This is a genomic window from Urbifossiella limnaea, assembly GCF_007747215.1.
Classification (GTDB): domain Bacteria; phylum Planctomycetota; class Planctomycetia; order Gemmatales; family Gemmataceae; genus Urbifossiella; species Urbifossiella limnaea.
In genome coordinates this window covers 3,777,337-3,832,751 of the sequence record NZ_CP036273.1, presented here as the reverse complement: position 1 = coordinate 3,832,751, position 55,415 = coordinate 3,777,337, and the positions used below count along the sequence as shown (strand labels likewise).

Below are 55,415 nucleotides of genomic sequence, written 5' to 3'. Positions count from 1 at the left end.
GAGTTCGGCCTCGGCGGGCGGCTGCTGCTCACGCTCGGCCGCGCCAGCCGCACCGAGCCCCTCCCGCCGAACCGCCTCGGGCCGGGTTCGCCGGTCGTGCTGACACGGACGAAGCCGCAGCGCGGTGTCACGTTCCGCGGCGTCGTCTACGACCGCGCCGACGCGACAGTCGGCGTGGCGATCGAACCGCCGGACTACGACTTTGACGACGACGACGGTTGGCGCCTAGACCTGTCGCCGGACGAAGTTTCGCGGCTCCGCCAGCAAGACGCGCTGCGGCGCGCCGCGGGCGCGGATGGCGACCGACTCGCGGCGCTGCGGGCGGTGCTACTCGGCGAGCGCGAGCCCGAGTTCGACGCCGGCCAGCCGCCGCCCACGTTTCTCACCCCGCTGAACGAGCCGCAGCAGGACGCCGTTCGCCTTGCGCTCGCGGCGAAGGACGTGGCCGTCATTCACGGCCCGCCCGGCACCGGCAAGACGACGACCGTTGCGGAACTGATTCGCTGCCTGGTCGCCCGCGGGGACCGGGTGTTGGCGTGCGCCGCGAGCAACCACGCGGTCGATAACCTGCTCGAAAAGCTGCTGCGGGTCGGGCTGCACCCGGTGCGACTCGGCCACCCGGCCCGCGTCGTTCCCGAGTTGCGCGCCCGCGCCCTCGACCTGCTCGCCGAGAAGCACCCGGACGCCCGGCAGGCCCGCAAGGTGGCCCGCGAGGCGTTCGCACTGTTCCGCTCGGCCGACAAGTGGACCCGTGGCAAGCCCGAACCCGGGGCGAAGGCCGCGATGCGGAAGGAGGCCCGCGACCTGCTGGCGGAAGTGCGCCGGCTCGAAGCCCTGGCCGTCGAGCGCGTGCTGGACGACGCCCGCGTCGTGTGCGCCACTCTCACCGGCCTCGACGGCCAGACCCTCGGCCGCCGCACCTTCGACACGGCCGTGCTCGACGAGGCGTGTCAGTCGACCGAGCCGGCGTCGTGGCTGCCGCTGCTGCGGGCCGGGCGCGTGATCCTCGCCGGCGACCACTGCCAGCTGCCGCCGACGGTGCTCTCGCCGGAGGCCGCCGACGCCGGGCTGTCGGTCAGCCTGATGGAGCGGGTCGTGGCACGATACGGAGGTCAGGTCGCACGGCGACTCGTCGTGCAGTACCGGATGCACGAGTCGATCCAGGCGTTTTCGTCGGCCGAGTTCTACGACGGTGAGTTGATCCCGCACGAATCGGTCGTCTCACACCGGCTGTGCGACCTACCTGGTGTCGAAGCCGGGCCGCCGACGGAGACGCCCGTGCGCTTCATCGACACGGCCGGGGCCGGGTACGATGAAGCACAGGAAGAGGAGACGGAGAGCCGCCTGAACCGACAGGAGGCGGCGCTCGCGGTCCGGCAGGTGCGGGCGCTGCTGGCCGCCGGCGTGCCGGCCGAGCAGGTCGCGGTCATCACCCCGTACCGCGGGCAGGTGCGGCTCCTGCGCGAACTACTGAAGGACTACCCGGCGCTGGAAGTGGACAGCGTCGACGGGTTCCAGGGCCGCGAGAAGGAGGCGGTGGTCATCAGCCTGGTGCGCTCGAACCCGGCCGGCGAAATCGGCTTCCTGGCCGACACCCGGCGGACGAACGTCGCCCTCACCCGCGCCCGCCGTGCGCTGGTAGTTATCGGCGACAGCGCGACCCTCGCCGCGGACCCGTTCTACGCCCGGATGATCGCCCACTTCGAAGCAACGGGGGCGTATTCGAGCGTGTGGGAACTCGATTCCAATACCTAGGGTCCGAGCCGCCATGGCGCCCGCCGTGCTCATCATCGACGACGAGGAGCCGATCGCTTGGGCGCTCCGCCGCGCGTTCGAGCGGGAGGGGTACCGCGCCGCCGTCAGCGGCTCCGCCGAGGACGGACTGAAGCAGGCCGCCGCCCACCCGCCCGACGTGGTGTTCCTCGACGTGCGGCTCCCCGGCATGGACGGGCTCACCGCCCTCGACCGGCTCAAGACTGTCGCCCCCGGCGCGGCCGTCGTCGTCATCACCGCGCACGGCAACCTCGACACCGCGGTGAAGGCCGTCGCCGGCGGGGCGTTCGACTACCTCGCCAAGCCGTTCGAGCTCGCCCACGCCCTCGACGCCGCCCGCCGCGCCGTCGGCCGGCGCGAGCCCGAACCCGCCGAGACCGCGGAGCCCGAAGCCGGCCCGGACGCGCTCGTCGGCCGCAGCCCGGCCATGCAGGCGGTGTTCCGCCGCATCGCGCTCGTCGCCCCGACGGGGGCGTGTGTCCTCGTCACCGGCGAGAGCGGCACCGGCAAGGAACTCGTGGCCCGCGCCGTCCACGCCCACAGCCCGCGGCGCGACCGGCCGTTCCTCCCCGTCCACGTCGCGGCGCTGAACCCGAACCTCGTTGAGAGCGAACTGTTCGGCCACGTGAAGGGGGCGTTCACCGGCGCGGAACGCGCGAGGCCCGGCCTACTCATGCTGGCCGACGGCGGGACGGTCTTCCTGGACGAACTCGCGGACATCCCGCTCCCCGTGCAGGCGAAACTGCTCCGCGTCCTGGAGCGGCAGGAGGTGACGCCCGTGGGCGGGGCCGAAGCGACGCCCGTGGACGTGCGGGTGATCTCGGCCACGCACGCCGACCTGTCCGCGGCCGTGCGCGACGGCCGGTTCCGCCACGACTTGTTTTTCCGCCTCAACGTCTACCCGATCCACCTGCCGCCGCTGCGCGACCGCAGCGACGACGTGGCCCTCCTCGCCGAGCACGTCCTCCGCCGCTTCGGCGTGACCAACGCGGCCGCAGCGCTCCCCGCCGACACGGTCGCGTTCCTCAAGGCTCGGCCGTGGCCCGGGAACGTGCGCGAACTGCGGAACGCGCTGGAGCACGCCGCGATCGAAGCCCGCGGCGGTCCGCTGCGGCCCGAGCACTTCCCGCAACCCACGGAGGCCGGCGGCACGGTACCCGAACGCCTTCAATCGTTCGTGGTGGAATGGGTCCGTGAGCAGGTCCGTACCGCCAGCGGGACCGAACCGACGGACCTGTACCAGAAGCTGCTCGACGCAGTCGAACCGGCCGTGCTCGACGAGGTGCTGCGCCAGCTCGACGGGAACCGCCTCGCCGCCGCCCGGTGGCTCGGCCTGGCGCGGGCGACCGTTCGCAAGATGATCCGCAAGTACCACCCGACCGCCGAGGACGCCGACGGCGACGAGGCGTGACCGTCAGCTGACGAGTTGAAAGAACAGGTCTTCGAGGTCGGGCTGGTTGTGCATCGTCCGCAGGTCGTCGAGCGTGCCGCAGACCACGAGCCGCCCGCGCGACAGGATGGCGACGCGGTCACACAGCTTCTCCACCTCGCGCATGATGTGCGTCGAGAACAGGATCGTCTTGCCGCGGCCGCGGAGTGCCTTGATGCTGTCGAGCACGGCGCGCTGCACCAGCACGTCCAGGCCCGCGGTCGGCTCGTCGAAAATCAACACCGGCGGGTCGTTGACCAGGGCGCGGGCGATCGACACTTTTTGCCGCGTGCCGGTACTCATCTTCGCCCCCGGCACGTCGCGGTAGGCGGTGATTTGTAGCGTCTTGAACAGTTCTTCGATCCGCGGTCGCAGCACGTCCGGCGGCACCTCGTGGAGCCGGCCGTAGTACTCGACCATCTCCCACGCCGTCATTCGGTCGTAGACGCCGGTGTTCGCGCTCAGAAAGCCGACGTGGTGCCGCACCGCCGACGGCTGCGTGACCACGTCGTACCCGGCGACGGTGGCGGTGCCGGCGGTCGGTTGCAGCACCGTGCAGAGCATCCGCAGCGTGGTCGTCTTGCCGGCACCATTCGGCCCCAGGAGGCCGAACACCTCGCCGGGGCGGACGGTGAACCGCAGCGCGTCCACGGCCGTGACGCGGCCGCCGTCCGGTCCGCGGAACCACTTCGACAGGTCACGGACTTCGATCATCGGGGGCCGGTGGGTTCGCCGCGCGCGGCCGCGGCCCAGGTCTGGAAGTTCTCGAAGGTCGCGGCGTCCACGTCGAACCGAGGTGTCATCTGGCCGTAGATCATCATCTCGACGGGCACGCCGCGCCGGCCGCGCTTGCCGCGCTGCACCAGGTCGATGTCCCACGGCCCGGCTACGACCGCCGACTCGCCCTTCGTGGCGACCAGGAACGCGGTGTTTCCGAGCAGTTTCGCCTTCCAACGCGGCGGCGTCGGCAGGTCGAGCGCAGTCGTGTCGGTTTCGGGGTCGGACTGGCGAATCTCGGCGACGAGGCCGTCGAACCACGCGAGCTGGTCGCGGGTCGGGCGCTCGGCGAACAGACGGCGGAGCTGGCTGTAAGCCCGGAACCGGCCGACCGCGCCCCAGATCAGGAACAGGCCGAGGATGACGCTGAACGCCTGCGGTTGACCGCCAGCCTGGACCACGAGCGCGGTGCGGACGATGTTCCAACCGCCGAACGCGAGCAGCACGACGCCGTCGAGCAACACCCCCTCGGCCGACGGGGCCAACCACTTCCAGAGGCCGATCAGGAGTTCCGCGAGGGCGAGAGCCCCGAAGATGTAGCCGCTGAGAACAGCCCCGGCCTGGACCACGCTGAACGCGAGGAGCAGCATGAGGGCGGCGAACACGGCGTTGTGCCGTCCGCCGCGGCGGACGGTCGCGCACAGCTCCCGGTACGCGGCGACCCGTTGCAACTCCTGCCGCATCACCACGTCGTCGGTCATGGCGTCATTGTGCCGGGTCAGGCGAGCACCGGCAACGCCCGCTCGGCCCGCGGTGGCGGGGCCGGCTTCGGGTCGATGAGGCGGTAGTACACGTCGCGCTGCCGCGGCTCCCAGCCCGCCTCGCGGATGCAGCGCCGGATTTCCTCCAGCGTCAGGTAGTGGACCGTGCCGGCCGACGCGACGACGTTCTCCTCGATCATCAGGGAGCCCATGTCGTTCGCCCCGTAGAACAGGGCGACTTGCCCGATCTTCGCCCCCTGTGTGACCCACGACGACTGGATGTTCGGGACGTTGTCGAGGATCAGCCGGCTGATCGCCTGCGTGCGCAGGTACTCGAACGCCCCCGCCTCGGGCTGCTGCGTCATCCTGTGTCCCGGCTGCATCGTCCAGCAGATGAACGCGGTGAAGCCGCTGGTTTCGTCCTGGAGCTGCCGCAGGCGCAGCAGGTGCTCGACGCGCTCGGCGTCCGTTTCGACGTGCCCGAACATCATCGTGCAGCTCGACCGGCCGCCCAACTCGTGCCACACCCGCATCACTTCGAGCCACTCGTCCGTCAGCGCCTTGTTCTTGGTGATGGCCTTGCGGACGCGGTCCACGAGGATTTCGCCGCCGCCGCCGGGGATGCTGCCGAGCCCGGCTGCCTTCAGGCGCGACAGCACCTCGCGCAGTGGAAGCTTGTTCAACTTGTGGAAGTGCCACAGCTCCGGCGGACTGAAAGCGTGCAGGTTCACTGCCGGGAAGCGGGCGCGGAGGTCGCTCAGCAGCTCCTCATACCATTCGAGCTTCAGCGACGGGTGCATCCCGCCCTGCATCAGCACCTGGTCGCCGCCGAGGGCGATGGTCTCTTCGATCTTGCGGTACAGTTCCTCGCGCGACAGCACGTAGGCGTCGGCGTCGCCGGTCTTGCGGTAGAACGAGCAGAAGTCGCAGACCGCGGCGCAGACGTTCGTGTAGTTGATGTTGCGGTCGATGTTGTACGTGCGGTACGGCTCCGGGTGGAGCCGCGAGCAGACCGCGTGCGCGGCCCGGCCGAGCTTCAGCAGGTCGCGGCTGCGGAACAGCTCGACGCCCTCGTCGGGCGTGAGCCGGCCGCCGTCAACGGCTTTCGACAAGATCCGGTCGATGCTGGCGGACACCGGTAGCCCCCTTCGGCGCGAGCCCGAGTTCGGCCGCGAGGTCGTGGAACTTCGCCATCCCGGCGAGCTCCCGCGGGCCGAGGTCGTAGCGGATTACAGTTTCGAGGTAGCGGCGGCAGAAGCCGGGGTCGAGCCCCAGCCCCGCCGCCTCACGCTGGGCGATGGCCCCGGCCGCGGCCAGGCCCGCTTCCTTCGCGGCGTGGAAGGCGGCTCCCGCGTCGCCGAGGTCGACGCCGGGGCGGACGGCCCACAGGGCGTAGACGAACGGCAGCCCGGTCCAGTCGGCCCACTCCGCACCGAGGTCGTACGCGAAGCGGTAGCCCGGCAGGCAGGCCCGCATCGCCCGGTCGCCGATAAGGAGCACGGCGTCGGTGGTGAGGTCGTCGGCGGGGGCGTCGATCGGCAGCGGCTCGACCCGCGGGCGGACGCCGTACCGCTTCCGCAGCAGGATTTGCGTGAGGGCGGCGCTCGTGCGCGAGCCCTCGTCGAGCGATACGCTGCGGACGTCGGCCCACGGAACGCGGCTGAACAGCGTGACGCTGAGCACCGGCCCGCGCGAGCCGATGGCGATGCCGGGGACGAACGAGTAGCCGGGACCGCGGAAGTACTCGACCACGGGGATGAGGCCGACGTCGATGTCGCCGCGGGCGAGTTGGTCGGCGAGGCGGCTCGGCAGGGCGAACGACAGGTCGATGCGCGGGGCGAACTCGGGGAGTCGTTCGACGAGCGGCTTCGTGTTCAGGTAGTTGACCGCGCCGACGCGGAGGGTGGTGGCCATCGCTCCCGGTCCTTCCCGGCTGTGTCGCAGCCGTCAGGATAGGAACCGCGGACCGGCAGAGAACCGCAACACCGTCAACGAGAAAGCCCGGGGACGGCCGTCCCCGGGCTTTGCTTCGGTTACTTCACACAACTTACGGGCAGGCCGGGGCACACACCGGCACGCACCGCGTCACGCAGTACGTCACCGTGTACGGCTCCATGCTGCACGTCGTGACCGGCACCATGCGGCAGTGCGTCTCGGGGATCACCTTGCAGGTCGTGTGCGGCACGTACCGCACCCGCTCCTCGCAGACGTGGTTCACCCGGCACTGCCGGACGACCTGCTGCCGCTGCTCCGTCTCAATTCGGCAGGTCGTGACCGGGATGTGCCGGACGATCTCCTGAGGCACCTGATCCACCACGCAGCGCGTCTCGCGGCGGACGTGGTGTTCGGGCACCATGCGGCAGGTCGTGTACGGCACCTGGCGTACGACCGTCTCGGGGACCATCGTGCAGTGCCGCCGCGTCTCGTAGCGGACGTGCTGCTCGCACTCCCACCGGCACGTCGTGTACGGCACCTGGCACGTCCGCACCTCGGGCACGCTGTAGCAGCGCTGCTGCGTCACCATCCGCACGTGCGTCTCGGGGACCATGCGGCAGGTCGTGAAGCACTGCCGGTGGACGCGGTGCTCGGGCACGGTGTAGCAGCGGGTCCGCGTCTCGTGGCGGACGTGCTGCTCGGGCACCATCCGGCACGTGGTGTACGGCACCTGGCACACCTTCTCTTCCGGCACGGTGTAGCAGCGGGTCCGCGTCTCGTACCGGACGTGCTGCTCGTGAACCATCCGGCACACGGTCCGCGTGCAGGTGCGGTACTCCGTGCAGGGGACCTGGCGGCACACCGGCACCTGGACCGTGGTGCAGACCGGCTTGCACACCGTGCGGCACTCGCGGACGACGCGGCACTCCTCGTGCGGCACCCACACCTTGCGGCACACGGTGCGGCCGGGGCACTGCACCTGCTGCTGCACCACCGGACCCGGGCAGTAGTGGCTCGTGCAGGTGCAGGGGTCGAACACGCACGTGCCGGGCAGCCGGACGCAGCGGGTCACCACCGGGCCGGGGACGTGTTCCGTCACCGTCTCGTAGCGGCCGGTGCAGACCTTCTCGACGCGCTCGGTGACGACCGGCTCCTGGACGTAGCTCACCCGCTGCTCGGTGCGGTACGAGACTTCGGTCTTGTACGTCGTCACCGGCACCGTGTACGTCTGCGTGTCGTACACCGGGCGGCACGTCGTGTAGGGCACGCACACCTGGTACGGCTCGGTCACGGTGCGGTGCGTCACGTAGCGGTGCTCGCGGACGTGCTGCTGGTACTCCGGCCGGTAGGTCGTGTACGGGATGGCCACCTGGTAGCACTCGCGCTCGGTGCGGTAGGTGGTGACCGGGATCTCGCGGACGTGCTGCTCGTACACCGGCCGGTTCACCGTGTACGGCACCGGCACCTGGTACTGCTCGACCACCGGCCGGTGGACCGTGTAGCTGTGGGTGCGGACGTGCTGCTCGTACACCGGCCGCCGCGTCGTGTACGGTATGGCGACCTGGAACTCGGTCACCTGCGGCCGCATCACCGTGTGGGCCACCTCGCGGACGTGCTGCTCGTACACCGGCCGCATGGTGACGTACGGCACCTCGACCTGGAACGTCCGAGTCACCGGCCGCATGACCGTGTGCCGCTGCTCCTGGAGGTGCGTCTCGTAGACCGGCTTCTGGACGGTGTAGCAGCGAACGGTGTCGAAGTATTCGACCACCGGGCGGGTGACGGTGTACTTCTCGGCGTGGCAGGTCGTCTCCTGCACGGTGCGGTACGTCGTGTACTGCTCCGGCTGGTAGCACGTCTTGTAGACGGGCCGGTAACACACCTTCTGGCACTGCTCCACGACCGTCTGGAACTGCACGGCCGGGGCGCAGGCGTCGGGGACGCACTGGTCGGGGCTGACGCACGCGCGCGGGAACCGGCACGCGCCGACGTGCCCGGCCTCGGCGTCGCCCCCGCTTCCGATCAGGCCGGCCGCGGCCAGCAGCCCTGCCACCACCCACGTCCTCATGGTGAACTCCCGCGGCGCTCGTCTGGAAGATCGTCCGGCCGCGGTCTCTGAGCGACCGACCGCCGGATGCTGCTGCTAGTTTTCACCACGGGCCACACCTGCAACAGGCAATCCGGCCCGAACCGCGCAACCTCCCGCGCTCTCCCCGCCGCGCAACCCGCGCCACGCCCGGAACCGCGCCGACCGGCACGCCGGGCGCCGCCGGTGCGACCCGACTTTCCGCGTCACGCCGCCCCGCCGTATCCTGAAAGGCATGACCACCCCCGTGCTCGACCGCGAGGAGTATGTCGAACAGGCGCACCTGTTCCACACCGTCCGCGAGCGGCTCGGCGAGAACCTGCCGGTGCAGGACATCCTGCTCGCCGCCCACGACGAACTGCTCACCACCACCCGCCTGCCGTTCGCGGTGCAGTTCCTCGTCACCGAGCTGAAGCACAGCGGCCACGTCGGCAGCGGCTTCGCCAAGCTGCCGCACTACTTCACGCCGTTCCAGACGTTCGTCGTCACGCAGGCGGAGACGGCCGGGCAGAAGTTCGAGATGCGTACGGCCTTCCTGGTGCTGGAGCGCGAGGCGGCGTACAAGGCCGCCGCCGTGTCGCAGGCCGGGCTCTTCGTCTACCAGTTCGAGACGGTCACCCGTAACCGCCTCGGCTACAACCCCGCGCTCGACGCGATGGCCCTCGACCCGCACTACGACCCGGTGTGGAAGGAGTTCGTCGCCTTCGCCCGCCGCCAGATGGGCGTCATCGACCTGGGGCAGCTCGTGTACCTGCGGTCGGAGCAGTACGTCGCGGACGTGCGGCGGGGCGAGCCGACCTACGAGCCGCCGGTGCCGCCGGTTTTCGGCGTCAAGGAGGGGAAGATCGGCAAGGCGAGCCGCGGGCGGGAGCCGGTGTACCTGTTCTCCGCGCTGCAGCGACAGCTCGGCTACCCCGAGGTGCCGAAGCCGAACCAGCGCGACGACCTCAAGACGAAGCTGGACGTGATCACGGGGAAGTTGAAGGAACTGGAGCAGCGGATACGGCTGGCCGAGGGCGAGCTCCGGGGGAGCATCGACCTCAGCCAGTTCGGCAAGCCGGACATCCTGAAGAAAGACGACGAGGAGTAGCCGTCACGCGCTCGACGGCTGGCTCGGGCGGAAGGCCTGCATCACCTCGTACAGGTCGTGGCTGACCATGACCTCGTCGTCGAGGAAGTCGTTGATCCAGACGTAGTTCATCCGCTGGGCCATGGCCGCGACGGGGAGCAGGTCGGCGAGGCGGACGCGGACCTCGGGGCCGGGCCGCTCCGTGACTTCCTCGCTCGGCGGTGTGTAGAGGCGGAGCCGGGTGACCATACGAACCTCCGTGATCCTGCCGGGGCTCGGCTACGCGAGCCGAACCCGTAGCTCATCCCTCCTTTCGACCTGCCGCACCCGGCTGCTTCAGTCCGGATGGCGGGACTGGGCGATTCCGGCGACCGGCCCGGTAAGATGTGTCGGGTGGTCAAGCGGTCCGGCAGCGGGGGCGGGCGATGGCGACGGTGGCGTTCAAGGAGTGGGCAGTCATCTGCCGGGCGCTCGCCGAGGGGCGGCAGGCCGTCATCCTCCGCAAAGGCGGCATAGCCGAAACCGCCGGCGAATTCCGCCCCGAGCATGAGCGATTTCTGCTCCTCCCGACGCACTTCCACGAGCAGCACCGCACCGGCATCAAGTCCGAGTTGCTGCCGTTGCTGGACGCCGCCGAGGCCGACCGGCCGGGCGGTGGAGTGCTCCGCTTCACGCACCTGGCCGAAGTGACCGCCGTGCGGAAGGTCTCTGAACTAGACCACGCCTTGGCCCTCGACGGCCTCCACGGCTGGACTGCCGACACCGTCCGTCAGCGCTTCCACTACCGCTCGCCGGGGCTGTTCGTGCTGACGGTGCGGGTGGCGGCACTGCCCGCGCCGGTGGAGGTGCCTGAGCGGCCCGAGTACGCCGGCTGCAAGACGTGGGTCGAACTCGTGGACGACGTCCCGACCGACGGGGCGACGCCTGTACTCAGTGACACGGCGTTCGCGGCCTACTCGGCGAAGGTGAACGCGACCCTGATCGCGGACAGCAATTCGTCCTCCTGACGCTCGAAAACCGTCCGCAGGTCGAGCAGCAACCGCCCGCCCTGGATCCGCCCCACGACTCCAGGCGACCCGCCACGCAGCCGCGCCGCCAACTCCGCTTCGTTCGCCGTGTGGACCGCGACCACCGCGGTCGGCACCGCGACATCGGGGAGGGACCCGCCGCCGACATAAGCCACGTCCGCTTGCACATCCGCCTGCACACCGACTCCGCGAAGCCGTTCCGCGAAGCGCTCAGCCCGTGCCGTCAAGTCGGGAAGTGGCGTCGTCAACATCCGCAGCACGGGGATGTCGCGGCGGGCGCGGGTTGGGTCGCGGTACAGCCGCAGCGTGACTTCGAGCGCCGCGAGCGTCATCTTGTCGAGCCGAAACGCCCGCATCAGCGGGTCGGCCTCGATCCGTCGGATCAGGTCGGCGCGACCGGCGATAATCCCAGCCTGCGGTCCGCCGAGGAGCTTGTCGCCACTGAACAGCACGAGATCAGTCCCGGCCGCGATGCCGGCCGAGACGAGCGGCTCGCCGGGGAGGCCGAACGGCGCCAGATCGAGTGACTGCCCGCTGCCGGCGTCGTCGATCACCGGCAGCCCGCGCGTGCGGCCGACTGCCACGAGTTCATCAAGTCCGACCGCTTTGGTGTACCCACGAACGCGGTAGTTGCTGGTGTGGACGCGCATGAGCGCCGCGGTGCTCGGCCCGATCGCGCGTTCGTAGTCGGCCACCCGCGTGATATTCGTCGTGCCCACTTCCCGAAGCGTCGCCCCGCTCACGGCCATGATGTCGGGGATCCGGAAGCCGCCGCCGATCTCGATCAACTGGCCGCGCGAAACGATCACTTCGCGCCCGGCGGCGACGGCCCGCAGCACGATGACCGTCGCGGCCGCGCAGTTGTTCACGGCCGTCGCCGCCTCCGCGCCGGTGACGGCGCGAATGCCGTCGCGCACGGCGTCCTGCCGCGAGCCGCGCTTGCCGGAGGCCAGGTCGAGTTCAAGGTTCAGGTAGCCGCGGCCGGCCTCGAACGCCGCGCGCGCGGCTTCTTCCGCCAGCGGTGCCCGGCCGAGGTTCGTGTGTAGCACCACGCCGGTCGCGTTGATGACGGGCCGAAGTCGCGGGATCGCGTCCACGTCGAGCCGCGCCACTGCCGCGGCCGCGATCGATTCCGCAGACACGTCGCCCGCTTCGCCGCGGGCGGCGATCGCGGCGCGAATCGTGTCGAGCTGATCTCGCACCGCCTTGGTCAGGTCGGCGGCCGAGTGCCGCGCCCGCGCCGCGACGGCGGCGGCCGTTTCGAGCACGCGGGCGACGGCCGGCAGGTCGCGGAACGGGTTGCTCATGCCGCTGTTCTATCGGCCAGGCTACAATGGTAGGAACGATCCTTCGGCCGATTCCCATCGGGACTCGTAATGGAACTGCACCAGCTGCGTTACTTCGTGGCCGTGGCCGAGACCGGCAGCTTCACCCGAGCCGCGGAGCGCGAGGGGGTCACGCAGCCGACGCTCAGCGAGCAGGTCATCCGCCTCGAAGGCAAGCCGCACGGCGTCGGCCGCCGGCTGTTCGACCGCCTCGGTCGCAAGGTCGTGCTGACCGACGCCGGCCGCGAACTCCTCGGCCGGGCGCAGGGCATTCTCGCCGCCGTGAGCGAGGCGGAACGCGCCGTTCGCGATTCCGGGGAGGGCGGCCGCCTCCGCGCCGGAGCCATTCCCACCATCGCCCCGTTCCTGCTGCCGGGCGTGGTGTCGCGCTTCACCAAGACCAACCCCACGATCCAGCTCCAAATTTATGAAGAGCGGACGGAACACCTCCTCGCCGCACTCAACGCCGGCGAGCTGGACGTGGGCGTCATGGCGTTGCCGGTCCGAGACGACCACCTGCACGTCGAGAAACTGTTCGCCGAGCCGCTGGTCGTTGCACTCCCCGCGGCCCACCGCCTCGCCGCCCGCGGCGTCGTGAAACTGGCCGACGTGCTCGACGAGCCGTTCATCCTCCTCGACGACGTTCACTGCTTCGGCGACCAGGTGCTGAGCCTGTGCCGCCGCGGCGGGGCGGAGCCGAAGGTGGTGTGCCGCGGCGAGCAGATCGCCACGCTGCTCGGCATGGTCGCGGCCGGGCAGGGGGTGTCCGTCGTGCCCGAGATGGCCGCGGTCGGCGACGCCCACCCGGGTCGCGTCTACCGGCCTATGGCGAAGCCGACCCCGACACGCACGCTGTGTGCGGTGTGGCACAAGCAGCGCTACCGGCCGCCGTCGCTGCGGGCGTTCGTGGACGTGGTGAAGGGCGCGGGCTGATCACTCGACCAGGCCGAGCGCCGCCTCGCGCATCCGCTCCAGCGCCTCGGCGGCGGCCAGCGCCGTTTCCGCGTCGGCGTGGTCGGCCACGAGGTCGAGATCGGGCCAGAGCCAACTCACTCCTTCGTCAGCGGCCGACAGCGCGGTCGCCTGCCGAACGGCCGGGTCTTCCGCGAGCAACCCCTGAGCGTATTCTCGCAGCGCCGCCAGTTCGCCGAACCGCGCCAGTGCAGCGACAGCGGCCCGGCGGACGTTCGCGTCGGCGTCGCCGCGGGCCGCTCGGAGAGCGGCGATGACGGCGGCCCGGTCGAAGGGTTCGGCCCAGCCGAACGCCGCGACTGCCGCGCAGCGGGCGTTCGCGTCCGGGTGCCTCGCGCCGCCGAGGAGTACGCGCTCGACTCCCGGGCTGCGGGCGTTGCGGAGGCCGGTCAGCACGGCGTGGATCGTCGGGCCTGGACGTGCCGTGAACAGGAGGCGTTCGGCCTGTTCCGCCAGGGCGGGGCCGTAGTCGCGGGTGCGTGCCCAGCGGAGGGCGCGCACGGCGTCCGCCCACCACGGCGTGCGTCGCTCCGGTAGCGACGGGAACAGTGCCGACACGTCGACCCGTAGGTCGTCGAGGACGCGAAGGGTGGCGGCCTGCTCGTCGTCGCCGGCGGAGGGGAAGTTCCCGATCAGACGGTGGCCGGCGTCGCGGAGCCAGCGGTGTCGGCGCTCGGTCGAGTGCCCCAGTCGGGCGACGTGCCGCCCGGCGTGTTCACGTTCCGCGGACGGCAACAGCTTCACCCACAGTTCGGCTCGCCGGGCCGCACGCTCGGCCTCGATCACGGCGGCGGCGAGCCACGGGTCGGCGTCGCCGGGTGACACGTCGGCCAGATTCTCGAGCAACCCCGCCCGCACGAGTGAAGCCACGTCGAGCGCCCCGTCGCGGCCGCCACGAGCAGTGCGGGCCAGGGCGCGGTACGCCGCGTGCCGGTCGGCGCGGGCGGGGCTGGTGAGCAGCACGGAGAAGTTCGGGAAGCCGACCGCCTCCGCGGACAGGAGCAGCCCGCGCGGCAAGCCGGCGGCGGCGTCGGCACAGCGGATCACGGCCGGCAGCGCGTCCGTCCTGCCGTCGCGCCGCAGCGCCGCAGCGACCTCGGCCCGTCGGCCGGCCTGTTCGTCGGCGTCCGGACCGACGGGCTGGTTCAACTCCGCGACGAGCGCGGCGGTGTCGGACGTGGGAAGCGGGCGGGTGCCACGGCCGGCGGCGGTGCGGGCGGTGAGTGGCTGGCGCCGCGGAATGAGCCACCGCCGGGGCCGCGGCCGGCGGTACGCCAGCCAGAACAGCCCCCCCGCGGCGACGAGTACGAACATGCCGGCCAGCATGACCCCGACTCCGTCCGTTATCCCCGAATCTGCCCGTCGCCGGTGACGACGTACTTGTACGTCGTCAGTTCGCGCAGCCCGCACGGGCCGCGGGCGTGGAACTTGTCGGTGCTGATGCCGATTTCCGCGCCCAGCCCCAGCTCGAAGCCGTCGTTGAACCGCGTGCTCGCGTTCACCACCACGGCCGCGGCGTCAACCCGCTCCGTAAACCGCCGCGCCGCCGCGAGGTCGCTCGTGACGATGGCGTCCGTGTGCTTCGAGCCGTAGGCGTTGATGTGCCGCACGGCCGCGTCCAGGTCGGGCACCACCTTCACCGACATCACCAGGTCGAGAAACTCGGTGCGGTGGTCGGCGTCGGTCGCGGGCTTCGCCGACGGCACCCGCTTTCGCGTCTCCTCGCAGCCGCGCAGCTCGACGCCCTTCGCTTGGAGCGCGGCGGCGACGCGCGGCAGGAGGGTGTCGGCGACGGCGGCGTGAACCAGCAGGCTCTCGGCCGCGTTACAGACGCCGGGCCGCTGGCACTTCGCGTTCACCACGATGCGCTCGGCCATGTCCGGGTCGGCGGCCGCGTCGAGGTAGACGTGGCAGTTGCCGTCGTAATGCTTCAGCACCGGCATGGTCGCTTCACGAGCCACGCGGCGGATCAGGCTCTCGCCGCCGCGCGGGATCGCCAGATCGATCAAGTCGCCGAGCCGCAACAGGTGCCCGACGGCCTCGCGGTCGGTGGTCGGCACCAGTTGCACGGCGTCAGGCGGGAGGCCGCACGCGGGCAGCTCGGCCGCCAGGACGCGGTGCAGGGCGGTGTTCGAGTGAATCGCTTCCTTGCCGCCGCGGAGGATGACCGCGTTGCCGCTCTTGACGCACAGCCCGGCGGCGTCAACCGTCACGTTCGGCCGGCTCTCGTAAATGAAGAACACGACGCCGAGCGGCACCCCGACCTTCAGCACTTCGAGCCCGTTCGGCCGCCGGCCGCCCTCGCGGACCTCGCCCACCGGGTCGGGCAGCGCCGCCACCTGCCGCAGCCCGTCGGCCGCAGCCTTCAGGCGGGCGGGCGTCAGCGTCAGGCGGTCGATGGCGGCGGCGTTCAGGCCGTAACCGGGAGCGGCGGCCACGTCGTCGGCGTTGGCAGCGAGGATTTCCGCGGAGCGTGATTCGAGTGCGGCGGCGGCGGCTTGAAGCCAGCGGTTCTTGGCGTCGGTGCGGACGGAGGTGAGGGCGTCGGCGGCGGCGCGGGCGCGGGCGGCCAGGTCGCGGCAGAGGCCGTCGAGGTTCGCTTCGGGTTTCGCGGGGAGGACGGCGGTCACGGCTCTTCCGGGTGCGGGTCAGGGCTGTGTGATTCTACCAGCGGCGACGTCCGGGCGGCGAGCACGGTTGATCGCGGCCAGAAGCACGACTGCATCGCGGGTGGCGGCCACGTCGTGAACTCGCAGCACTTGCGCCGTCCCGCGTGCGGCGGCGATCGTCGCCACAGCCAGCGACCCTGCGGCGCGGTCGGCCGGCTCGCGGCCGCACAGCGTGCCGATGAACTTCTTGCGGCTCACGCCCAGGCACACCGGCCGGCCGAGGGCGGCGACCGCGTCAAGGTGGGCGAGCAGCGTCAGGTTGTGGTCGAGCGTCTTCCCGAAGCCGATGCCCGGGTCGAGGCAGACCGCGTCCGGGGAGATACCGACCGCGGCGAGGGCGTGCAACCGCGCTTCGAGATACCCCGCGACCTCGCCCACGACGTCGCCGTAGACCGGATTCTGCTGCATCGTCCTCGGCGTGCCCTGCATGTGCATCACGACCACGCCCGCCCCCGTCGCCGCGACCACGCCCGGCATGTCGGCGTCGGCCGTCAGGCCGGACACGTCGTTGATGATGGAAGCGCCGGCGTACATGCAGCGGCGGGCGACTTCGGCCTTGGTCGTGTCCACCGAGAGGGGTAGGGCGGCCCGTTTCGCCAGCCCGGCGACAACGGGCAGGACGCGGGCCAGTTCGTCGGCTCCGCTCACGGCCGGGGCGCCGGGGCGCGTCGATTCGCCGCCGATGTCGAGGATATTCGCGCCTTCCGCGGCAAGCGCCAGCCCGTGGTCGATCGCGGCCGCCGGGTCGAGGAAGCGGCCGCCGTCGGAGAAGCTGTCCGGGGTGACGTTCACGATGCCCATGACGAGCGGCCGCGGGCCGATCGTGAACTGGTGCCCGCGGCAGACCCACACACGCGGCATCACGCGCCCTCCGCGCGGCGGAGCGTGTCGCGGTCCAGGGCGTCGCGGATGGCGGCAACTAGCGGCGGGGCGGCGGTGTACTGCCGGCCGTAGTCGAGGTTGAAGCGGTAGTCGAAGCCCGGCGGGTTGGCCCCCTGCGTGTGCTGGAGCAGCGTTTCGAGCTTGTCGAGCGCCTTCGCCAGCTTCGCCTCCGGCGTCGCGGCGGCCTCGTACTCGTCCCACAGTTCGGTGACGTGGTCGCGCAGCGGCGCGGGGAGCGGGGCCAGGAGCGTCATCAGGTCGGCGCGCTCGCTGTCGGCCTTCGGTGCGGCCGCTGACTGGTTCACGGCGGGCACGTCGCCGCCGATCGCCTCGCCGAGGTCGTGGACGACGCAGATGCGGATGAGGCGGGCGAAGTCGATGCCGGGGAACTGGTCGGCCAGGACGACGGCCATGAGGCAGAGCCGCCACGTGTGGTCGGCGACGCTCTCGGCGCGGCCGGCCGAGGTGTAGCCGCTGCGGGTCTGCGTCTTGATCGCTTCCGCGGCCCGGAGGAAGTCGAGGACGCCGGCGAGGTCGGTGGTCGTCATGGGTGCCCCCGGAAATGATACGGCCCGCCCCCTAAAGGAGGCGGGCCGCGGCGGCGGGTTCGCCCGGGGGTTACTTCTTCGCCAGCTCGGTGCGGACGGCGGTCTGGAGCTCGTTCGACTCCGGGGCCACCGCCGACTTGAACCGGGCGACCACGCGCCCGTCACGCCCGATGAGGAACTTCTCGAAGTTCCAGCCCACCTCTTCCGTCTTGCCGTCGCGGACCGTGGCCGTGGTCAGCGCCTTGTACAGGTCCACCTTGCTCGGCCCCTTCACGTCTACCTTCGCCGTCATCGGGAAGGTGACCTTGTAGTTCGCGGAGCAGAACTTCTGGATGTCCTCCTCGGTGCCCGGCTCCTGGGCGCCGAACTGGTTCGACGGCACCCCCAGCACCACCAGCCCGTCCTTGCTGTACTGCTCGAACAGCGCCTGCATCCCCTTGTACTGGTTCGTGTACCCGCAGCGGCTGGCCACGTTCACCACCAGCACAACCTTGCCCTTCAGGGCGGCGAGGTCGATGTCCTTGCCGTCGATCCCCTTCATCTTGCCCGTCAGCGGCGTCATGGCCTTCTCCTGCCCGTTCCCGACCTCGACGCCGACGGCCAGCGTCAGGGCCGCGGCGGCGGCGGTCAACAGTAGTGCTTTCATGGTGTGGAAGCTCCTCGTAGCGGTCACACGGATTGGTAGCCGGCACCCGGGTAGACGGACCACCCGGGGGAGTTATTCTGCGGCCCGCAGCCGCAGCAGCCGCTCGCCGGCGTCGCGCAGCGTCTCCTCCCGCTTGGCGAACATGAACCGGACCTGCGTCCGGCCCGCGTCCTTCGGGCGGAAGAAGCTGCCCCCCGGCACCCCGGCCACGCCGACCGTCTCGATCATGCGGCGGACGAACGCCACGTCGTCGAGGTCGGAAAGCGCCGAGAAGTCGGCCATGACGTAATACGCCCCGTCCGGCGGGCGGGCGACGAAACCCGCCTCCTGAAGGTACGGGAGGAACAGGTCGCGGCGGGTGCGGTAGTGATCCTTCAGGCCGTCGAAGTAGCTGCGGGGCAGGGCCATCGCCGCGGCGCCGGCCACTTGCAACGGGTGAGGCGCGCCGACCGTCAGGAAGTCGTGCGCCTTGCGGATGCCGGCGGTGATCGCGGCCGGGGCGACGGTATAGCCGAGGCGCCAGCCGGTGACGGTGAACGTCTTCGACAGCCCGCTGATGGTGACGGTGCGGTCGGCCATCCCCGGCAGCGACGCGATACTTACGTGCGGCCGGTCGGTGAATTGGATGTACTCGTAGATCTCGTCCGAGATGGCGACGGCGTCGAACTCCTGGCACAGCTCGGCGATCTGCGTCAGTTCCCCGCGGGTGAACACCTTGCCGGTGGGGTTGTTCGGCGTGTTCAGGATGATCGCCTTCGTGCGCGGCCCGAACGCGGCCCGCAACTCGGCGGGGTCGAACGACCAGTCGGGCGGGTTCAACCGCACCCAGCGCGGCTCGGCCCCGGTGAGGAGGGCGTCCGGCGCGTAGTTCTCGTAGAAGGGCTGGAAGATCACCACCTCGTCGCCCGGGTCCACAAGCGCGAGCATCGTCGCCATCAGGCACTCGGTCGCCCCGCAGCACACGGTGACGTGCTCGTCGGCGTCGGCCCAGGCGAGGCCGTTGAAGCTGCGGGCCTTCTCGGCGATGGCCGCGCGGAGCGGGGCGATGCCCCACGTCACGGCGTACTGATTGAACCCGTCGCGGATGGCCCGGCAGGCGGCCTCCTTCACTTCCTCCGGCGGGTCGAAGTCGGGCATCCCCTGGCCGAGGTTCACGGCCCCGTGCCGCTGCGCGAGCCGCGTCGTCTCGCGGATCACGGACTCGGTGAAGTGCTGGACGCGGGCGGCGAGCATCGGCGGTCCTTGCCGTTAGAGGCAGCGGCTGAACAGGTCCGCCGCGAGCCCAATCGCGTGGCGGGCGGCGGCGGGGTCGTAGCGGTCGCCCTCGTCGCGGAGGAAGGCGTGGGCGGCGTTGAACTCGTGCCACGTGAACCACACGCCGGCCGCGTCGAGGGCGTCGTAGATGATTCGTCGGCCGGCCGCGGGGACGTGCGGGTCTTGCCGGCCGAACACCATCAACAGTTCACCGCGGATGTCGCCGGCGCGGGTTAGCGAGTCGGCCCCGCCGCCGAGCGTGCCGGTGTGCAGGTCGGTCGGGTAGAAGCACGCCGCGGCCCGCACGCCCGGGTGGAGTGCGGCGCGGAAGGCGAGGTGCCCGCCGAGACAGATGCCGAACGACCCCACGGCACCGGTGCCGTCCGGGTGGTCCTTCAGGAATGCCACCGCGGTAGCGATGTCGGCATCGAACTCGTTCAGCGTCACGACCTGCTTCAGGGCGTTACCGCGGGTCTTACCGGCATCGTCGTAGCCGAGAACGCAGCCGGGCGGTTCGTGCGCGTGGTACACCTCTGGCACCGCGACCCGGTAGCCGAGCGACGCCAGCTGCACCGCGAGCCGGCGGACCGGGGCCGTCTGCTGAAAGATTTCCGAGTACAGCACCACACCCGGCCGTCGGACTGGCGGCCGGCCGGGTTCGTTCGGGGCGTACAGGTACGTCCGCATCGGCCCGGTCGGCGTCGGCAAGTCGGTCACGTCGTCGGTGACGGCCATGGTCAGCGGGCGAGCGTCGCCCGCCACTCCTGGTTCAGTTCCTCCACGTCCTTGCCCGTGAGCGTTCGCCACGCGGCCGGCGTGTAGCGGCCCTCACGGCACATGGCGTTCAACTTCGGCACCGCCTGCCGGTCGTACCGGTCGGTGACGAAGGCCAGGAACGCCGCCGTGGTGCGGTAGCTGCCGTTGTACTGGGCCTTCTCGGGGGTCAGCCGGCCGGCCTTGCCCGGCTCGTACCGCCAGAAGCGGCAGTAGTCGGCGATCCCCTCGACGAGCCAGCCGGGGTTTCCGCGGCCCTTGTATTGTTGGACGCAGTGGACCGTCTCGTGGACCATCGCGCCGATGTCGTCGGGGCGGCTCTTGAAGTACTTCACCGACCCGGTGATCCGCCCGCCGCCGGCCGCGGCCACGCCGGTGTAGTTGTTCTTGAGCGTCATCCGCAGTTGTGTCGGCGGCACGTAGCCGTCGCTGGCGAGGAAGGTGCAGATGTCCGGGTACTCGCGCTCGCACACGCGGACCACCTTGTCGCCCCACGCCTTCAGCTCGGGGGCGTCGGTCACGTCCAGGACGAACTCGACGGGGTAGCGGAACGGCACCACCTGTGGCTCGGAGCGGATGGTGAACTCGCGCACGACGAGCGGCTTGTTCAGGTCCGCCGTCGCGCGGACGCGGACGGCGCGGGCGGACACCTCCCCCACGGGCGGGGCGGCGGTGAACGTCTTCCCGTCGGCGGAGACTTCGAGCGCGGTCGGCGCCGGCCCCTCGCCCGGTCGGCCAACCAGCGCGGACACGGCGTGCAGCGTCACAGGCCGGTCGAACGTCAGCGTCAGGTGGTCGCCCTGCTTCGCATCGCCGTCGGAGGTGAAGGAACTGGCCGGGTCGCCGTCGAAGGCGAGCTGGCGGATGCGACTACCGGATGTGGGCAGCGTGGATTCCGCGATCGCCCGGACGACCGGCCGCGGCGCGGGGGCGACAGGTTCGGCGAGAAGCGGAGCGGCGGCGACAGCCGCCGCCAGCATCGAGACACCACGCATGAGGCTCTCCACAGCTCCGGTGTCGTTCTACCCAGCGGCATTTGGCACGGCGACTGCATTACTCTCCGTCAACCGGCACCGGGCCGATAACCCCGGTAAAACCCCAACCCCTGTGGAGTGGCCATCATGGCGGACACGATCGGCGGCAAGCTCACCGAGGCCGGCAATACGGTCGCCGAGGCGGCCCAGAAGGCGGCGAACAAGGTCGGCGAGAAGGCGACCGAGGTGAAGGACTGGGCCTCCCAGCAGATCGACAAGGCCAAGAACCGCATCGACGAAAAGTCGACCGAGGCCAGCAACGCCGACGAAGAAGCCAGAGTCGACGCGGCCGCCAAGAATGGCTGACCGAAACCACAGACCGACGAAGCCCGGGGACTGAGGTCCCCGGGCTTACTTTTTTGGGCTTCGCGCTTGCGTCGTCGTCCCCGCTCGGGTCTAGTGAGGCTCTGGACGCTCGTCGCCCCTCCGGGGGCCAGCCGCGGAGCCGGCCGTGTCTGCGACCTCGAACCCGTTCGACACCGAATCCCGTAACTGGCGCGGCCGCCTCGCCGCCAGCGTCGAACTGATGCGTGCGCTGAGTCGGTCGTCCGACCCGCAGGAGATGTACGGCCTGTTCTCGCGCCGCATGGACGAGTTGTTTCCCGTCACCCGCCGCCTCTCGCTCTCCCGCCGAGGGCTGCGGCCGCCCGAGTACCGTGTCACGCGGTGCAGCCTTTGGAAGGACGCCGCCAACCCGTGGACCGAGCCGGAGCGGCTCCCGGTCCACCGCGGCGGCGTGCTCGCCGAACTGCTGTACGCCGACGAACCGCGGCTCATCCCCGACCTGAGGTTGCTCGACGACGACGACCCGGCGGTGGTGTACCTCGCGGGGCAGCGGTCGGTCCTGGTCATCCCGCACTTCGAGCAGGGCCTTGCGGTCAACGCCATCGTCCTGGCCCGGGAAGAGCCGGACGCGTTCTCGCGCGACCAGCTTCCCGACCTGGTCATGCTCAGCAACCTGTTCGGCCGGGCCACCCAGACGCTCGTCCTGTCGCAGGCGGTGAAGGGGGCGTTCGACGCGGCCGACTTCGAGATGAAGGCCGTGGCCGACATCCAGAAGGCGCTCCTGCCGGACGCCGTGCCGCGGGTACCCGGCATCGATGTTGCCGTGGACTACAGGGCCGCCGCGCGGGCCGGCGGCGACTACTACGATTTCTTCCCGCTGCCCGGCGGCAAGCTCGGCGTCCTGATCGCGGACGCGAGCGGCCACGGTGCCCCGGCGGCGGTGCTGATGGCGATGACGCACAGCATCGCCCACACGCTCCCCGAGGCGGACCGGGCCCGCCCGCACGGCCTGCTCACGCAGCTGAATGCCCACCTGGCCCGCCGCTACACCCGGCCTACCGGCAGCTTCGTCACCGCGTTCGCCGCCGTATTCGACCCGGCGAACCACTCGTTGACCTACTCCAGCGCCGGCCACGCCCCGCCGCTAGTCGCCCGCGCCGACGGCACCCGCGCCACCCTGAACCGTGCCCAGAAGTTGCCCCTCGGCATCAAGCCGACCGAGACTTACACCGAACAAACGGCAACGTTTCAGCCCGGCGACCGGGTGGTGCTCGTGACCGACGGCATCCTGGAAGCGGCGAACGCGGCGGGTGACATGTTCGGGACCGCCGGCGTCGGCGCGGCGCTGCGGCCGGTGTGCGACGCCGCGACCGACGACCTGGCGGCCCTTCTGGCGACGTGGGCGGCCCACACGGCGGGCGTGCCCACGACCGACGACCGGACGGTGGTGGTTGTCCGCGCGACCGGGGGGGAGCCGTGAGCCGGCGGGCGAAGCTGCGGGTGGTGTTCTACTTCCTGTTCGCCGTCGCCCTCGTCGGCGGGTGGTACGGGACGATGTGGTGGGTCGAGCGCGACGTCCGGCCGCCCGGCCACGTGGACGTGGTGTTCAAGGAGACGCCGCAGGACGCCGTGGAGAAGATGTTGGAGATGGCTCGTGTCGGCAAGGACGACGTGGTCTACGACCTGGGCTGCGGCGACGCCCGGTTCCTGATCACGGCCGCGAAGAAGTACGGGTGCAGTGGCGTCGGCTACGAGATTCAGCCGCACGTCGCCGCTCTCGCCCGCGAGAAGGTCGCCGAGGCCGGCGTCGGCAACCTGGTCGAGATCCGCGAGTCCGACATCTTCGACAGCAGCGTCGACCTGCGGCCCGCGACGGTGCTGACGTTGTTCCTCCTCCCCGAGCTGAACGTCAAACTGATCCCGAAGATTCAACAGATGCGGCCGGGGTGCCGGGTCGTGTCCTTCCTGTTCGACATGGAGGGGGTGAAGCCGAAGGAGTCGATCATCTACTACATGCCGAACGTGAAGCGCGACTGCCGGCTGCACCTGTGGGAGACGCCGCTGGAGTTCACGCGGTAGTTGCCGCGCCGGGGTGGCGGGGCTTTCGGCCGCGGGTATGATGCCACCACCCACCCTCGCCCCCGCCAGCCGTGACACCCCGTTGTCACGCCCCGAGTGCCGATGAGCGCGACCACCTTCCCCTGCCCGTTCTGCGGCCGCAAGATGGGCGTCGGCCCCGACCTGCTCGGCCGCAAGGTCCGCTGCCCCAACTGCAAGGAAGTGCTGGTCGCCCCGGTACCCTCACCGCCCGCACCGCCGGTCGCCGTCGCACCCCCACCGCCTCCCCCGCCCCCGGTACCCGCCGCCGACTTCCCGGTCTTCAACCTGCCGAACCTCGAGCAGCAGGACAGCATCTTCGGCGAGGCCGCGGAGCAGGGCGACGACGTGTTTGGAAGCGACCCGGGCCGGCTGCCGGTGCCCGAGATGCCGCCGGTGGTGTCGCCGCCCCCGCCGCCAGTTGCGACGTTTACCCCTCCCGTTGCGGAGCCCGCGCCGCCGGTCGCGGCCCATGCCGCGCCCGCGGCCGACCCGTTCGCGGGGTTTACTGCCGCGCCGGCTTATGCCCCTCCGGCGCAGCCGGTCGCCGTTCCCGCCCCGCCCGCGGTTCCTGCTGCCGCGGCGAATCCGTGGGCCGACTTCGACCAGGCGGCGCCACCAGTCGCCACCTATGCCGCCCCGCCGGCGCCGATCCCTGCCGCGGTCGTTCCCGCCGCGCCGCCGCCCGAGCCTCGCCGCCGCGACCGCCGGCCCGAGCGCGAGGAGCGCCCCGCCCCCGCCCGTGGACGCCCGGCCCCGGCCGCCGGCGGGAGCCTGAACACGCTCATCAAGATCGGCTTCTTTGCGCTGATCCCCTACGCCCTGCTCATGACCGTGCTCGCGGTGTACGGCCTGTTCGTTCGTGAGGGCAAGCCGCCGGAAGGGCACCCGCTGTCGTTGATCCCCGACGGTCGCGGCGAGTTCCCGCCCCCCGACCGCAAGAAGACCGGCAAGCTCGCCGTCCCGCTCGACGGCCCGCTCCCGCCCGAGCTCCGTGCCGGCCTCGGCAAGAAAGTCACCGTCGGCGACGTGGAAGTTGAGCCGGTCGCCGTCGCCGTCCGCAAGCTCTCCGTCGTGCGCGAGCCCGACCGCGGCAAGACTCAGACGCAGTTCCTGTCGCGCGGCGTCGTGCTGACGCTGAACGTCCGCAACACGTCGGCCGACCTGTGGTTCCACCCGCTCGACCCGGCCTTCAACCGCAAGACGTTCCCGTCCGACGTGCCGCCGACGGCGCTGGTCGTCGGCAAGGACACGTTCGCCGGTGGGCCGGTGGCCTGGCCGTTCGACAAGAACGTGAAGCGCGCCTACGAGTCGGCGCAGGCCGGCGACGACCAGCCGCTCGGCCCCGGCGAGAGCCGCAAGTACGTGGTCACGTCCGACGCCCGCGACGTGGTGGTGAAGGCGGTGCAGGGCGCCCGCGACACGATGCTGTGGCGGGTGCAGGTCCGCCGCGGCCTCGTGGAGTACCGTGGCCGCGAGGTGCCGGTGACGGCGCTGATCGGCGTCGAGTTCCAGGCGTCAGACGTGACCGAGGAGAACTGATCCCCCCGGTCGGCGTCACACCGTCAGCTTCTGCGTCCGTGACTTCACCACCTGCTCCAGCAGCGCCACGAACTCCGCCACCGGCTTCGCGCCCAGGTCTTCGCCGCTGCGGAGCCGCACGGCCGCGCTGTCGGCCGCCATCTCCTTGTCGCCGATGACCAGCACGTACGGCACCTTCTGGAGCTGGAACTCGCGGATCTTCGCGTTCATCCGCTTGTCGCCCAAATCGTTCTCGACGCGGAAGTCCTTCTCCTCCAGCGTCGCCGCCACCTTCTCCGCGTACTCGAAGTGCCTGTCGGCGATCGGCACGATGCCGACCTGCACCGGCGCGAGCCACGGCGGGAACGCGCCCGCGTACAGCTCGATGAGGTACGACATCATCCGCTCCATCGTGCTGATGACGCCGCGGTGGATCATCACCGGACGCTTGGCGGTGTCGTCGGAGTCCTTGAACTCGAGCTTGAACTGCTCGGGCAGGTGCTGGTCGGCCTGGATGGTGGACAGCGTCTCCTCGCGGCCCATCACGTCCTTCACCTGCACGTCGATCTTCGGCCCGTAGAACGCCGCCTCGCCCCACGCCTCGAAGAACGGCATCCCCGACTCGGTGAGCACCTCGCGCAGCATTCGGGTGCTGCTCTCCCACAACTCCGGGTTGTCGACGTACTTCCCCTTCGACGCGGCGCCCGGCTCGTCGTTCTTCGACAGGCGGAAGCGGAACTCGGTGATCCCCAGGTCTGCGTAGGCCTTCTTCATGAGCGCCAGCACGCCGGCGATCTCGGCCTTCACCTGGGCGGGCCGCACGAACAGGTGGGCGTCGTTGAGCGTCATGCAACGGACGCGGCTGAGGCCGCCGACGACGCCGGAGCGCTCGTAGCGGTACATCTTGCCGAGCTCGGCGATGCGAATCGGCAGGTCGCGGTAGCTCCGCGGCTTCGCCTTGTACACCTGGATGTGGTGCGGGCAGCACATCGGCCGCAGGCACAATTCGTCCCACTCCTGGCCGCCCTCGCCCAGGTCCATCGGCGGGAACATGCTGTCCTTGTAGTGCTCCCAGTGGCCGGAGATGCGGTACAGCTCCTTCTTCGCGGCGTCCGGCGTGTAGACGTGCTGGTAGCCCGCGTGCCGCTCGTAGTCGGTGATGAACTGTTCGAGCAGCCGGCGGACCGTAGCCCCCTTAGGCAGCAGCATCGGGAATCCCGATCCGAACACAGGCTCGTTCGAGAACAGCTCCAGGTCGCGGCCGAGCTTTCGGTGGTCGCGGCGGGCTGCCTCCTCGATGCGCTCCAGGTGCGCCTTCAGGTCGGCCTCGTTGCCCCAGGCGGTGGCGTGGAAGCGCTTCAACGCCTTGTTCTTCTCGTCGCCGCGCCAGTAGGAGCCGGTGACCTGCGTGACCTTGAACCCCTTCGAGTCCAGGTCGCGGGTGGTCTCGACGTGCGGGCCGCGGCACAGGTCCACGAACGTGTCTTGCTGGTAGACGGTCAGCAGCGGGGCGCCCGCAGCGCTGTTGCCGTACTCGTCCTGGCCGTTGGTGAGGCCGTCGATGAGTTCGAGCTTGTACGGGTTGTCCTTGAACAGTTCACGCCCCTCGGCGGCGGTGATCTCGCGGACGCGGAAGGCGTGTTTGCCCTTGATGATCTGCCGCATCCGGTCGGCGATCCAGTTCAGGTCGGCGTCGCTCGGCTGGGTGTCGAGGTCGAAGTCGTAGTAGAAGCCGAACTCGACCGGCGGGCCGATGGTGGGCTTGGCCTGCGGGAAGCGTTCCGTGACGGCCTGGGCGAGGACGTGGGCGAAGGAGTGGCGCGTCTTGTAGAGGGCGGGGTCGTAGTCCTTGGGGACGTACTTCTCGCCGGCCGCCTTGAGTTCCGCTTCGCTCGCCATCGGGAGGTGTCCTGTGTGCGGCGGCGCGTGGCACCCGGACCTACAGCCGGAACCCCCCGCGCCGCCAGCGGGCATCTTACTTGGGGACGGACGGCGCGACAGGGGACGCGGGTTCGGGGTGAACGCCGACCGGCGGCCGTCGGCCGTGCGGGAACGCGAGCCAGCGGCTGCCGGGTGTCGGGGTTCGGCACAGTGTCGCGCCCTGCCGGGCTGCACGCGTTTGCCAGGGGCTTGCAGGGTTGATCCTGCGGCCGGTCGCCCGGACGACCGGCGCCACCCGACGCCCCCTGAAGGGGGCCGGCGCGGCTCACGTTGGGTCCGCGGGTCGAAGCGGGGTTGAGCGGCCACTCTTGTTACGTGGTTCCGGGCCGCGTCGAACTCAGGCTTGAACCACACCCGACACCACACCAATAAGCATACGGTACATATGTTCAGTAGTCAAGGATTTTGCAATGGACTGAGCCTCCGATACGACTTGGCCCGGCGTGATACGAATTGGGCGGCTCGGGGGTTGTGATCGAAGGGGCTCAGTCGAAGAAGTTTGGCGGGGGTTCGCCCCACCTCTCCCATTTGTACCGCTCGGCGAGAAAACCGAAGCCTCCCGGCCCGTCACACGTCAGCCCCCTCGCTTGGAGGAACCGGACGCAGGCGAGGGCGAACGAGTTGTCCCTAAACACCTTCTGCATGACGCAGCGAAGGTGCGGGTTCCAGTAGCAGACGGACCCGCTGCATACAAACGAGTTGGTCAGAGGAATGTCGCCCTCATTCGTCAGCTCGTTTACGATTTCGAACTCCTGCAGGTCCGCCATCGCTGACCCTCTTGCTCCAGTGTGACCGATCCCCCGTTAGGTGCTAGGCAAGATAAGCCGATTTACACCGGCCGCTCGCCCGACAGCTTCGCCGCCAGCCCGACGGCCTTCAGCAGGCTCGACACGTCGGCCACGCCCTGCCACGCGATGTCGAACGCGGTGCCGTGGTCCACGCTGGTGCGCACGATCGGCAGCCCGAGGGTGACGTTTACGGCGTCCTCGAACGCCAGCGCCTTCAGCGGGATCAGCCCCTGGTCGTGGTACATGCAGATGTAGGCGTCGCAGTCTTTCCGATACTTCGGCAGGAAAGCCGTGTCCGGGGGGAGGGGGCCGCTCACGTCGATCGGCTTCGCGCAGGCTGCTGCCACGGCGGGCACGATGATCCGTTCCTCCTCGCGGTCGCCGAACAGGCCGCGCTCGCCGGCGTGCGGGTTTAGCCCGCACACGAGCAGTCGCGGCGGGCGGCCGCGCAGCCGCCGCATGGCGTCGGCCGTGAGCTCGATCACGTCCACGATCCGCTCGAACGTCAGCAACTGCGGTACGTCGCGGTAGCCGACGTGGGCCGTCACCAGGCTGCACGTGATGGCGTCGGCCGTGAGCATCATGCACGACCGCTCGGCGTTGGTGCGGGCGGCCAAAATTTCCGTGTGGCCGGGGAAGGGGATGCCGGCCGCGTGGAGCGACTTCTTGTTGAGCGGGGCTGTGACGATGGCCGCGACCTTCCCCGCGAGGGCGTCGTCGATCGCCTGCGTGAAGTAGCGATAGGCCGCGGCCCCGCACTCGGCCATGACGCGGCCAGGCACGACCGACTGAGTGTTGATGGCGTTCAGGTCGAGAACGTGGGCGGGGTCGGGGCGCGGCCAGTGAAGGTGGTCCGCGATGCGCCGGAGGAGGGCGGAGTCGCCGTACACGATGGGGTGGCAGTAGCTACGGACGTGGGCGTCGCGGAGGAGTCGGAGGCAGAGCTCGGGGCCGACCCCGGCGGGGTCGCCCATCGTCACGGCGATGCGGGGAAGGGTCATGTAATCAGTTTACGCCGCTAGCGGCGATGCACCGCGGGTGCGACGCCGCTAGCGGCAACTCAGCTACCCGTCTTGTGAACCACCACGCGGTTGTGCCCTGCGTACACCACGGTACCCCAGTCCGCGCTGTGGGCGAAGTCGTGGGTGTGCATCGTCAGCTTGTCCTGCCGCTTCGCACGCTTGCCGGCCACGTCCAGGAACTCGAAGTGCCCTTCGCCGGCGCCGCCGGCCGCGAGCAGCCACGAGCCGTCCGGGGCGAACGCCAGCCGGTTCATCAGGCCGCGATACTTGTCGCTCTCCCACACCCAGTGCGACTTCCCGTCGGCCACGGTGAACACCTCCACGCGGGCCTTCCCCTCCAGGTGGTCAATGTTGCCGATCTTGCCGATGCCGCCCACGGCCAGGTAGGTGCCGTCCGGGCTGAACGCCACCGCCCGCGCGCCGCCGATCGAGTGGAGTCGCTGCACCTGGTCCCAGGTGTACATCCCCGGGCTCTCGACGGCGCCGAGCTGGTTGCCGCTCGCGGTGTCCCACAGAACCACCTTGCCGAGCTTGTCGCAGGTGGCGAGCTTGCGGCCGTCGTGCGAGAAGCACACGCTGTAGAGCATCGACGGGAAGTGCTGCGGCGTCCGCTCGGCGTGGCCGCGGAGCTCCTTCACCAGGGCGCCGGTCTGGGCGTTCCACAGCTTGCAGACCATGTCGTCGGCGACGCTGGCGACGAGTGTGCCGTCCGGCGATGCGATCACCTTGCGGACCCACTTCGCGTGCGCATCCACGGTGCGGATGACCCGGCTGTCGGCGGTGCTCCACCACACCAGCTTGCCGTCGTACCCGCCGGACACGACCGCGCCCGACGCGAAAGCCACGCCGGTGACGTAGCTCTGGTGCGCGGCGTGAAGTTCCTTGAACTCGACCTTCTGGGCGGCGAGGTCGGCCTCGTACACCTTGAAGTCGGAGCAGCCGAAGAAGGCGCGGCCCGGCCGGTCGCCGAGGGCCACGGCGAGGTTGATGACGGGGCGGTTGTGGTCGGCCGACTGGCGGAACGATTCGGGGCTGGGGGTCGGCATGGGTGCTCGGGGGTGGGGTGAGCGGTGTTACCGGCACGCTGGTTGTTCGGGTGGACTCGTTAGGCCGGGGCGCAAGCCCCGGCGGGTCGTCAATGCCGGGGAGGCCGCACCGGGGCTTGCGCCCCGGCCTAACGAGTCGTTCGACGGGATTACTTGATGAGCGCCGCGATCGGGTCGGCGCCCGGGTCCACGAGCGGGATCGGGCGGCTGCCGACGTAGTAGTTCTTGTGCGGGTTGATGCCGAGGGCGGCGTAGATCGTGGCGAACAGGTTCGCCGCGTTCACCTCCTCGTGCGTCACCGTGTTGCCGCGCGGGTCGGTGCGGCCCCACACGGCGCCGCCCTTCGCGTTCGCGCCCGTCATCGTCATGCTCCAGGCGGCCGCAAAGTGGTCACGGCCGAGGCTGGCGTTAATCCCCGGGGTGCGGCCGAACTCGGCGAGCGTGATGACCATCACGTCGTCACGCAGGCCGCGTTCCTTCAGGTCGTCGATGAGCGTCGCCATGACGTGGTCGAGCTCGGGCACCATCTCCTGGTGCGTCTCGAAGTTCTGGCCGTGGCTGTCCCACCACGCCCGGGCGACGCGTACGAAGGGGACGCCGGCCTCCACGAGCCGGCGGGCGATCAGTGCCTGCTGGCCGAACTGCGTCGGGCCGTACTTGTCGCGGGTGGCCTGACTCTCCTGCGACACGTCGAACAGCCGCTCGCTCCCCATGATGCCGCGAACGCGGCCGTACGCCTCGGCGTGGCTGCCGAGCGTGTCCGACGTGCGGCCGCGGACGAAGTCGCGGCCGAGCATGTCGCGCAGTTCGGCCCGCTCGCGGTGGTCGGTCTCGCTGATCGAGTCGAGGCGGCGGATGAACTCGGGCGTGTTGTTCGTCGTGAGTTCCATCGGGGCGTAGCGGGCGCCGAGGAAGCCGCTGTCGCCGGGGGCCATGCCGCGGCCTTCGGTCTGCGTGTAGAAGGTCACGTAGTCGGGCACCTGGCTGTCGGGCCGGCCCATCTCGCGGGCCACGACCGCGCCCAGGTCGGGGTAGCGGAGGTTGGCCTCGTCGCGGCGGCCCCGCATCATCAGCTTGGCGCCGCTGCCGTGGTCGCCGTTGCGGGTGTTCAGGCCGCGGACGAGGCACACGTCCTTCATCCGCGTCGCCATCTTCGGCATCAGCTCGGAGATCTGCGTGCCCGGCACGTCAGTCTGAATCGCCCGGAACGGGCCGCCAGTGGTCGCGCCCGGCTTCGGGTCGAAGGTTTCCAGCTGGCTGGCGCCGCCGGCGAGCCACAGAAGGATGACGCGCTTGTTGGTGCGGCGCAGGTCGGCGGCCAGGGCCGGCGAGCCGAGGACGCTCAGGCCGGTCATGTCGGCGGCGACCCCGGCCGCGGCGGCGGCCCCGAGGAAGCCGCGCCGGTTGAGCCGGTGGGCGGCGGACCCGCAGAAGAACTTCGGATTCATCGACAGACTCCGGAGCGGGGTGTGTTCGGGGTTCAGTACACGAAGCGGAATTCGGGGCCGGTCACGAGCGCCCACAGCACCTGGCGGTAGGCCTCGGGGAGCCGGTCGGCGCGATTCTCGACGTAGGCCACGAGGGCGGTGCTCTCTGCGGCGGTGGGCTCACGACCGTAGGCACTGCGGACCAGGAGAGCGACGGCGGCCTTCTTGTCGGTCAGCCCCTTGGCCCTCGCCAGCACGCCGTTGTCGGTCAGGAACTCCTTCGCCACGCGGTCGCCGTTCGTGAACAGCAGCGCCTCGCCGACGCCGACCTGAAAGTTGTCCGTCGGCACGGCAATGAGCGACGCGAAGCCGCGGCCGCTGCTCTCCAGTTGCTCCAGCGTCTTCTCCAAGTCGCCGGCCTTCTTCCCCTCGAACTGCGCCGGGTCGGCCGCGGCGATCTTCAGCGACGTGGACAGTTGCAGGGGCGTGAACGGCTTCAGCTGCGCGACCGCGAACAACTTGCGGTCGGGCGTCGCCTCCGTCGGGTAGCGGCTGCTACGGCTGTACGCCTGGCTCATGACGATGCCACGGATCAGGCGCTTCAGGTCGTAGCCGTGTGAGGCGGTGTCCTTCGCCAGCCACGCCAGTAGCTCCGGGTGGCTCGGCGGGTTCTCGCTGTGCATCTGGTCGAGCGGGTTGACGAGGCCGCTGCCGAAGTAGCGGTGCCACATCCGGTTGACGACCGACCGCGAGAAGAAGTCGGCGTTGCCCTCCTTCAGCGACACCTCGACCAGCTTGGCGCGGGCGCTGAACGCGGGCCGCGGCGGCGCCTTCTTGTCCTTCTTGGCCTGCTCGATGAGTTCCTTTTCCTTCTTCTGCTCGTCCTTGGTCATCTCGCGGGCGGTGGCGTCGTCCAGCTTCGCGCCGGTGAGGAACATCATCGGGGCGAGCTTTTCCGGCCCCTTGTTCGCCTTGTACTTCACCTGCCCGAAGCCGCGCTCTGCGAGGGAGCCGCCGGCGTCGTAGGTGCGGACCAGGAACGCCTTCATCCCGTAGAAGTGGTCCTGCGTCCAGTCCTTCACCAGCGGGTGGTCGTGGCACTGGGCACAGCTGACGTTCACCCCGAAGAAGCTGACGCTCACGTCGTTGGTGAGCTTGTCGGTGTCGGTGACCCGGCTCTTGAGGAAGTCGGCGGCGCCCTTCATGGTGGCGTCGGCCTCGTCGGGCAGCATCAACTCGCGGTACATCCGTTCCCAGCTCTTACCGGCGGCCAGGGCCGTGCGGAGGTACTCGCCGAGCGCCCCGCTACGGCGGCCGCCGCCCTCGGGGTTGAGCATCGCCTCGAACTGCGCGGCCTGGTGCCGGGCGAATCCGGGCGAGGCGAGCAGGCGGTCCACGAGCTTCGCCCGCTTGTCGGCGTCGGCGGCCTTGACGTAGGCGCTGGCCTCGGCGGGGGTGGGGATGCGGCCGACGAGGTCGAGTGTGAGCCGGCGGACGAACGTGGCGTCGTCGGCCTGTGGGGCGGGGGCCACGCCGGCGGCCTTGATCGCGTCGTCGACGTAGTGGTCGATCGCGGTGTGAACCGGTGTCGCGGCGGTGGGTGAGTCGGCACGGGCGGAGCCGGACAGGGCCGCGAGCGCGGCGAGGGCGAAGGTGGGGCGGAGCGGCATGCGGATGCTCCAGGCGGGCCGAGCTATCGGTCAGGCGCGGGAGGAGGGCGCCAGGCGGGGGCAATCTCTCACCAGTATAACCTCGGCGCCCGCGGCCGCCAGAGCGTATCCGAAAAACTCGGCCGCAGTGTCGGGCTGCTTTCCCGGTGACAACCCCCCGGTCTGGGTGCTACCTTCGGAGTGTCCCCCCCGCCAGGACCGCACCATGTCCCGCCCCGGCCCCGACGACATCCTCGACCAGACGGAGCCGTTCCCGTCCGGCGCCCGCCTCGGCTGGTGGGGCGGCTACGGCGCCATGGTTTTACTCGCGTTCTGCTTCGGCGTGTGGACTGGTAACCAGCGGCCGCGGCCCGTCGAGCAGGCCGCCGCGACGGCGCCGACAATCCCCGAGAAGGTCACGCTGCCGCCGCCGGAAGCGAACCCGGAACCGAAGAAGGAGCTGACGCCGGAGCCGAAGAAGGCGCCCGAGGCGAAGCCGCCGGAGCCGAAGAAGGCCCCCGAAGTGGTGCCGATGCCGGAGCCGAAGAAGACCCCGGAAGTGGTGGTCAAGACGCCGGAGCCGAAGAAGACTCCGGAACCGCCCCCGACGCCGATGGCGAAAGAGGTACTGTTCGTGAAGGAGGTGCTGCCGATCTTCAAGTCGAAGTGCAACATCTGCCACGGCGACAGCAAGGGGGTCAAGGGCGACCTCGACCTGCGCTCGCTAAAGACGATCCTGAAGGGGGGCGACAACGGCCCCGGCGTGAAGCCCGGCGACCTGAAGACCGGGACCGTGTGGCAGAGCATCGAGGACGGAACGATGCCGCCGGCCGGCAAGGAGGCACTCAGCGACGCCGAGAAGGCTGTCATCCGCAACTGGATTCTGTCCGGGGCAAAATAGGGGGGCCGGGACGATAGCCGGGACTGGCGAGTCGGCCAGCGGCGGGGCGGGGTGGCACGCCGGTTGCTGATTCGCGGGCGGTCCACTGTCCCACTTTCGGTGACCGCCTATGACCGCCGCTCCGCTCCGCGTGCTGTGCGTGGACGACCACCCCGACACGGCCGAATCCCTCGGCACGCTCCTGACGCTCAACGGCTACGACGTTCAGACCGCCACCGACGGCGAGAAGGCACTCGCGCGGGCGCCGGGCTTTCGCCCGCAGGCGTGCGTCCTCGACATCACCATGCCGGGGATCGACGGCAACGAACTGGCCCGCCGCTTCCGCACCGAGCCCGGCGGCGGCGACATGCTGCTCGTGGCGCTGACGGCCCTCGGCGACTACCCCTCACTGGAGCGGATGGCCGACAGCGGGTTCGACCTTCACTTCACGAAGCCGGTCGCACTCGCCGAGCTGTTCGAGGCGCTGCGCGACTTCACCCGCAGCGGGCGGCCCGGTGCCGCGGTCCCGAGCGGGAGCGCCTCGTGATCGTGCTGCCCCCGGGGTTCGCCAGCCAGTTCCGCGACCGAGCAGGCCGCGTGGAGCTGCGGGCCGTGGTGACGGCTCCCGACGCGCGGCTCGTGGAACTGGCCCGCGACCTGACGCCCGACGAACGGGTGCGCCTGTACGTCCAGCTGCGTGACCTGCGCGTCGGGTTCGTTGAGTCGCTGGCGGCGAGCGCCGCCGGCGTCGACGTGGAGCGAGAACGGCGTCGGCTGCTGCGACTACTGGAGATCGCGGACGCGGCGGAGTTGGCAACGGCGTAGATGCGGCGGTTCGCCTCACGCCCCGGCGAGCGAATTGCACCGTTCCTTCCCTCATCGGTCGCCCCCGACCCGTGAGGTTCCCATGCCTTCCACCTCTTGCGTCTGGCAAGAAGTCCGTGACGACTCCGCGTACCACGCCCCCGTCCCCGCCGCCGCCGACGTGTGCGTGATCGGAGCCGGGATCGCAGGTCTGTCCGTCGCTTACTCGCTGGCCCGCCTCGGCCAGCGCGTTGTGGTGCTCGAAGCGCGTGGCATCGGCAGCGGCATGACCTCCGTCACCACCGCGCACCTCGCCTCCGTGCTCGACGACCGCTACCACCAGCTGATTCGTGTCCGCGGCGAAGACGCCGCGCGGCTCGGCGTCCAGGCCCACGCCGCGGCGATCGACTTCATCCAGGAGACCGCCAGCCGCGAGGGGATCGACTGCGGCTTCAAGCGGCTCGACGGCTACCTCGTCGCCGCGTCCGAGAAGGATCACGACCTGCTGGACCGCGAGGCCGATGCGGCCCGGAAGCTCGGCGTCGAGTTCGAGGCGCGGCAGGTCGCCCCGGCGTTCGGTGGCGGGCACTGCCTGCGCTTCCCCCGGCAGGCCCGGTTCGAGCCGATGGCCTACCTCGGCGGGCTGGCGCGGGCGGTGGTGAGGCTGGGCGGCACCATCGTCACGAACGCCCGCGCGGAGTCGGTCGAGGACGGCACGCCGTGCAGGGTGAAGGTCCGCGGCGGCGAGTTGCGGGCGAACGCCGTGGTGGTGGCGACCAACTCGCCGTTCAACGACCGCTTCGCGCTCCACACCAAGCAGTTCCCGTACATGACGTACGTCGTCGGGCTGCGGGCGAAGCTGTCGGACGTGCCCGACGCGCTGGTGTGGGACACGATCGACCCGTACCACTACGTCCGCCAGGCGGGGAAACCGGACGCGGCCGGGTTCGACACGCTGGTCGTCGGCGGCGAGGACCACAAGACCGGCCACGCGAACGACGGCGACGAGCGGTTCGCCAGGCTCGAATCGTGGGCGCGGCAGCACTTCCCGCAGGCCGGTGAGGTGACGCACCGCTGGGCCGGGCAGGTGCTCGAAACGCTGGACGGCCTCGGGCACATCGGCCGCAACCCGGGCGACACGAACGTCCACGTCGTGACCGGCGACTCGGGCATGGGGATGACGCACGGCACCATCGCGGGCATCCTACTGCCGGCGCTCATCGCCGCGGGTTCGCACCCGTGGCAGGAAGTGTTCGACCCTGGTCGCACGCCGCTGAAGGCCGCCGGCGAGTTTGTGCAGGAGAACGCCGACGTGGCCCTCCAGTACGCCGCGTGGCTCAGCGGCGGCGACGTGAGTTCGGCCGACGAGGTGAAGCGCGGCTGCGGGGCGGTCGTGCGGTCGGGGCTGAAGAAGCTGGCGGTGTACCGGTCGGACGACGGGAAGCTGCACGCCTGCTCGGCAACGTGCCCGCACCTCGGGGCCGTCGTGCAGTGGAACGACGCCGAGAAGACCTGGGACTGCCCGGCACACGGCTCGCGGTTCGACCCGCGCGGCAAGGTGATCCAGGGGCCGGCGAACACGCCGCTGGAGCGGGCGGAGTTGAAGTGAGTTGGTGACCAGCCGAGCCGGCCCCGTCAGGGGTCGGAGCCCGCGGGCTCCGACCCCTGACGGGGCCGGCTCGGCGTGTGATCCCATTTAGCGCATCAGCAGCCGCGGCGCCGGAGCCAGCGGCGGCAGGCAGACCGCCCCGTACCCGGTCTCACAGTCGTGGCCGGGACTGCCCAGGTCGAGGGCGCGTGTCGTGACGTACTGCCGCACCTGCGCCGCCGTCCAGTGCGGGTGCCGCGCCCAGCACAGGGCCGCCACGGCCGCCGCCTGCGGCGTGGCACAGGACGTGCCGCTAAAGGGCGACCACCGGATGTACGTTCCGAACGGCACCGGCGCCACCACGTCCGGCTTCGGCTGCTTCGAGTTCGGGCCGCACGCCGAGTAAGAGGTGCGTGTCCACTCGTGATTCACGGCCCCGACCGTAATCACCTCCGGCCCGTCGCCGGGGAAGGGGATGCTGCCGGCCAGGCGGCACTCGTCGAGGTAGGCGTACAGCGAATTCATGTGGAACCGGCCGGCCTTGCCGGCTGTCTGCTTCACCCGCAGGGCGTACTGTTGCGGGTAACCGGCCGGCGTGAACCGGGCCGACACACTCTTCGGCTCCGTCCGCTCCTTGTAGGTCACGTCCGGTGCGGGTAGCCCGGTGGTCGGGTCGATGACTTCGAGGACGTACTTCGCGTCCGGGTCGGACCAACACATCTCCAGGTACACCCGTTCCGTCCCCCAGGGGGACACGCCGTTGACCGGCCCCTTGTCGGACCAGCGGTGGTAGCCGTCGGGGCCGGGCTCGAACTGGCCGGCCCAGTGTCGCTGGGCCGTGTTGCCGGCGCACGAGAAAAACAGCACGTCGCCCGGCTTCGTGCCGTCGCCGAGAATTTCTGTTAGTTTCCGGTGGACCGGCCCGTTACCCTCCCCGTCGCTCCAGCTCGGCTTCACCACCGAGCAGGTGACGATCGTCGCCCCCTGGGCCTTCGCCCAGCGCACGGCGTCGAGAAATGATTCCGGTCGGTCGGCGTCCCAATTGGCAATAAGCATGCGGGCGCCCGGGGCGATGGCGTGCGCGACCTCGCCGCACAGGATGCCGTGCTGGCTGTCCTTGTACTCCATGTTGGCGTCGAGCCGGGCCGAGCGGGCGAGCAGGCCGGTGGGCAACGATTTGCCGATCTGGTCCCGGTACCCACGCCATCCGCTGTCGAGGACCGCAATGGTCACGCCCTCGCCGCGAACCCCTGATCGGTGCCAGCCGAGGACACCGAGCTTCGAGAGGTGGTCGGCCCGGTCCTGCGGCATCCGGTCGTCGCGGTTGCTGGCCCACGCCGGGATTTCGTCCGTGGCCGGTGCCGGCGCGGCGGCGAGCGCAACGATCAGCACGACTCCGGCGGCAACGGTCGGGGTTCGCATGGCGTTCAGAACGAAGTTGCGGGGGTGGGTTCCCGACAGTTGACGGTAATGGTAACATCAGGGCGGCGGGGTTGGAAAGGGGCTAGTCACACCTCTCCACCCTTTTGAACCCCGCCGGCCGGGACCGGTTCCGGTATTTCGAGGACGGCATGGCGATGTCCCGGACCCGGCTGACGGCCGTAACCGCGCTGGTGATCGTCGGCCTGGCGGCCTGCGTAACCATCTCGCGCTACGCGACCGGCGGCGTCGACGTGGGAGGCTCACCCGGCACGTCCCGCTGGGAGGTGACGCTCACTGCCCGCGGCGAGTCGATGCCCGGGAAGCCGTTCCGCGTCGAGCTTTCCAACCCGCCCTCGTTCCGCCGCCAGCACGTCTACGACGAGAGTTACGAGAGCGAGGAACTGTCCGCCCACGAGGGCCGTGCCGCCGCCGCCAAGGACCGACCCGACCGCAAGACGACGCTCAAGCCGACCGCGAACCCGATGGCCGGGGCGGGGGCTCAGCCGTTCGTGGTGACGCAGCGGTTCCGCTGCACGCTCGGGGCGTTCCACCCGAACGACGCCATGAAGTCCGGCGACCGGCTGGACAACAAGCTGAACCCGGAGAAGGATCACACCCTCGCGGCGACAGCCCGAATCGAGTGCAACCACCCGGACATCCTCGACCTGGCCCGGGAGCTGGCGAGCGGGCAGGCCACCAAGCAGGACCAGCTCCGCGCGTTCCTCGAGCACGTCCGCGGGTTGCGCTTCCGCGACACCGACGGCTCCGGCTCGGCGCTCGACTGCTACATGAAAGGTGGCGACGCCTCCGGCCGCGCCCGGCTGCTGGTGGCGCTGTGCCGCGCCCGCGAGATTCCGGCCCGCGTCGTGACCGCGATCAACCTCCACGACGACGCCCCGCCGGCGATCCACCGCTGGGCCGAGGCCTGGATCCAGGACTCGGACGCCGGGCGGTGGCTGCCTGCCGACCCGACGTTCGGCCACTACGGCCACCGCAACTGGCCGCAGACATACCTCGTGGTCCGCCTCGACGACGAGCCGCTGGTCCGCGGCCCGGGTGCCGACCCGAAGGTGACGGTGCTGGCCGAGCCGCTGGTGGACCGGGCCGCTGCCGACGACCCGCCGATGCGGGCGTTCTGGCGGGCGATCTCGTTCGCGTCGCTGCCGCCGGCCGAGCAGCACCTCGTGCGGTTCGTGCTCGTGATGCCGCTGGCGGCGCTGGTCGTCGGCTTCTTCCGCGTCGTGGTCGGCACCAAGACGTTCGGCGTGTTCACCCCGGCGCTGCTGGGGCTGATCTTCCGCGACACGCGCGCCCTGCCGTGGGGGCTCGGCATCTTCGCCGGCACGGTCGTCGTCGGCTGGGTGTTCCGCAAGGTACTCGACCGCTACAGCCTGCTGATGATCCCGCGCACCGCCATCCTGCTGACGATGGTCTGCGTCTTTCTCCTGACCGTGGTGATCCTCACGGCCCGCGCCGGGGTTCACATCACCGGGTACGTCGCGCTGTTCCCGCTGGTCATCCTCACGCACATGGTCGAGCGGTTCTGGACGGTCGAGGTGGAGGACGGCACCTGGTCGGCGTTCAAAACATTGATGGGAACCGTGTTCGTCGCCGTGGCCGTGGCGCTCGCCGTGGGGCCGGAAGCCGTGAGCCGCTGGTTCTTCCGCTTCCCCGAAACGTTGATGGTGGTGGTCGCGGTCACACTGCTGCTCGGCCGGTACACCGGCTACCGCCTCACCGAGTTGTACCGCTTCCAGGACGTGATCGAGCTCCAGGCGGCGAAGGCGCCGCACGTCGGCAACGGCACCGCCGAGGCGGCCCCCGCCAAGACGGCCGAAGTGCCGGCGCTCCCCGCCGCCGCCCCCGTCGGGGGGAAGACATGATTTCGTGGTGGCGGCGGTGGAAGGGGCTGCGCCGGGCCGGCGTGCTGGGCATGAACGCCCGCAACACCGAGCGAATCCTCGACTGGAATCCGCGGCGCTGCTTTCCGCTCGTGGACGGCAAGCGGGCCATGCACGAACTCTGTCAGAAGATCGGCGTGCCGACGCCGGACCTGTTCGCGGCGCTGCTGTCGCACGGGTCGCTGCACCACCTGCCGCGGCTCCTCGGCGGGCACAACGACTTCGTCATCAAGCCGTGCCGCGGGGCCGCCGGCCGGGGGGTTCTGGTCGTCACCGGCCGCAAGAACGACGGCTTCGTCCGGCACAACGGCCAGGTGATGACGCTGGAGGAGATCGAGCAGCACATCTCCGGAATCATCTCGGGGCTGTTCTCGCTCGGCGGCTCCGAGGACGAGGCTCTTATTCAACAGCGAGTTGTGCCGCACCCGGTTCTGGGTAAAATCAGCTTCCAGGGCACGGCCGACATCCGCGTCATCGTCTACCGCGAGCACCCCGTCATGGCGATGCTGCGGCTGCCGACCCGGGCGAGCGGCGGGCGCGCGAACCTGCACCAGGGGGCGATCGGCGCCGGCGTGGACCTGGCGACCGGCGTCACGCACCACGCCGTGCTGAAGAACCGGAAGGCCGAGAAGCACCCGGACACGGGCGAGAGCGTGATCGGGTTCGAGGTGCCGTACTGGCCGCAGATTCTCGACATGAGCCGGAAGGTGAGCCGGGCCGTCGGCATGGGGTACATCGGCGTCGACATCGTGCTCGACAGCACGCGCGGGCCGCTGCTCCTGGAGGCGAACGCACGCCCGGGGCTGGCCATCCAAATCTCCAACGCCCAGGGGCTGCTCCCGCCCCTGGAGCGGATCGACCGGGAGCGGGGCCGTCGCTAGCGGGGAACCACCATGCGTTGCCGAGTCCGCCGCCCGTGGGTGGCGCTGTTCGCCGGGGCTCTGCTCCTCGGCCCCGCGCCGCGGGCGTCCGCCCAGCCGGAGGCCGACGACCGGCCCCGCGCCGGCTCCGTCATCCTCGCCGGCGAGATGCCGAACCCCGACCTGATGACCCTGAGCGTGGCCGCCGCCGCGTTCAAGCCCGACACCACGTTCCTGATGGACACGCCGAAGGCGCGCACGTCCGTCAAGCTGTTCTTCGACGCCACCCGCCCCGCGACCGTGCAGATGGTCGGCCGCTTCCCGCCGACCGTGGACCCGATCCGCCGCTGGGGCGTCGGCGCCCCCGTGCTCGACCCCGCGAAGGCGTCGCGCGACCCCGTGGCGTTCGCCTGGTCGCTGGCCCCCGCCGGGGTCGGCCGCTGCGTCGTCGTGTCCGCGGACTCGGGTGAGGAACTGTTCCGCGCCGCCGCGCTGGCCGGGGCGATGCGGGTGCCGCTGTTCGTGATGCGCGACGGCGACGAGCCGATGCGCGGGTTCAAGGAACTGGCCGAGGCGAAGGGCGTTCGCCAGGCCTACGCCGTCGGCGCGGCGGCTGCCGCGGTGACGAAGGTGGGTGGCATCGAAGTCGTGCGACTGGCCGACGCCTCGGCCGTGGACGCGGCGCACCGGCGCGAGCTGGCGAAGTCCGGCCCGCCGCGGCTGTGGGTGCTCGCCTCGCCCGGCGACGTGGACGGCTGCGGCGTGTTCGCCCCGTGGGTGTCCACCCTCCGCAAGGCGCCGCTGATCCTGACCGACGAGGAAGGCATGAACTCCGAGAAGGTGTTCAACGCCGCCCTCGAGAGCCCGGACGCCCGGACCGTCGACCAGATGCTCGTCGTCGCCGACCCGGACGCCATCCCGCAGGCCAAGCGCCGCAACCCGACCGCCGGCAAGGACGGCGACTCGGTGGACGTGGAGCCGTGGATCCCGACGAAGAAGCACACCCTCATCACCGTGCCGTCGGGCCGCATCTTCAACCCCGACCGCGCCGGCGTGCCGCTCATGCTCGCGCGGTCGAAGATGCTGAACGAGACGAAGTCGCAGCCCAGGGTGTTCATCAGCAGCAACCCCGGCGACGGGCTGCGGCTGCTCGAAACCTTCTCCCGCAACACCGGCCGCGAGATGGAGAACGCCGGGTGCAAGGTGACGAGCATGTTCGGCCGGTTCACCCTGACCGAGACGCAGGCCCGGCAGGCGATGACGGAGAACGACTACTTCATCTGGGAGGGGCACAACGGCACCGTCCGCGGGCGGTTCGGCGTGGGCCGGTTCCAGGACCCGATGCGGCCGTCGATCGCCTTCATCCAGAGCTGCGCCGAGCTGAACGCCCAGGTGGCCGGGCCGCTGCTGGACCGCGGCGCCGTGGCCGTGATCGGCACCCCGAACCGCATGTTCAGCGGCTCCGGCGGTGCGTACGTGCTGGCGTTCTCCGACGCCCTCGCCTACGACGGCATGTCCGTCGGCCAGGCCATGCGGCACGCCATGAACTACATGCTGATGTACGCCGAGCTGAAGGAAGTCCGGCTCGGCGGCGACGCCCGGCTGGGCGGGGCGAACCGCCGCGCCGCGTGGACGTTCGCGCTGTGGGGCGACCCCCTCGCCAAGCTGCCGACGCCGACGCCGGCCAAGGACGCCATGCCGCGGCTGCAGACGACGGCGACGAAGTCGAGCATCACCATGAAGCTGCCGGAGTCGAAGTACCCGCCGACGGAGGTGATGCCGTACCGGGCCGAGATGTACCCCGGCGGTCGGCTCGCGGGCCTGTACTCGTTCGAGGGCGAGGACGAGGGCCGCACGCTGGTGCCGCTGGCGTTCGCCGAGGTGGCCATCCCCGACGCCCCGAACGGCAAGACGCCGCACCTGTCGAGCCGCGTCCCGGCCCGCAACTACGTGTCCCGGTGGGACGCCCGCCGCAAGGTGATGTACGTGCTGCTGCTGCCGCGGGACAAGGACGTGGACGCCGTCGAGTTCCGCGTCCACTGGGACGCCCCGGCCGTCACCGAGTAACATCGACGATCCCGAAGGCCCGGGGACGGCTGTCCCCGGGCCTTGCTTTTTCCCCCGCTTCACCCGTGAGATCGATCATGGCCGCGAAAGTTCACGTGATCTTCTACAGCACCTACGGCCACGTCTGGAAGCTGGCCGAGGCGGTGGCCGAGGGCGCCCGCGCCGCCGGGGCCGACGTGCAACTCCTTCGCGTCGCCGAGACGCTCCCCGACGACGTGCTGGCGAAGATGGGCGCGGCCGACGCGCAGAAGGCGTTCGCCCACGTTCCCCTGGCCGACCCGCGGAAGCTGCAGGAGGCGGACGCGATCGTGCTCGGCGCCCCGACGCGGTTCGGGTCGGTGCCGGCGCAGATGCGGGGGTTCCTGGACAACACCGGCGGCCAGTGGGTGAGCGGGGCGCTCATCGGCAAGGTCGGCAGCGCGTTCACCTCGACGGCGAGCCAGCACGGCGGCCAGGAGACGACGCTGCTGACGCTCTCGACGTACTTCTACCACATGGGGATGGTGATCGTCGGCGTGCCGTACAGCGTGCCGGAGCTGACGAACCTCGACGCCGTGGGCGGCGGCACGCCGTACGGCGCGAGCACCATCTCCGGCCCGAAGGGCGAGCGCCAGCCGACGGCGAACGACCTCGCCGTCGCACGGGCACAGGGCAAGCACGTCGCCGGCATCGCCGCGAAGTTGGCCGCGGGGTGACCTCTGAACGACCCTGCTCACCTGCCCGGCGGGCGCGGTGTGCTGGACGCCGCAGAAAACCTATCTGCCCGCCGGGTCAGGTGCAGCAGTTGGTTCGGCGCTCTTTCTGCCCGTGAGGAGGAAGAATCCCGCGCCGAGCACCAAGGCCACCATCGCACCGACGGCCGTCGCCACCACATCGTCCCAATCGAACGTTCTGCGCGGCATCCACACCTGCGTGAACTCGTACAAGCACAGCCCGATCGCAGTGAACAACGTCATCCAGAGGAAGTCTCGGCCACTAAGCAATCGGCGGGAGAGGAGCGGGGCGAGCGGGACAACAGCCGCGCAGACCAAGTTCGGCAGCACACCCGCGAGCCAGGCGGTGGAGAGGACGACCTCCCCCTCGCGAGTCAGTTTGACAGCAGCGACGTACCCCGCGCCTCCGGCCATGATCGCTCCGGCAGCGAGTTGCCGCGCCAAACTCGGCCGTGACCGCATAACCCGAAGCCCTCCGGTGGCCGAACGACCCAGCTCAGCAGCGGCGGGGGCCGAGTGAGCTACGACCTCGAAAAGCCGACACGCCCCCGCCGTCTGCTGCAGCGCCTGGTTCGGCGTCTGGGCTACATCCCGTCGGCGGCCATGCGGAGGCAACTGAACGCGATGTACTCGGGCGAGAACCGCGGCCCGTCCGCTTCCGGCCCGGCCAGCCACTCGTCGAAGGCGTCGGGGTGAGCCTCGACCGCTACCTGCATGGCGGCCAGCTCCGCGGCCGGCGTCTTGGCCACGATGTCCTCGCGGATCAGATCATCGCTGACGCCGAACTGCTCGGCGAGCGGAATCAGGTGACGCAGCCCCGGCGGGACGGCCGACGGGTCGAGCGTGAGGGTCGGCCGGTTCTCGGCAGTGAGGCCGTACTTGGCCCGCATCTCGCCGGCCGGCAGCACCTCGAAGTCGCCTTCACGCATCGAGCGCCCTCCGCCGCCGAACAAGTGATTAGCGCGCGTGTGCCGGACTGACCGATCGTGCGCGATCCCGGCCGCCCGGCCGAGCGTTTCCCCGTCATTCGCGGGTTCCCGCCGTCACCCCGCGCATCCTAACACGCGAAACGCGATTATGCGCGGTCGTCCGCCGGACTGCCAAGCAGCCGGTCCGCCGGACTCGTCACCCCGAGGCCACCCGTGTTGAGGGCGTGGGTGTAGATCATGGTCGTCGAGACGTCCGCGTGGCCCAACAGCTCCTGCACCGTGCGGATGTCCTGGCCGTCCTCCAACAGGTGCGTGGCGAAGGCGTGCCGGAAGGTGTGCGCGGTCGCGTGCTTCGTCACCCCCGCCGCCCGCGCCGCGGCCACCACGCTCCGGTTCACCGCACTCGGGTGCGCGTGGTGCCGACGGCAAACCCCCGTCCGCGGGTCGGTGGACAGCCTCGCCGACGGGAACACCCACTGCCACCCCCAGTCCGTCCCCGCGTTCGGGTACTTCCGCGCGATCGCGTCCGGGAGGCACACGCCCGGCACCCCGGCCGCCCGGTCCGCCTCGGCCAGCGGCCGCACCCGGTCCAGGTGGGCGCGCAACAGGTCGGCCGCGGCCCGCGGCAGGATCGTCCGCCGGTCCTTCCCGCCCTTCCCGTGCCGGACCAGGAGTTCGTGGCGGTCGAAGTCCACGTCGTGGACCCGCAGGTTCAGGCACTCGCTCACCCGCAACCCGCCGCCGTACAGCAGCAGGGCGATGAGCCGGGGCGTCCCGGTCAGGGTGCCGAGGACGCGCTGCACCTCCGACCGACTCAACACCACCGGGAGCCGCCGCGGCCGCTGCGCCCGCACGACGTCGCCGAGCCAGTCGAGCGGCCGCTCCAGCACGTACTGGTGTACAGGAAGAGCAGCGCCGCCAGGGCCTGGTTCTGCGTGCTCGCGGCCACCCGCCCCTCGACCGCCAGGTGCGTCAGGAAGGCGTTCACCTCCCGCTCGCCCATCGTCTCCGGGTGCCGCTTCCCGTGGAACAGGACGAACCGCCGCACCCAGTCGTGGTACGCGTCCTCCGTGCGGAGGCTGTACCGCCGCACCCGGCAGGCGCCTCGGAGGCGGTCGAGGAGCTTCGGCGGCGGGGCGGACGGCGACACGACGACACCCCCACACGGGAACGGGCGTCCAGTCCGTCAGCATCACCGGCCAGGAGCTCCGAGTCAAGTCGGCAGTCGAACGCGGGTTGTGGTCCGCACGTCGGTCCAACGGTAATTTGTGGCATTGACTCAATTCGTGCCTCGACCCCCCGGGGGGGAGCCGTACACACACTGAACGTGGCCCGAGCGTCGGCCCGGCGGGGGGAGTGCCGGACGCTACGTTCGGCTCCGCGCCGCGAGCCGGGGCGTCGCCCAGCCCACCGGCAGGAGCTTCGGCCGCGGCACGACCGCCCCGGTAATGCCGCCGTGGCGGTCCCACAAGTCCTGGTAGCCGGGCCGCAGGAACTCGAACAGGTCTGGCTCCGGGTGGTCGGCCACGTACTCCTTCGCCAGCCCCGCCATCCGCTCGTCGTAGCACGCCTTCGAGTGCGAGTGGACCGCGTACCGGCCCGGGTGGCGGCGCAGGTCGCCGTCGAACGCCGGGCTCATGTGGTACAGCTCGTGGAACACCGTCACCAGCTTCTCCTCGAACGGCTGGTCGAGGAACCGCGGCAGGCAGAACGTCAGGAGGTACAGCATCTCGGTGCCGTCCACCACGAACCGCTGCACCTGGTACTCCACCGGCCCGTGCCGCCGCGTGAGCCGGCCGTCGCGGAACCGCAACGGCGTCACCCGGGCCTGGAGGCCGTACCGGCTGCGGTTGCGGCACGGGGTGAAGCTCAACAGCACGGCCGGCATCCGCACGTGGCGCAGCACCTCGCAGCGGCCGGTGATGTCGTCGCAGAGGCGGCGCATGAGTGCGCAGAAGTCGAGCGGCCCCGCGGTCGGCGGCGGAGCGCTGGGGGCCACCCGGGATCGGCGGCCCTTCGGGATCACCCAACGAACCGGCAGCGGCCGGCGGTGGTGGTCCCAGCGGAGTTCCAGCGGCAGCTCCCGGCGAACCGGGGACGAGGGGCCGTTCCGTGAGCCAATCATCCGGGGGGACTCGGGCGGGTGGCGGGGGGCGAACCGGCCGGACGTGTGGGCCATGCTAGGTACGGGGGTGGGGGCGGTCAACGATTCGGGTCGGGTCGGAAACCGCGGCCGCGGCACATTCGGACTCAACCCCGCGGCCGGCGCGGCCGATACATCCGCTAACGTCGGTCACCAGCCGTCGCCCCTGGGGGCGCGGGCGCGGGCCGGTCGCCGGGAGAGGCCAGATGCGAATCCAACGATGGCTGGCGTGCGTCGCCGCCGCCCTCGGCCTCGGTCAGGCCGGGTGTCAGACGTGGGTCGGCGGGATGACCCTGCCGAGCCCGCGCTACCTGCAACACTACCCGCAGTACTTCCCGGACGACCCGGCGTTCCCGCTGCCGCGCGAGCTGGCGACCATGACCGACCCCGAGGGCACGGCCCGCGGGGGTGCCCCGGGGGCCGGTGCCCCGGCCCTGGTGCCGCCGGCCGCGCCGGTTCCGGTCGCGCCCGTGGCGCCCGCGATGCCGCCGCGGAACTGACCGCACCGGATCGGCTTGACCCGGTTCCGGAACGGCGGTATCGGCCCGCCCCCACGCGTGACCACCCCCGACACACCCGGCAGGGATGCCGGGCGGGGGTGCGGCCGGCACGGACGCCGGCCGATCGCGCGGGTCGAGGGAGCGACCGATGCCGCACGGACTGCGCGGGCGGGTGGCCCTGATCGGGGCCGGGCTGGTGGGCTGTGCCGGCCTCGTCGGCTGCATGGGCGACCACGCCGGCAAGGCGCCTCCGGTTTCCAAGGCCAAGGCCGGCAACGCCACCCCGCCCGGCGCCCGCACCACCGTCCCGGACATCGGCCGCCCCACCGGCGGCTCCGGCCTCTCCAACGGCCCCAGCTACCAGCCCGGCACGACGTCCCAGGGCGGCGCCCCGACGCCCAGCTATACTGGCGGCATCAACGCACCAGTAACGCCCGGCAACTACGGACCCGGCGCCCCGCTTCCGGGCGGCCCAGTCGTGCCCCAACTGACGCCGTCCAACTACACTCCCACGACCCCGGCCGTGCCGCCGACCACGGCCCGCGGAGCGGCCCCGACCGCGCCGCCCGTCTCGACGCTCGCCGAGGTGCCGCCGCAACCGCCGGCCCCGCCGGGCGCCCTCTCGCCGGCGGTAAGCGTCCCCGCGGCGGCCCAGGTTCCCGGCCCGATCGCCCCCGAGGCGCCGTTCCCGCTCACACGCTGACTCGGCGGGCGGTTTCGACCCGGCGGGCCGTCAGCGCCGCGACGTACCCCGCCTTGAACCCGGCGTCGATGTTCACGACGCAGACGCCGGCCGAGCAACTGTTGAGCATCGTCAGCAGCGCCGCGACGCCGCCGAACGCCGCCCCGTAGCCGACGCTCGTGGGGCAGGCGATGACCGGACAATCGACCAGCCCGCCGACGACACTCGGCAGCGCCCCGTCCATCCCGGCCACGACCACGACCACGTCCGCCGCGGCCAACCGGTCGCGGTGCCGCAGTACGCGGTGAATCCCGGCCACGCCCACGTCCGCGATCAGGTCGGCGTGAACGCCCATCACCCGCGCCGTCACCACCGCTTCCTGCGCCACGGGTAAGTCGCCCGTCCCCGCCGTCACGACAAGCACGTTGCCGACGAGTGCCGGCCGAGCCGCGCTCGCGGGGAGCCACAGCGTCCGGGCCAACCGGTCCTGCTCCGCCCGCGGGAAGTGCGGAGCCAGGTGCGCGGCTTGCTCGTCGGACAACCGCGTGACGAAGCAGTCCTGCCCGGCCGCGCTCATGCGGCGGACGGCCTGCTCGACCCACTCGGCGGTCTTCCCCTGGGCGAGAATCACTTCGGGGAAGCCACACCGCTCTTTGCGGTGGAGATCCAGTGTGGCGAAGCCCAGGTCGCCGACGGCGGGTTCGCTCAGCCGTGCGGCCGCCTCCTCGGCGGGCACCCGGCCCGCCTGCACGTCCGCCAACAACTGCCGCAACTCGGCCGGTGACATCGCCCGCTCCAGAACCCCCCGGCCCGCCCAGACCACGGCCGTGGGGGTGTGATACGGCGGCGGGGCGGGGGGGCGAGGGCCGCGGGACTTGAAGAATTCCGGCTCCGTGCCGCGGAATGCTGAAGTTCTCGGCCCGCACGACCGATACCACCCGACGACGTACTGCCGCCCGACCCCCCGGGGAGGGGATGATGACCGCGACGCTCGCCGCCGTGCTGGGGCTGACGCTGGCCCAACCGCCGGCCGCCGCCCCGGATTACTACCCGCTCACCGGGCGCACCATCACCCTGCCCATCGAGTACAAGGGCGACCGCAAGGGGATCGGGCAGGTGCAACTGTACGCCTCCGCCGACAAGGGGCAGACGTGGCCGCTGGTCGCCACCGTGCTGCCCGACAAGACCGAGTTCAGCTACACCGCCCAGAAGGACGGCAGCTACTGGTTCCACATCGTGATCGTGGACCGGGCCGGCAAGAAAGACCCGCCGAACCTCACCACCGAGGCGCCGGCGATGAAGGTGCTCGTGGACACCGTCAGGCCAGTGGTCGAGTTCCGCGGCTCGCGGCGGACCGGCGAAGAAGTCGTGGTCGAGTGGGACGTGCGCGACGACCACCTGAACGACGCCGCGACGAAGGTGACGTTCCGCCGTGCCGACGGCCCCGCCGACGACTGGCGTGAGGTGACCCTGCCGCCGGGGCCGCGGAACGGCGTCCGCTTCCCGTGCGGCACCACCGGGCCAGTCCAGGTGCGCGTGACCGTCGCGGACCTGGCCGGGAACACGGGCGAAGGCCTGCGCGACATCGGGGCTGTTGGGGCGCCGGCGCCGCAGACGAGCGTCAGCCTGTCCGGCGGGCCACCGGCTGTGATACCGCCGGCGCCCGCGCTCACGCCCGCTGCGGTCGTGTTGGAGCCACTCGCCCCGGCCGCGCCGCTCGCACCCACGGCGCCCGCGCCGCTCCCGGCCGCGCCGGCGATCATCGCGACGCCTCCGGTCGTCAACGCGGCGCCGCCCGCCATCAACCCGACTCCTACCGGCGCGGTGCCGACGTTCGACCCGCGTACTGCCGTCGCCCCGCTCGCCCACGGCAACCCGGCGCCCGCCGCCGGGCCGGCGTTCGAAGCGTCCCGCGCCCAGGTCGTGAAGTCGCTCCAGTTCGACCTGTCGTACCAGGTGGACCAGCGCGGCCCGTCCGGCATCTCGCGCGTCGACCTGTGGGCCACCCGCGACGACGGCCGCAGTTGGGTCTGGTGGAGCAAGCACGCCGGCAACGACCCCACCGTCCGCGTCAACCTCGGCATCCCGTCGAACACGCAGCCCGAAGGCCCGTACGGCTTCCGCCTCGTGCCCGTCAGCGGCGCCGGCCTCTCGGACGCCACCCCGGCCCCCGGCGACGCCCCGGACGTGCGCGTCGTCGTGGACATCACCGCGCCGACCGTCACGATCTTCCCGCCGAGTTCCGACCCGGCCGACCCGACGGCGCTGGTGCTCCAGTGGGAGGCGGCCGACCGCAACTTCGGCGACGACCCCATCACCCTCGAGTGGAGCGACAGCCCGACGGGGCCGTGGCGGCCGGTCGTCGGCTCGGAGGGGCCGGTCGTGCAGGTCGGGGCCGTCGGGCCGACGACAGCCCGACGGGTGGCGAACACCGGCCGCTATGCCTGGCGGGTTCCGGCCGGGCTGCCGCCGCGGGTGTACCTCAAGGTCACCGCCCGCGACGCCGCCGGGAACGCCACCGAGCAGGTCACCCGCGAGCCGCTGCTGATCGACCTGACCAAGCCGCGGGCGCGCATCACCGGCGTCGGGGCCGTTCTCGGCCCGCGATAGCCGGCAGGGATTCTCTCCCGATCGCCGGCCGGGGTTGGTAACCGGCCGATTCGTGAACTAGGCTTCACCCGATTCCCGTCTCGGGATTGGGTGATGGCCGAGAAAGTGACCGACACCTGGATTTCGACGCCCAAGCGGCTCCTGTCCGCCGCGCGGGACGCGTGTCTGGTTCACATCTACCCGACCGGCACGGCGATGGGGTCCCGCTACCCGCTGCGCGACAAGCCGCTCGTCGTCGGCCGCGGCGACGACTGCGACGTGCGGATCACCGACAACTCCGTCAGCCGCCGCCACGCCCGCATCGAGCACGCGACGGACGGGTTTTTCGTCAACGACCTGGGGAGTACGAACGGCACGTTCGTGAACGACCGCCCCCTCGACGGGCCGACCGAGCTCCACGACGGCGACTACCTCCGCGTCGGCAACTGCATCTACCGCTACCTCGCCGGCGGGAACATCGAGGCCGAGTACCACGAAGAGATTTACCGCCTCACCATCCAGGACGGGCTCACCCGCGTCCACAACCAGCGGGCGCTCGGCGAGTTCCTCGACCGCGAGGTGGCCCGCAGCCAGCGGCACCACCGGCCGCTCTCCGTGCTGATGTTCGACATCGACAAGTTCAAGGGGATCAACGACACCCACGGCCACCTGTGCGGCGACTTCGTGCTCCGCGAGCTGGCGGCGCGCGTGAACGACACCGTCCGCAAGGAAGACCTGTTCGCCCGCTCCGGCGGCGAGGAGTTCTGTCTGGTGCTGGTCGAAACCGGGTGCGAAGAGGCCTACCGGGCCGGCGAGCGGGTGCGGGCTCTCGTCGAAGCCCACGCCTTCCGCTTCGAGACCACCCCCATCCGCCTGACGATCAGCGTCGGCGTCGCCACCACCGCCGGCGACCCGGACATCACCCCCGCGGCGCTCCTGAAGCAGGCCGACGACCGCCTCTACCAGGCCAAGCGCGGCGGTCGCAACCGCGTCTGCTGCTGAACACTCCGGCCGAAATTCTTGTTTCCGGCCGGGGTGGGTCGATCCCCGGAATCATGTCACCGACTCATAAAAAAGTTGGTTCGATCCAGCCATCAGTTCAGCACGGCGGCCGGGTCCGCGAACACGGCCGGCACCCCGCCCGTGTGGACGAACACTAACACGCTTCCCGGTCGGTACTTCCGCGCCCGGACGTCCGCGATGAGCCCCGCCAATGCCTTCGCGGAGTAGACCGGATCGGTCAGGATCGCCTCGGTCGTCGCCAGAAGGTGTAGCGCCTCGCGGCCGGCGGGCGACGGGAGGCCGTAGCCGGGCGCGATGAAGTTCTCGTCGGCGTCGATGTCTTCGGGCCGCAATCGGTGTTCAATGCCGAGCCGTTCGGCGGCGGCGTTCGCGTCCGCGGCGATGGCGGTGGGGATGTGCCAGGGCCAGTGCATCGGGCAGATCAACCGCACGGCAGAGCTCAAACCCAGCACCGCCGCGCCGAGCGCGACGCCGGCCCCGGTTGCCCCCGACGACGACACGTAAATCCCGGCCGCACCCAGGCCCCGCGAGCTCAACTGCTCGGCGATCTCGGCGACGCACACGGCGTAGCTAACTGCCGCGAGCGGCACCACGCGCGGGCGGTGCCAGAAGTACGGCTTGCGGCCCGCGGCGCGGAACTCGGCCGCCCGGGAGGCGAGAAAGGCGTCCAGCTCCGGGCCGATGGCCGCGTCGGTGAACTCGACCTTCGCCCCGACGAGGTAGTCCAGCAGCAGGTTCCCCTGCGGCTCGGTGCTGTAGTGGCCGCGGCTCAGGTACAGGCGGCATTCGAGGCCGAGTTTGGCACACCCGGCGGCGGTCTGGCGGCAGTTGTTTGACTGCACGCCGGCGCCCCACACCACCACGTCGCAGCCCTGGTCGACGGCGTCGCCGAGTAGGAATTCGTTGTGCCGGGCCTTGTTCCCGCCCAACAACAGCCCGGTGCAGTCGTCGCGCTTGACGAACACGCGGACGCCGCCGCCGACGGCCGCGGCGAACCGCGGGACCTCTTCCAGCGGCGTCGGCAGGTGGGCGAGCCGGGCGCGGGGAAGGGTGTCGGCCGCGGCGCGAAGGGCGGCCGGCGTGAGGGTTGCTACGGACACGGCGGCTCCGTTGTGGGAAGGTGTTGTAGGTGGTCCGGTGTTCAGGGTGGACCACCCGGACGAAACCGTTGGCTTTCCTGTCGCATGCCCCGCTACTATTGTGTGTCCGTTCCGCCCGCCGACTCCGGACCGCCGCATGCCCTCGCTGGCCCCTGTCGATTCCCCCGTACAGCCCCTCACCGGCACCCGCCGACCCCGGAAGGTCATCGTGGTGGGCGCCGGCCCGGGCGGGCTCGCGGCCTCGTTGCTTCTCGCCCACGCCGGGCTGGACGTTCACGTCGTCGAGCGCCTGCCGCGCGTCGGCGGCCGGTGCAGCGCCGTCGAGGCCGACGGCTTCCGCTTCGACCTCGGGCCGACGTTCTTCCTCTACCCGCTGGTGCTCGAGCGCATCTTCAAGCTGGTCGGCCGCGACCTGCACCGCGAGGTGCCGATGACGCGGCTCGACCCGCAGTACCGCCTCGAGTTCGGGTCCGGCGGCCGACTCGACTGCACGCCCGACGTCGCCCGGATGAAGGCCGAGATCGCGAAGCTGGCCCCCGCCGACGCCCCGAACCTCGACCGCTACCTCGCGGACAACCGCGCCAAGCTCGACGGCTTCCGCCCCGTCCTCGAGCGCCCGTTCCTGGGCTGGAAAGACCTGCTCAGCTGGGACTTGCTGAAGATGGCCCCGCTGCTACGGCCGTGGAACTCGGTGGAGCGCGAACTGAGCCGCTACTTCGCCGACCCGCGCGTCCGCCTGGCGTTCACGTTCCAGTCCAAGTACCTGGGCATGTCGCCGTTCAACTGCCCGAGCCTGTTCTCGATCCTGTCGTTCCTGGAGTACGAGTACGGCGTCTGGCACCCCACCGGCGGCTGCGCCGCGGTGAGCGAGGCCATGGCGCGCGTGGCCGCCGACATGGGCGTCCGCTTCTCGCTCGGCGAGCCGGTAGAAGAGATGCTGTTCGACGGCCGGCGTGCGGTCGGCGTGCGCACCGCGGCCGGCGAACTGCGGGCCGACGCCGTCGTCGTGAACGCCGACTTCGCCGACGCGATGACGAAGCTGATCCCCGACCGCCTCCGCCGCCGCTGGACCGACGCGAGGCTGGAGAAGAAGCAGTTCTCGTGCTCGACGTTCATGCTGTACCTGGGCCTGGACGGCACCCAGGACGACGTGCCGCACCACACCATCTACACGTCGCACGACTACATGGCGAACCTGGCCGACATCACGGAACGGCATGTGCTCACGGACGACACCTCGTTCTACGTGCAGAACGCCTGCGTCACCGACCCGACGCTCGCGCCGGCGGGAAAGAGCACGCTGTACGTGCTGGCCCCCGTGACGCACCGGCACCCGAACGTGGACTGGAAGCGCGAGGCGCCCGCCTTCCGGGCGCGGCTGCTGCGCCAGCTCGGCAAGATCGGGCTGCCGGACGTGGAGCGCCGCATTCGCTTCGAGCGGGTGGTGACGCCGGACGACTGGGAGGCCAAGTACGCCGTCCACCGCGGGGCGACGTTCAACCTGGCCCACACGTTCCGGCAGATGCTCCACCTGCGGCCGCGGAACCGGTTCGAGGACGTGGACGGCGTGTACCTGGTCGGCGGCGGTACGCACCCCGGGAGCGGGCTGCCGGTGATCTACGAGTCGGCGCGGATCACGAGCCGGCTGCTGCTGGAGGACTTCGGGCGGGACGTGGCGTGGCTCGGGCGGCCCGGAGCGAAAGACCTTCCGGTTGCGGCGTGCGCCCGGTAGAATCGCCGCCGTTGATACGAGCTCGGAGCGAAGGAGCGGACCGTGGGCAAACGCGCGGATCGGGTTGGCGTGATCGGCGGCGGGCTGGCGGGGCTGGCGAGCGCCTGCGTGCTCGCGGCCCGCGGGTACGCCGTCACGCTGTTCGAGCGGAGCCCGTGGCTCGGCGGGAAGGCGGCCGTCCTTAGCGAAGCCGGCTTCCGCTTCGACATGGGGCCGACGATCCTCACCCTGCCGTCGGTCCTCCACCGCGTCTTCGACGAGGCCGGCCGGCCGCTCGACGACTACCTCGACCTCGTCCGCCTCGACCCGCAGTGGCGCTGCTTCTTCACCGACGGCTCGGTCCTCGACCTGGAGGAGAACGTCGAGGCGATGGCCGACCGGCTCGACGGGTACGCCCCCGGCACCGGGTCGGGTGTGGGGTACAAGGCGTTCCACGCCCTGTCGCGGCGCCTCGACCGCATCTCCCGCGAGCGCTACTTCTACCGCTCGATCGGCGGCATCGGCGACATGATCGACTGGAAGGCCGGCTTCTCGCCGAAGCTGCTCGCCGACGTGCTCTCCATGCGGATGGGTCGGTCGGTCGCGGGCACCGTGCGGAAGCACACGCCGGACGCGCGCGTCGCCCAGATGCTCGACCACTTCACGCAGTACGTCGGCTCCAGCCCGATGGCGTCGCCGGCGGTGCTGTGCGGCATCGCCCACATGCAGACGGGCGAGGGCGTGTGGTACCCGCGCGGCGGCACCCGCGCCGTGCCCGAGGCGCTGACGCGACTGGCCGAGGACCTGGGCGTGGACCTGCGCCCCGGCTGCGGCGTGCGACGCATCCTGACCGACAACGGCAAGGCCGTCACCGGCGTGGAGACGGACGCCGGCGAGGTGGTGCGGCTCGCCGCGGTGGTGTCGAACGCCGACAGCGTGCGGACGCACGCCGAGTTGCTGAAGGACACGGCGCCGGTTGCCGCTAAGAAGTTCGCCGGCCGCCGCGGCTACGAGCCGGCGTGCTCGGGCGTGGTGCTGTACCTGGGCCTCGACCGGGCCTACGACCACCTGCTGCACCACGACTTCGTGTTCAGCCGCGACCCGCACGAGGAGTTCGACTTCATCTACAAGAAGGGCGAGCCGGCGCCGGACCCGACGTGCTACCTCGCGGCGACGGCCCGCACCGAGCCCGAGACGGCGCCGCCGGGCGGCGAGGCGCTGTACGTGCTCGTTCACACGCCGTACCTGCGGCCGCACCACGACTGGAAGCGGATGCTCCCGGCGTACCGCCGCACGATTCTGGACAAGCTCAAGACCACGGGGCGGATGCCGGACATCGAGGAGCGCATCGTGTTCGAGGCGGCGCTGACGCCGCAGGACATCCACGACCGCTACCACGTGCTGAACGGGGCCATCTACGGGCTGGCGAGCCACGGCGTGTGGAACGGGGCGTTCAAGCCGGCGAACCGCTCGCCGGACGTGCGCGGGCTGTACCTCGCCGGCGGCGCGGCGCACCCGGGGCCGGGGATGCCGATGGTGCTGATGAGCGGGTGGATCGCCGCCGACGCCCTCGACCAGGACCGCGCCGCGCCGAAGGGCGCCGCCGCGCCCGAACCCGTCGGGGTGTGACGTGGCCGAGCTGCCGCGCCGCTGGCCCTGGCTCGTCCGTGGCTTTCGCCGCTACGTCCGCCGCTACGTCCGCAAGCACGTCCACGCCGTCCGGCTTGCCAAGGCCGGGTCGGCATTTCCGCCGCCGGGCGAGCCCGTCCTCGTAGTGCTAAACCACCCCGCGTGGTGGGACCCGCTCGTCGGCGTCGTCCTGTCC

The 55,415-nt window shown here is 70.9% G+C and carries 53 protein-coding genes (2 of these 53 only partly in view); 24 read left to right on the top strand and 29 right to left on the bottom strand.

Annotation, left to right across the window (positions count from 1 at the left end):
* Together ETAA1_RS15735 and ETAA1_RS15730 are read left to right on the top strand one after the other, a co-directional pair.
* A protein-coding gene (locus ETAA1_RS15735) for an AAA domain-containing protein (protein WP_145240048.1) crosses the window boundary here: on the top strand, positions 1-1,755 show its 3' portion. It extends 381 nt beyond the left edge of the window; the window shows 1,755 of its 2,136 coding nt (coding positions 382-2,136); its start codon lies off the left edge, out of view; it ends in the stop codon at positions 1,753-1,755.
* A 13-nt stretch (positions 1,756-1,768) separates the two neighbouring features.
* Positions 1,769-3,184 (top strand): sigma-54-dependent transcriptional regulator, encoded by a 1,416-nt coding sequence (locus ETAA1_RS15730; protein WP_145240046.1) that lies wholly within the window; start codon positions 1,769-1,771, stop codon positions 3,182-3,184.
* 3 nt (positions 3,185-3,187) lie between these two features.
* Here the strand turns inward: ETAA1_RS15730 and ETAA1_RS15725 are convergent, their stop codons facing one another.
* The 5 genes from ETAA1_RS15725 to ETAA1_RS15705 form a co-directional block, all read right to left on the bottom strand.
* Positions 3,188-3,916: an ABC transporter ATP-binding protein gene (locus tag ETAA1_RS15725; protein ID WP_145240044.1), complete on the bottom strand. Its 729-nt coding sequence runs from the start codon at positions 3,914-3,916 to the stop codon at positions 3,188-3,190.
* Entirely contained in the window at positions 3,913-4,680 is a 768-nt protein-coding gene (locus tag ETAA1_RS15720; RefSeq protein WP_145240042.1) for a hypothetical protein, read from the bottom strand. Before ETAA1_RS15720 ends, ETAA1_RS15725 begins: the two co-directional genes overlap by 4 nt.
* Positions 4,681-4,697: 17 nt before the next feature.
* Positions 4,698-5,816, bottom strand: coding sequence for a cyclic dehypoxanthinyl futalosine synthase (mqnC, locus tag ETAA1_RS15715; RefSeq protein ID WP_145240040.1), 1,119 nt, complete (start codon positions 5,814-5,816; stop codon positions 4,698-4,700).
* The gene (locus tag ETAA1_RS15710; RefSeq protein WP_145240038.1) at positions 5,776-6,594 is read right to left on the bottom strand and encodes a menaquinone biosynthetic enzyme MqnA/MqnD family protein; all 819 of its coding nucleotides are present in this window, start codon (positions 6,592-6,594) and stop codon (positions 5,776-5,778) included. The genes mqnC and ETAA1_RS15710 overlap by 41 nt, the downstream gene beginning before the upstream one ends.
* A gap of 133 nt (positions 6,595-6,727) precedes the next feature.
* A complete protein-coding gene (locus ETAA1_RS15705; RefSeq protein ID WP_145240036.1) occupies positions 6,728-8,683 on the bottom strand; it encodes a hypothetical protein in 1,956 nt (651 codons plus the stop codon).
* Positions 8,684-8,936: 253 nt separating this feature from the next.
* Between ETAA1_RS15705 and ETAA1_RS15700 the strand changes: the two genes are divergently transcribed.
* Positions 8,937-9,791, top strand: a complete 855-nt coding sequence (locus ETAA1_RS15700; protein WP_145240034.1) for a hypothetical protein — start codon at positions 8,937-8,939, stop codon at positions 9,789-9,791.
* A 3-nt stretch (positions 9,792-9,794) separates the two neighbouring features.
* Here the strand turns inward: ETAA1_RS15700 and ETAA1_RS15695 are convergent, their stop codons facing one another.
* Positions 9,795-10,019 carry a hypothetical protein gene (locus ETAA1_RS15695; RefSeq protein WP_145240032.1) on the bottom strand — a complete coding sequence of 75 codons (225 nt, stop codon included), beginning with the start codon at positions 10,017-10,019 and terminating at the stop codon, positions 9,795-9,797.
* A 176-nt stretch (positions 10,020-10,195) separates the two neighbouring features.
* Between ETAA1_RS15695 and ETAA1_RS15690 the strand changes: the two genes are divergently transcribed.
* The gene (locus ETAA1_RS15690; protein WP_145240030.1) at positions 10,196-10,777 is read left to right on the top strand and encodes a DUF1802 family protein; all 582 of its coding nucleotides are present in this window, start codon (positions 10,196-10,198) and stop codon (positions 10,775-10,777) included.
* Here ETAA1_RS15690 and selA read toward each other — a convergent pair.
* Positions 10,723-12,105 (bottom strand): L-seryl-tRNA(Sec) selenium transferase, encoded by a 1,383-nt coding sequence (gene selA / locus ETAA1_RS15685; RefSeq protein WP_145240028.1) that lies wholly within the window; start codon positions 12,103-12,105, stop codon positions 10,723-10,725. The genes ETAA1_RS15690 and selA overlap by 55 nt on opposite strands.
* 69 nt (positions 12,106-12,174) lie before the next feature.
* On the opposite strand from selA, the gene ETAA1_RS15680 reads away from it, so the two are divergent.
* Positions 12,175-13,056, top strand: coding sequence for a LysR family transcriptional regulator (locus ETAA1_RS15680; RefSeq protein ID WP_145240026.1), 882 nt, complete (start codon positions 12,175-12,177; stop codon positions 13,054-13,056).
* On the opposite strand, the gene ETAA1_RS15675 is transcribed toward ETAA1_RS15680, so the two are convergent.
* The 8 genes from ETAA1_RS15675 to ETAA1_RS15640 form a co-directional block, all read right to left on the bottom strand.
* Positions 13,057-14,421, bottom strand: a complete 1,365-nt coding sequence (locus tag ETAA1_RS15675) for a HEAT repeat domain-containing protein (RefSeq protein WP_145240024.1) — start codon at positions 14,419-14,421, stop codon at positions 13,057-13,059.
* 17 nt (positions 14,422-14,438) lie between these two features.
* Positions 14,439-15,725: a glutamate-5-semialdehyde dehydrogenase gene (locus tag ETAA1_RS15670; RefSeq protein ID WP_145240022.1), complete on the bottom strand. Its 1,287-nt coding sequence runs from the start codon at positions 15,723-15,725 to the stop codon at positions 14,439-14,441.
* Positions 15,726-15,743: 18 nt separating this feature from the next.
* Positions 15,744-16,625 carry a dihydropteroate synthase gene (gene folP, locus ETAA1_RS15665; RefSeq protein ID WP_145240020.1) on the bottom strand — a complete coding sequence of 294 codons (882 nt, stop codon included), beginning with the start codon at positions 16,623-16,625 and terminating at the stop codon, positions 15,744-15,746.
* Positions 16,625-17,194, bottom strand: a complete 570-nt coding sequence (locus ETAA1_RS15660) for an HD domain-containing protein (RefSeq protein ID WP_145240018.1) — start codon at positions 17,192-17,194, stop codon at positions 16,625-16,627. The genes folP and ETAA1_RS15660 overlap by 1 nt, the downstream gene beginning before the upstream one ends.
* 70 nt (positions 17,195-17,264) lie before the next feature.
* Positions 17,265-17,840: a glutathione peroxidase gene (locus ETAA1_RS15655; protein WP_145240016.1), complete on the bottom strand. Its 576-nt coding sequence runs from the start codon at positions 17,838-17,840 to the stop codon at positions 17,265-17,267.
* Between the two features lie 72 nt (positions 17,841-17,912).
* A complete protein-coding gene (locus tag ETAA1_RS15650) occupies positions 17,913-19,073 on the bottom strand; it encodes a pyridoxal phosphate-dependent aminotransferase (RefSeq protein ID WP_145240014.1) in 1,161 nt (386 codons plus the stop codon).
* Positions 19,074-19,088: 15 nt separating this feature from the next.
* Positions 19,089-19,829, bottom strand: a complete 741-nt coding sequence (locus ETAA1_RS15645) for a dienelactone hydrolase family protein (protein ID WP_145240012.1) — start codon at positions 19,827-19,829, stop codon at positions 19,089-19,091.
* A 2-nt stretch (positions 19,830-19,831) separates the two neighbouring features.
* A complete protein-coding gene (locus ETAA1_RS15640; RefSeq protein WP_238389455.1) occupies positions 19,832-20,863 on the bottom strand; it encodes a basic secretory protein-like protein in 1,032 nt (343 codons plus the stop codon).
* A 126-nt stretch (positions 20,864-20,989) separates the two neighbouring features.
* On the opposite strand from ETAA1_RS15640, the gene ETAA1_RS15635 reads away from it, so the two are divergent.
* The 4 genes from ETAA1_RS15635 to ETAA1_RS15620 all read left to right on the top strand — a co-directional run bounded on the left by ETAA1_RS15635 (position 20,990) and on the right by ETAA1_RS15620 (position 24,826).
* On the top strand, positions 20,990-21,208 hold the full coding sequence (locus tag ETAA1_RS15635; protein ID WP_145240010.1) for a hypothetical protein: 219 nt from the start codon (positions 20,990-20,992) through the stop codon (positions 21,206-21,208).
* 145 nt (positions 21,209-21,353) lie between these two features.
* Positions 21,354-22,667, top strand: coding sequence for a PP2C family protein-serine/threonine phosphatase (locus tag ETAA1_RS15630; protein WP_145240008.1), 1,314 nt, complete (start codon positions 21,354-21,356; stop codon positions 22,665-22,667).
* Complete coding sequence (locus ETAA1_RS15625; protein ID WP_145240007.1) at positions 22,664-23,266, top strand: SAM-dependent methyltransferase; 603 nt, start codon at positions 22,664-22,666, stop codon at positions 23,264-23,266. Before ETAA1_RS15630 ends, ETAA1_RS15625 begins: the two co-directional genes overlap by 4 nt.
* 102 nt (positions 23,267-23,368) lie before the next feature.
* Positions 23,369-24,826, top strand: coding sequence for a hypothetical protein (locus ETAA1_RS15620; RefSeq protein ID WP_145240005.1), 1,458 nt, complete (start codon positions 23,369-23,371; stop codon positions 24,824-24,826).
* Between the two features lie 15 nt (positions 24,827-24,841).
* On the opposite strand, the gene thrS is transcribed toward ETAA1_RS15620, so the two are convergent.
* From thrS to ETAA1_RS15590, 6 genes are all read right to left on the bottom strand, one after another.
* Entirely contained in the window at positions 24,842-26,704 is a 1,863-nt protein-coding gene (gene thrS / locus ETAA1_RS15615; protein ID WP_145240003.1) for a threonine--tRNA ligase, read from the bottom strand.
* A gap of 527 nt (positions 26,705-27,231) precedes the next feature.
* The gene (locus tag ETAA1_RS15610) at positions 27,232-27,513 is read right to left on the bottom strand and encodes a hypothetical protein (RefSeq protein WP_145240001.1); all 282 of its coding nucleotides are present in this window, start codon (positions 27,511-27,513) and stop codon (positions 27,232-27,234) included.
* Positions 27,514-27,575: 62 nt separating this feature from the next.
* Positions 27,576-28,535, bottom strand: coding sequence for a 4-hydroxythreonine-4-phosphate dehydrogenase PdxA (gene pdxA / locus ETAA1_RS15605; RefSeq protein ID WP_238389454.1), 960 nt, complete (start codon positions 28,533-28,535; stop codon positions 27,576-27,578).
* A gap of 59 nt (positions 28,536-28,594) precedes the next feature.
* Positions 28,595-29,602 (bottom strand): WD40 repeat domain-containing protein, encoded by a 1,008-nt coding sequence (locus ETAA1_RS15600; RefSeq protein ID WP_145239999.1) that lies wholly within the window; start codon positions 29,600-29,602, stop codon positions 28,595-28,597.
* A 149-nt stretch (positions 29,603-29,751) separates the two neighbouring features.
* Positions 29,752-31,050: a DUF1501 domain-containing protein gene (locus ETAA1_RS15595; protein ID WP_145239997.1), complete on the bottom strand. Its 1,299-nt coding sequence runs from the start codon at positions 31,048-31,050 to the stop codon at positions 29,752-29,754.
* A 32-nt stretch (positions 31,051-31,082) separates the two neighbouring features.
* Positions 31,083-32,699 (bottom strand): DUF1549 domain-containing protein, encoded by a 1,617-nt coding sequence (locus ETAA1_RS15590; RefSeq protein ID WP_145239995.1) that lies wholly within the window; start codon positions 32,697-32,699, stop codon positions 31,083-31,085.
* A 205-nt stretch (positions 32,700-32,904) separates the two neighbouring features.
* On the opposite strand from ETAA1_RS15590, the gene ETAA1_RS31960 reads away from it, so the two are divergent.
* The 4 genes from ETAA1_RS31960 (at position 32,905) to ETAA1_RS15565 (ending at position 35,971) form a co-directional block, all read left to right on the top strand.
* Positions 32,905-33,579, top strand: coding sequence for a c-type cytochrome domain-containing protein (locus tag ETAA1_RS31960; RefSeq protein WP_202920923.1), 675 nt, complete (start codon positions 32,905-32,907; stop codon positions 33,577-33,579).
* Between the two features lie 109 nt (positions 33,580-33,688).
* Positions 33,689-34,105 carry a response regulator gene (locus ETAA1_RS15575; protein WP_145239989.1) on the top strand — a complete coding sequence of 139 codons (417 nt, stop codon included), beginning with the start codon at positions 33,689-33,691 and terminating at the stop codon, positions 34,103-34,105.
* The gene (locus ETAA1_RS15570; protein WP_145239987.1) at positions 34,102-34,383 is read left to right on the top strand and encodes a hypothetical protein; all 282 of its coding nucleotides are present in this window, start codon (positions 34,102-34,104) and stop codon (positions 34,381-34,383) included. Before ETAA1_RS15575 ends, ETAA1_RS15570 begins: the two co-directional genes overlap by 4 nt.
* 82 nt (positions 34,384-34,465) lie before the next feature.
* The gene (locus ETAA1_RS15565; protein ID WP_145239985.1) at positions 34,466-35,971 is read left to right on the top strand and encodes an FAD-dependent oxidoreductase; all 1,506 of its coding nucleotides are present in this window, start codon (positions 34,466-34,468) and stop codon (positions 35,969-35,971) included.
* A gap of 87 nt (positions 35,972-36,058) precedes the next feature.
* Here the strand turns inward: ETAA1_RS15565 and ETAA1_RS15560 are convergent, their stop codons facing one another.
* On the bottom strand, positions 36,059-37,372 hold the full coding sequence (locus ETAA1_RS15560) for a S8 family serine peptidase (RefSeq protein ID WP_145239983.1): 1,314 nt from the start codon (positions 37,370-37,372) through the stop codon (positions 36,059-36,061).
* Positions 37,373-37,527: 155 nt separating this feature from the next.
* On the opposite strand from ETAA1_RS15560, the gene ETAA1_RS15555 reads away from it, so the two are divergent.
* The 4 genes from ETAA1_RS15555 (at position 37,528) to wrbA (ending at position 42,895) form a co-directional block, all read left to right on the top strand.
* Positions 37,528-39,255, top strand: coding sequence for a 7TM domain-containing protein (locus ETAA1_RS15555; RefSeq protein WP_202920922.1), 1,728 nt, complete (start codon positions 37,528-37,530; stop codon positions 39,253-39,255).
* Positions 39,252-40,154, top strand: a complete 903-nt coding sequence (locus ETAA1_RS15550) for an alpha-L-glutamate ligase-like protein (RefSeq protein ID WP_145239979.1) — start codon at positions 39,252-39,254, stop codon at positions 40,152-40,154. The genes ETAA1_RS15555 and ETAA1_RS15550 overlap by 4 nt, the downstream gene beginning before the upstream one ends.
* 12 nt (positions 40,155-40,166) lie before the next feature.
* Positions 40,167-42,200: a C25 family cysteine peptidase gene (locus ETAA1_RS15545; protein ID WP_145239977.1), complete on the top strand. Its 2,034-nt coding sequence runs from the start codon at positions 40,167-40,169 to the stop codon at positions 42,198-42,200.
* Positions 42,201-42,277: 77 nt separating this feature from the next.
* Positions 42,278-42,895, top strand: a complete 618-nt coding sequence (gene wrbA / locus ETAA1_RS15540; protein WP_145239975.1) for an NAD(P)H:quinone oxidoreductase — start codon at positions 42,278-42,280, stop codon at positions 42,893-42,895.
* 60 nt (positions 42,896-42,955) lie between these two features.
* Here wrbA and ETAA1_RS15535 read toward each other — a convergent pair whose 3' ends face one another.
* The 5 genes from ETAA1_RS15535 to ETAA1_RS15520 all read right to left on the bottom strand — a co-directional run bounded on the left by ETAA1_RS15535 (position 42,956) and on the right by ETAA1_RS15520 (position 45,967).
* Positions 42,956-43,327 (bottom strand): VanZ family protein, encoded by a 372-nt coding sequence (locus tag ETAA1_RS15535; RefSeq protein ID WP_202920921.1) that lies wholly within the window; start codon positions 43,325-43,327, stop codon positions 42,956-42,958.
* Between the two features lie 170 nt (positions 43,328-43,497).
* A complete protein-coding gene (locus ETAA1_RS15530; RefSeq protein ID WP_145239971.1) occupies positions 43,498-43,842 on the bottom strand; it encodes a hypothetical protein in 345 nt (114 codons plus the stop codon).
* 146 nt (positions 43,843-43,988) lie between these two features.
* The gene (locus ETAA1_RS15525; protein ID WP_390621245.1) at positions 43,989-44,732 is read right to left on the bottom strand and encodes an integron integrase; all 744 of its coding nucleotides are present in this window, start codon (positions 44,730-44,732) and stop codon (positions 43,989-43,991) included.
* On the bottom strand, positions 44,657-44,992 hold the full coding sequence (locus tag ETAA1_RS33835) for a phage integrase N-terminal SAM-like domain-containing protein (protein ID WP_238389453.1): 336 nt from the start codon (positions 44,990-44,992) through the stop codon (positions 44,657-44,659). The genes ETAA1_RS15525 and ETAA1_RS33835 overlap by 76 nt, the downstream gene beginning before the upstream one ends.
* A gap of 216 nt (positions 44,993-45,208) precedes the next feature.
* Positions 45,209-45,967 (bottom strand): hypothetical protein, encoded by a 759-nt coding sequence (locus tag ETAA1_RS15520; RefSeq protein WP_145239967.1) that lies wholly within the window; start codon positions 45,965-45,967, stop codon positions 45,209-45,211.
* Positions 45,968-46,191: 224 nt separating this feature from the next.
* On the opposite strand from ETAA1_RS15520, the gene ETAA1_RS15515 reads away from it, so the two are divergent.
* Together ETAA1_RS15515 and ETAA1_RS15510 are read left to right on the top strand one after the other, a co-directional pair.
* Entirely contained in the window at positions 46,192-46,485 is a 294-nt protein-coding gene (locus tag ETAA1_RS15515; protein WP_145239965.1) for a hypothetical protein, read from the top strand.
* Positions 46,486-46,633: 148 nt separating this feature from the next.
* Positions 46,634-47,188: a hypothetical protein gene (locus tag ETAA1_RS15510; protein ID WP_145239963.1), complete on the top strand. Its 555-nt coding sequence runs from the start codon at positions 46,634-46,636 to the stop codon at positions 47,186-47,188.
* Here the strand turns inward: ETAA1_RS15510 and larB are convergent.
* On the bottom strand, positions 47,178-47,954 hold the full coding sequence (gene larB, locus ETAA1_RS15505; RefSeq protein ID WP_145239961.1) for a nickel pincer cofactor biosynthesis protein LarB: 777 nt from the start codon (positions 47,952-47,954) through the stop codon (positions 47,178-47,180). The two genes, ETAA1_RS15510 and larB, sit on opposite strands and share 11 nt — an antisense overlap.
* Positions 47,955-48,145: 191 nt before the next feature.
* Here larB and ETAA1_RS15500 point away from each other — a divergent pair, with 191 nt between their 5' ends.
* Both ETAA1_RS15500 and ETAA1_RS15495 read left to right on the top strand, forming a co-directional pair.
* Positions 48,146-49,777 carry a hypothetical protein gene (locus ETAA1_RS15500; RefSeq protein WP_145239959.1) on the top strand — a complete coding sequence of 544 codons (1,632 nt, stop codon included), beginning with the start codon at positions 48,146-48,148 and terminating at the stop codon, positions 49,775-49,777.
* Between the two features lie 93 nt (positions 49,778-49,870).
* Positions 49,871-50,758, top strand: a complete 888-nt coding sequence (locus ETAA1_RS15495; protein WP_145239957.1) for a GGDEF domain-containing protein — start codon at positions 49,871-49,873, stop codon at positions 50,756-50,758.
* Between the two features lie 92 nt (positions 50,759-50,850).
* Here the strand turns inward: ETAA1_RS15495 and ETAA1_RS15490 are convergent, their stop codons facing one another.
* Entirely contained in the window at positions 50,851-51,879 is a 1,029-nt protein-coding gene (locus ETAA1_RS15490; RefSeq protein ID WP_202920920.1) for a 1-aminocyclopropane-1-carboxylate deaminase/D-cysteine desulfhydrase, read from the bottom strand.
* A 136-nt stretch (positions 51,880-52,015) separates the two neighbouring features.
* On the opposite strand from ETAA1_RS15490, the gene crtI reads away from it, so the two are divergent.
* The 3 genes in view from crtI to ETAA1_RS15475 are tightly spaced (at most 42 nt apart) and all read left to right on the top strand, a layout consistent with a single transcriptional unit that may run on beyond the window.
* Entirely contained in the window at positions 52,016-53,611 is a 1,596-nt protein-coding gene (gene crtI / locus ETAA1_RS15485) for a phytoene desaturase family protein (RefSeq protein WP_145239953.1), read from the top strand.
* Positions 53,612-53,653: 42 nt separating this feature from the next.
* On the top strand, positions 53,654-55,219 hold the full coding sequence (locus ETAA1_RS15480) for a phytoene desaturase family protein (RefSeq protein WP_145239951.1): 1,566 nt from the start codon (positions 53,654-53,656) through the stop codon (positions 55,217-55,219).
* Position 55,220: 1 nt separating this feature from the next.
* Positions 55,221-55,415: the beginning of a lysophospholipid acyltransferase family protein gene (locus tag ETAA1_RS15475; RefSeq protein WP_202920919.1), read on the top strand. 585 nt of this gene lie beyond the right edge of the window; the window shows 195 of its 780 coding nt (coding positions 1-195); it begins with the start codon at positions 55,221-55,223; the stop codon falls past the right edge of the window.

What these genes read in the sequence shown, in the direction of transcription:
- ETAA1_RS15730 (WP_145240046.1), top strand. Translation starts at nt 1,769, where the DNA reads ATGGCGCCCGCCGTGCTCATCATCGACGACGAGGAGCCGATCGCTTGG.
- ETAA1_RS15725 (WP_145240044.1), bottom strand. Translation starts at nt 3,916, where the DNA reads ATGATCGAAGTCCGTGACCTGTCGAAGTGGTTCCGCGGACCGGACGGC.
- ETAA1_RS15720 (WP_145240042.1), bottom strand. Translation starts at nt 4,680, where the DNA reads ATGACCGACGACGTGGTGATGCGGCAGGAGTTGCAACGGGTCGCCGCG.
- ETAA1_RS15710 (WP_145240038.1), bottom strand. Translation starts at nt 6,594, where the DNA reads ATGGCCACCACCCTCCGCGTCGGCGCGGTCAACTACCTGAACACGAAG.
- ETAA1_RS15705 (WP_145240036.1), bottom strand. Translation starts at nt 8,683, where the DNA reads ATGAGGACGTGGGTGGTGGCAGGGCTGCTGGCCGCGGCCGGCCTGATC.
- ETAA1_RS15700 (WP_145240034.1), top strand. Translation starts at nt 8,937, where the DNA reads ATGACCACCCCCGTGCTCGACCGCGAGGAGTATGTCGAACAGGCGCAC.
- ETAA1_RS15695 (WP_145240032.1), bottom strand. Translation starts at nt 10,019, where the DNA reads ATGGTCACCCGGCTCCGCCTCTACACACCGCCGAGCGAGGAAGTCACG.
- ETAA1_RS15690 (WP_145240030.1), top strand. Translation starts at nt 10,196, where the DNA reads ATGGCGACGGTGGCGTTCAAGGAGTGGGCAGTCATCTGCCGGGCGCTC.
- selA (WP_145240028.1), bottom strand. Translation starts at nt 12,105, where the DNA reads ATGAGCAACCCGTTCCGCGACCTGCCGGCCGTCGCCCGCGTGCTCGAA.
- ETAA1_RS15680 (WP_145240026.1), top strand. Translation starts at nt 12,175, where the DNA reads ATGGAACTGCACCAGCTGCGTTACTTCGTGGCCGTGGCCGAGACCGGC.
- ETAA1_RS15675 (WP_145240024.1), bottom strand. Translation starts at nt 14,421, where the DNA reads ATGCTGGCCGGCATGTTCGTACTCGTCGCCGCGGGGGGGCTGTTCTGG.
- folP (WP_145240020.1), bottom strand. Translation starts at nt 16,625, where the DNA reads ATGCCGCGTGTGTGGGTCTGCCGCGGGCACCAGTTCACGATCGGCCCG.
- ETAA1_RS15660 (WP_145240018.1), bottom strand. Translation starts at nt 17,194, where the DNA reads ATGACGACCACCGACCTCGCCGGCGTCCTCGACTTCCTCCGGGCCGCG.
- ETAA1_RS15655 (WP_145240016.1), bottom strand. Translation starts at nt 17,840, where the DNA reads ATGAAAGCACTACTGTTGACCGCCGCCGCCGCGGCCCTGACGCTGGCC.
- ETAA1_RS15650 (WP_145240014.1), bottom strand. Translation starts at nt 19,073, where the DNA reads ATGCTCGCCGCCCGCGTCCAGCACTTCACCGAGTCCGTGATCCGCGAG.
- ETAA1_RS15645 (WP_145240012.1), bottom strand. Translation starts at nt 19,829, where the DNA reads ATGGCCGTCACCGACGACGTGACCGACTTGCCGACGCCGACCGGGCCG.
- ETAA1_RS15640 (WP_238389455.1), bottom strand. Translation starts at nt 20,863, where the DNA reads ATGCGTGGTGTCTCGATGCTGGCGGCGGCTGTCGCCGCCGCTCCGCTT.
- ETAA1_RS15635 (WP_145240010.1), top strand. Translation starts at nt 20,990, where the DNA reads ATGGCGGACACGATCGGCGGCAAGCTCACCGAGGCCGGCAATACGGTC.
- ETAA1_RS15620 (WP_145240005.1), top strand. Translation starts at nt 23,369, where the DNA reads ATGAGCGCGACCACCTTCCCCTGCCCGTTCTGCGGCCGCAAGATGGGC.
- thrS (WP_145240003.1), bottom strand. Translation starts at nt 26,704, where the DNA reads ATGGCGAGCGAAGCGGAACTCAAGGCGGCCGGCGAGAAGTACGTCCCC.
- ETAA1_RS15610 (WP_145240001.1), bottom strand. Translation starts at nt 27,513, where the DNA reads ATGGCGGACCTGCAGGAGTTCGAAATCGTAAACGAGCTGACGAATGAG.
- pdxA (WP_238389454.1), bottom strand. Translation starts at nt 28,535, where the DNA reads ATGACCCTTCCCCGCATCGCCGTGACGATGGGCGACCCCGCCGGGGTC.
- ETAA1_RS15600 (WP_145239999.1), bottom strand. Translation starts at nt 29,602, where the DNA reads ATGCCGACCCCCAGCCCCGAATCGTTCCGCCAGTCGGCCGACCACAAC.
- ETAA1_RS15595 (WP_145239997.1), bottom strand. Translation starts at nt 31,050, where the DNA reads ATGAATCCGAAGTTCTTCTGCGGGTCCGCCGCCCACCGGCTCAACCGG.
- ETAA1_RS15590 (WP_145239995.1), bottom strand. Translation starts at nt 32,699, where the DNA reads ATGCCGCTCCGCCCCACCTTCGCCCTCGCCGCGCTCGCGGCCCTGTCC.
- ETAA1_RS31960 (WP_202920923.1), top strand. Translation starts at nt 32,905, where the DNA reads ATGTCCCGCCCCGGCCCCGACGACATCCTCGACCAGACGGAGCCGTTC.
- ETAA1_RS15575 (WP_145239989.1), top strand. Translation starts at nt 33,689, where the DNA reads ATGACCGCCGCTCCGCTCCGCGTGCTGTGCGTGGACGACCACCCCGAC.
- ETAA1_RS15565 (WP_145239985.1), top strand. Translation starts at nt 34,466, where the DNA reads ATGCCTTCCACCTCTTGCGTCTGGCAAGAAGTCCGTGACGACTCCGCG.
- ETAA1_RS15560 (WP_145239983.1), bottom strand. Translation starts at nt 37,372, where the DNA reads ATGCGAACCCCGACCGTTGCCGCCGGAGTCGTGCTGATCGTTGCGCTC.
- ETAA1_RS15555 (WP_202920922.1), top strand. Translation starts at nt 37,528, where the DNA reads ATGTCCCGGACCCGGCTGACGGCCGTAACCGCGCTGGTGATCGTCGGC.
- ETAA1_RS15550 (WP_145239979.1), top strand. Translation starts at nt 39,252, where the DNA reads ATGATTTCGTGGTGGCGGCGGTGGAAGGGGCTGCGCCGGGCCGGCGTG.
- ETAA1_RS15545 (WP_145239977.1), top strand. Translation starts at nt 40,167, where the DNA reads ATGCGTTGCCGAGTCCGCCGCCCGTGGGTGGCGCTGTTCGCCGGGGCT.
- wrbA (WP_145239975.1), top strand. Translation starts at nt 42,278, where the DNA reads ATGGCCGCGAAAGTTCACGTGATCTTCTACAGCACCTACGGCCACGTC.
- ETAA1_RS15535 (WP_202920921.1), bottom strand. Translation starts at nt 43,327, where the DNA reads ATGGCCGGAGGCGCGGGGTACGTCGCTGCTGTCAAACTGACTCGCGAG.
- ETAA1_RS15530 (WP_145239971.1), bottom strand. Translation starts at nt 43,842, where the DNA reads ATGCGTGAAGGCGACTTCGAGGTGCTGCCGGCCGGCGAGATGCGGGCC.
- ETAA1_RS15520 (WP_145239967.1), bottom strand. Translation starts at nt 45,967, where the DNA reads ATGATTGGCTCACGGAACGGCCCCTCGTCCCCGGTTCGCCGGGAGCTG.
- ETAA1_RS15515 (WP_145239965.1), top strand. Translation starts at nt 46,192, where the DNA reads ATGCGAATCCAACGATGGCTGGCGTGCGTCGCCGCCGCCCTCGGCCTC.
- ETAA1_RS15510 (WP_145239963.1), top strand. Translation starts at nt 46,634, where the DNA reads ATGCCGCACGGACTGCGCGGGCGGGTGGCCCTGATCGGGGCCGGGCTG.
- larB (WP_145239961.1), bottom strand. Translation starts at nt 47,954, where the DNA reads ATGTCACCGGCCGAGTTGCGGCAGTTGTTGGCGGACGTGCAGGCGGGC.
- ETAA1_RS15500 (WP_145239959.1), top strand. Translation starts at nt 48,146, where the DNA reads ATGACCGCGACGCTCGCCGCCGTGCTGGGGCTGACGCTGGCCCAACCG.
- ETAA1_RS15495 (WP_145239957.1), top strand. Translation starts at nt 49,871, where the DNA reads ATGGCCGAGAAAGTGACCGACACCTGGATTTCGACGCCCAAGCGGCTC.
- crtI (WP_145239953.1), top strand. Translation starts at nt 52,016, where the DNA reads ATGCCCTCGCTGGCCCCTGTCGATTCCCCCGTACAGCCCCTCACCGGC.